Source organism: Streptomyces sp. NPDC050448 (assembly GCF_040655295.1).
GTDB lineage: Bacteria > Actinomycetota > Actinomycetes > Streptomycetales > Streptomycetaceae > Streptomyces.
Map to the genome: position 1 here is coordinate 1 of NZ_JBFAJR010000015.1, position 54,788 is coordinate 54,788.

General features: G+C 70.9%; 57 protein-coding genes and 5 pseudogenes (1 of these 62 running past the window's edge). 33 read left to right on the forward strand and 29 right to left on the reverse strand.

Annotation, left to right across the window (positions count from 1 at the left end; translation table 11 throughout):
- The 4 genes from AB0I68_RS19250 to AB0I68_RS19265 form a co-directional block, all read left to right on the forward strand.
- The coding region (locus AB0I68_RS19250) for a hypothetical protein (protein ID WP_363178525.1) at positions 1-194 on the forward strand (194 nt) is incomplete at its 5' end.
- On the forward strand, positions 191-595 hold the full coding sequence (locus tag AB0I68_RS19255; RefSeq protein WP_363178526.1) for a roadblock/LC7 domain-containing protein: 405 nt from the start codon (positions 191-193) through the stop codon (positions 593-595). The genes AB0I68_RS19250 and AB0I68_RS19255, both read left to right, overlap by 4 nt.
- On the forward strand, positions 595-966 hold the full coding sequence (locus tag AB0I68_RS19260) for a DUF742 domain-containing protein (protein WP_363178527.1): 372 nt from the start codon (positions 595-597) through the stop codon (positions 964-966). The genes AB0I68_RS19255 and AB0I68_RS19260 overlap by 1 nt, the downstream gene beginning before the upstream one ends.
- Complete coding sequence (locus tag AB0I68_RS19265; protein WP_363178528.1) at positions 953-1,555, forward strand: ATP/GTP-binding protein; 603 nt, start codon at positions 953-955, stop codon at positions 1,553-1,555. The genes AB0I68_RS19260 and AB0I68_RS19265 overlap by 14 nt, the downstream gene beginning before the upstream one ends.
- 523 nt (positions 1,556-2,078) lie before the next feature.
- On the opposite strand, the pseudogene AB0I68_RS19270 reads toward AB0I68_RS19265, so the two are convergent.
- The 3 genes and pseudogenes from AB0I68_RS19270 to AB0I68_RS19280 all read right to left on the reverse strand — a co-directional run.
- Positions 2,079-2,180, reverse strand: a pseudogene (locus AB0I68_RS19270) (IS5/IS1182 family transposase); the annotation flags it as partial.
- A 157-nt stretch (positions 2,181-2,337) separates the two neighbouring features.
- A complete protein-coding gene (locus AB0I68_RS19275; protein WP_363178529.1) occupies positions 2,338-2,790 on the reverse strand; it encodes a hypothetical protein in 453 nt (150 codons plus the stop codon).
- A gap of 734 nt (positions 2,791-3,524) precedes the next feature.
- A complete protein-coding gene (locus AB0I68_RS19280) occupies positions 3,525-3,791 on the reverse strand; it encodes an SHOCT domain-containing protein (RefSeq protein WP_363178530.1) in 267 nt (88 codons plus the stop codon).
- Between the two features lie 181 nt (positions 3,792-3,972).
- Here AB0I68_RS19280 and AB0I68_RS19285 point away from each other — a divergent pair, with 181 nt between their 5' ends.
- Positions 3,973-4,434 carry a cyclic nucleotide-binding domain-containing protein gene (locus AB0I68_RS19285; protein ID WP_363178532.1) on the forward strand — a complete coding sequence of 154 codons (462 nt, stop codon included), beginning with the start codon at positions 3,973-3,975 and terminating at the stop codon, positions 4,432-4,434.
- A gap of 36 nt (positions 4,435-4,470) precedes the next feature.
- Positions 4,471-5,115, forward strand: coding sequence for a CBS domain-containing protein (locus AB0I68_RS19290; protein WP_363178533.1), 645 nt, complete (start codon positions 4,471-4,473; stop codon positions 5,113-5,115).
- A gap of 120 nt (positions 5,116-5,235) precedes the next feature.
- Here the strand turns inward: AB0I68_RS19290 and AB0I68_RS19295 are convergent.
- The 4 genes and pseudogenes from AB0I68_RS19295 to AB0I68_RS19310 form a co-directional block, all read right to left on the reverse strand.
- Positions 5,236-5,418, reverse strand: a pseudogene (locus AB0I68_RS19295) (DUF1918 domain-containing protein); the annotation flags it as partial.
- Positions 5,419-5,447: 29 nt separating this feature from the next.
- Entirely contained in the window at positions 5,448-8,033 is a 2,586-nt protein-coding gene (locus tag AB0I68_RS19300) for a cation-translocating P-type ATPase (protein WP_363178535.1), read from the reverse strand.
- An 8-nt stretch (positions 8,034-8,041) separates the two neighbouring features.
- Positions 8,042-8,905 carry a universal stress protein gene (locus AB0I68_RS19305; protein WP_363178536.1) on the reverse strand — a complete coding sequence of 288 codons (864 nt, stop codon included), beginning with the start codon at positions 8,903-8,905 and terminating at the stop codon, positions 8,042-8,044.
- Entirely contained in the window at positions 8,902-9,807 is a 906-nt protein-coding gene (locus AB0I68_RS19310; protein ID WP_363178538.1) for a universal stress protein, read from the reverse strand. The genes AB0I68_RS19305 and AB0I68_RS19310 overlap by 4 nt, the downstream gene beginning before the upstream one ends.
- 275 nt (positions 9,808-10,082) lie before the next feature.
- Here AB0I68_RS19310 and AB0I68_RS19315 point away from each other — a divergent pair, with 275 nt between their 5' ends.
- The 5 genes from AB0I68_RS19315 (at position 10,083) to AB0I68_RS19335 (ending at position 13,016) form a co-directional block, all read left to right on the forward strand.
- Positions 10,083-10,751, forward strand: coding sequence for a CBS domain-containing protein (locus AB0I68_RS19315; protein WP_363178539.1), 669 nt, complete (start codon positions 10,083-10,085; stop codon positions 10,749-10,751).
- 113 nt (positions 10,752-10,864) lie between these two features.
- Complete coding sequence (locus AB0I68_RS19320; protein ID WP_363178540.1) at positions 10,865-11,026, forward strand: CBS domain-containing protein; 162 nt, start codon at positions 10,865-10,867, stop codon at positions 11,024-11,026.
- Positions 11,027-11,106: 80 nt separating this feature from the next.
- Positions 11,107-11,709: a CBS domain-containing protein gene (locus AB0I68_RS19325; RefSeq protein WP_363178541.1), complete on the forward strand. Its 603-nt coding sequence runs from the start codon at positions 11,107-11,109 to the stop codon at positions 11,707-11,709.
- 11 nt (positions 11,710-11,720) lie between these two features.
- Positions 11,721-12,347 (forward strand): CBS domain-containing protein, encoded by a 627-nt coding sequence (locus AB0I68_RS19330; protein WP_363178542.1) that lies wholly within the window; start codon positions 11,721-11,723, stop codon positions 12,345-12,347.
- Positions 12,348-12,356: 9 nt separating this feature from the next.
- Complete coding sequence (locus AB0I68_RS19335; protein WP_363178543.1) at positions 12,357-13,016, forward strand: CBS domain-containing protein; 660 nt, start codon at positions 12,357-12,359, stop codon at positions 13,014-13,016.
- A 158-nt stretch (positions 13,017-13,174) separates the two neighbouring features.
- Here the strand turns inward: AB0I68_RS19335 and AB0I68_RS19340 are convergent.
- From AB0I68_RS19340 to AB0I68_RS19355, 4 genes and pseudogenes are all read right to left on the reverse strand, one after another.
- Positions 13,175-13,813, reverse strand: a pseudogene (locus AB0I68_RS19340) (cation-transporting P-type ATPase); the annotation flags it as partial.
- Between the two features lie 168 nt (positions 13,814-13,981).
- Positions 13,982-14,632, reverse strand: coding sequence for a hypothetical protein (locus AB0I68_RS19345; RefSeq protein ID WP_363178544.1), 651 nt, complete (start codon positions 14,630-14,632; stop codon positions 13,982-13,984).
- A 34-nt stretch (positions 14,633-14,666) separates the two neighbouring features.
- Complete coding sequence (locus AB0I68_RS19350) at positions 14,667-15,170, reverse strand: flavodoxin domain-containing protein (RefSeq protein ID WP_363178545.1); 504 nt, start codon at positions 15,168-15,170, stop codon at positions 14,667-14,669.
- Positions 15,167-15,556, reverse strand: a complete 390-nt coding sequence (locus tag AB0I68_RS19355; protein ID WP_363178546.1) for an Hsp20/alpha crystallin family protein — start codon at positions 15,554-15,556, stop codon at positions 15,167-15,169. The genes AB0I68_RS19350 and AB0I68_RS19355 overlap by 4 nt, the downstream gene beginning before the upstream one ends.
- A gap of 403 nt (positions 15,557-15,959) precedes the next feature.
- On the opposite strand from AB0I68_RS19355, the gene AB0I68_RS19360 reads away from it, so the two are divergent.
- The 8 genes from AB0I68_RS19360 to AB0I68_RS19395 all read left to right on the forward strand — a co-directional run bounded on the left by AB0I68_RS19360 (position 15,960) and on the right by AB0I68_RS19395 (position 21,124).
- On the forward strand, positions 15,960-16,613 hold the full coding sequence (locus AB0I68_RS19360) for a CBS domain-containing protein (RefSeq protein WP_363178657.1): 654 nt from the start codon (positions 15,960-15,962) through the stop codon (positions 16,611-16,613).
- A 426-nt stretch (positions 16,614-17,039) separates the two neighbouring features.
- The gene (locus AB0I68_RS19365) at positions 17,040-17,381 is read left to right on the forward strand and encodes a metalloregulator ArsR/SmtB family transcription factor (RefSeq protein ID WP_363178547.1); all 342 of its coding nucleotides are present in this window, start codon (positions 17,040-17,042) and stop codon (positions 17,379-17,381) included.
- A 41-nt stretch (positions 17,382-17,422) separates the two neighbouring features.
- Positions 17,423-19,099 (forward strand): SulP family inorganic anion transporter, encoded by a 1,677-nt coding sequence (locus AB0I68_RS19370; RefSeq protein WP_363178548.1) that lies wholly within the window; start codon positions 17,423-17,425, stop codon positions 19,097-19,099.
- A complete protein-coding gene (locus AB0I68_RS19375; protein ID WP_363178549.1) occupies positions 19,096-19,521 on the forward strand; it encodes a pyridoxamine 5'-phosphate oxidase family protein in 426 nt (141 codons plus the stop codon). The genes AB0I68_RS19370 and AB0I68_RS19375 overlap by 4 nt, the downstream gene beginning before the upstream one ends.
- Positions 19,518-19,946, forward strand: coding sequence for an ATP-binding protein (locus AB0I68_RS19380; RefSeq protein WP_363178550.1), 429 nt, complete (start codon positions 19,518-19,520; stop codon positions 19,944-19,946). The genes AB0I68_RS19375 and AB0I68_RS19380 overlap by 4 nt, the downstream gene beginning before the upstream one ends.
- A gap of 17 nt (positions 19,947-19,963) precedes the next feature.
- A complete protein-coding gene (locus tag AB0I68_RS19385) occupies positions 19,964-20,404 on the forward strand; it encodes an STAS domain-containing protein (protein WP_363178551.1) in 441 nt (146 codons plus the stop codon).
- A gap of 44 nt (positions 20,405-20,448) precedes the next feature.
- Complete coding sequence (locus tag AB0I68_RS19390; protein ID WP_363178552.1) at positions 20,449-20,574, forward strand: PhnA domain-containing protein; 126 nt, start codon at positions 20,449-20,451, stop codon at positions 20,572-20,574.
- Between the two features lie 169 nt (positions 20,575-20,743).
- The gene (locus AB0I68_RS19395; protein ID WP_363178553.1) at positions 20,744-21,124 is read left to right on the forward strand and encodes a metalloregulator ArsR/SmtB family transcription factor; all 381 of its coding nucleotides are present in this window, start codon (positions 20,744-20,746) and stop codon (positions 21,122-21,124) included.
- Between the two features lie 184 nt (positions 21,125-21,308).
- On the opposite strand, the gene AB0I68_RS19400 is transcribed toward AB0I68_RS19395, so the two are convergent.
- Positions 21,309-21,485: a DUF6126 family protein gene (locus AB0I68_RS19400; protein WP_363178658.1), complete on the reverse strand. Its 177-nt coding sequence runs from the start codon at positions 21,483-21,485 to the stop codon at positions 21,309-21,311.
- Positions 21,486-21,694: 209 nt separating this feature from the next.
- Positions 21,695-22,078, reverse strand: coding sequence for an ATP-binding protein (locus AB0I68_RS19405; protein ID WP_363178554.1), 384 nt, complete (start codon positions 22,076-22,078; stop codon positions 21,695-21,697).
- An 825-nt stretch (positions 22,079-22,903) separates the two neighbouring features.
- Here AB0I68_RS19405 and AB0I68_RS19410 point away from each other — a divergent pair.
- Positions 22,904-23,593, forward strand: coding sequence for an SDR family NAD(P)-dependent oxidoreductase (locus tag AB0I68_RS19410; RefSeq protein WP_363178555.1), 690 nt, complete (start codon positions 22,904-22,906; stop codon positions 23,591-23,593).
- Between the two features lie 30 nt (positions 23,594-23,623).
- Here AB0I68_RS19410 and AB0I68_RS19415 read toward each other — a convergent pair whose 3' ends face one another.
- Positions 23,624-25,099, reverse strand: a complete 1,476-nt coding sequence (locus AB0I68_RS19415; protein ID WP_363178659.1) for an AAA family ATPase — start codon at positions 25,097-25,099, stop codon at positions 23,624-23,626.
- Positions 25,100-25,202: 103 nt separating this feature from the next.
- A complete protein-coding gene (locus tag AB0I68_RS19420) occupies positions 25,203-26,078 on the reverse strand; it encodes a universal stress protein (RefSeq protein WP_363178556.1) in 876 nt (291 codons plus the stop codon).
- Positions 26,079-26,346: 268 nt separating this feature from the next.
- Here AB0I68_RS19420 and AB0I68_RS19425 point away from each other — a divergent pair, with 268 nt between their 5' ends.
- The 6 genes from AB0I68_RS19425 (at position 26,347) to AB0I68_RS19450 (ending at position 31,893) form a co-directional block, all read left to right on the forward strand.
- Positions 26,347-27,135, forward strand: a complete 789-nt coding sequence (locus tag AB0I68_RS19425; protein WP_363178557.1) for a hydrogenase maturation protease — start codon at positions 26,347-26,349, stop codon at positions 27,133-27,135.
- Between the two features lie 116 nt (positions 27,136-27,251).
- Positions 27,252-28,421, forward strand: coding sequence for a 4Fe-4S dicluster domain-containing protein (locus AB0I68_RS19430; RefSeq protein ID WP_363178558.1), 1,170 nt, complete (start codon positions 27,252-27,254; stop codon positions 28,419-28,421).
- Positions 28,418-28,894: a cyclic nucleotide-binding domain-containing protein gene (locus tag AB0I68_RS19435; protein WP_363178559.1), complete on the forward strand. Its 477-nt coding sequence runs from the start codon at positions 28,418-28,420 to the stop codon at positions 28,892-28,894. The genes AB0I68_RS19430 and AB0I68_RS19435 overlap by 4 nt, the downstream gene beginning before the upstream one ends.
- The gene (locus AB0I68_RS19440; protein WP_363178560.1) at positions 28,891-29,697 is read left to right on the forward strand and encodes an FAD/NAD(P)-binding protein; all 807 of its coding nucleotides are present in this window, start codon (positions 28,891-28,893) and stop codon (positions 29,695-29,697) included. Before AB0I68_RS19435 ends, AB0I68_RS19440 begins: the two co-directional genes overlap by 4 nt.
- A gap of 1 nt (position 29,698) precedes the next feature.
- On the forward strand, positions 29,699-30,514 hold the full coding sequence (locus AB0I68_RS19445; protein ID WP_363178561.1) for an oxidoreductase: 816 nt from the start codon (positions 29,699-29,701) through the stop codon (positions 30,512-30,514).
- The gene (locus AB0I68_RS19450; protein ID WP_363178562.1) at positions 30,511-31,893 is read left to right on the forward strand and encodes a nickel-dependent hydrogenase large subunit; all 1,383 of its coding nucleotides are present in this window, start codon (positions 30,511-30,513) and stop codon (positions 31,891-31,893) included. The genes AB0I68_RS19445 and AB0I68_RS19450 overlap by 4 nt, the downstream gene beginning before the upstream one ends.
- Before the next feature lie 34 nt (positions 31,894-31,927).
- On the opposite strand, the gene AB0I68_RS19455 is transcribed toward AB0I68_RS19450, so the two are convergent.
- The 4 genes from AB0I68_RS19455 to AB0I68_RS19470 all read right to left on the reverse strand — a co-directional run bounded on the left by AB0I68_RS19455 (position 31,928) and on the right by AB0I68_RS19470 (position 38,399).
- On the reverse strand, positions 31,928-32,425 hold the full coding sequence (locus AB0I68_RS19455; protein ID WP_363178563.1) for a flavodoxin domain-containing protein: 498 nt from the start codon (positions 32,423-32,425) through the stop codon (positions 31,928-31,930).
- Between the two features lie 361 nt (positions 32,426-32,786).
- The gene (locus tag AB0I68_RS19460; RefSeq protein ID WP_363178564.1) at positions 32,787-33,851 is read right to left on the reverse strand and encodes a hypothetical protein; all 1,065 of its coding nucleotides are present in this window, start codon (positions 33,849-33,851) and stop codon (positions 32,787-32,789) included.
- Positions 33,848-35,239 (reverse strand): CHAT domain-containing protein, encoded by a 1,392-nt coding sequence (locus tag AB0I68_RS19465; RefSeq protein WP_363178565.1) that lies wholly within the window; start codon positions 35,237-35,239, stop codon positions 33,848-33,850. The genes AB0I68_RS19460 and AB0I68_RS19465 overlap by 4 nt, the downstream gene beginning before the upstream one ends.
- Positions 35,240-35,243: 4 nt before the next feature.
- Positions 35,244-38,399 (reverse strand): tetratricopeptide repeat protein, encoded by a 3,156-nt coding sequence (locus AB0I68_RS19470; RefSeq protein WP_363178566.1) that lies wholly within the window; start codon positions 38,397-38,399, stop codon positions 35,244-35,246.
- Positions 38,400-38,563: 164 nt separating this feature from the next.
- On the opposite strand from AB0I68_RS19470, the gene AB0I68_RS19475 reads away from it, so the two are divergent.
- Positions 38,564-38,728: a hypothetical protein gene (locus AB0I68_RS19475; protein ID WP_363178567.1), complete on the forward strand. Its 165-nt coding sequence runs from the start codon at positions 38,564-38,566 to the stop codon at positions 38,726-38,728.
- On the opposite strand, the gene AB0I68_RS19480 is transcribed toward AB0I68_RS19475, so the two are convergent.
- The 6 genes from AB0I68_RS19480 to AB0I68_RS19505 form a co-directional block, all read right to left on the reverse strand.
- Positions 38,715-39,272 carry a YceI family protein gene (locus AB0I68_RS19480; RefSeq protein ID WP_363178568.1) on the reverse strand — a complete coding sequence of 186 codons (558 nt, stop codon included), beginning with the start codon at positions 39,270-39,272 and terminating at the stop codon, positions 38,715-38,717. The two genes, AB0I68_RS19475 and AB0I68_RS19480, sit on opposite strands and share 14 nt — an antisense overlap.
- A 606-nt stretch (positions 39,273-39,878) precedes the next feature.
- A complete protein-coding gene (gene infA / locus AB0I68_RS19485) occupies positions 39,879-40,103 on the reverse strand; it encodes a translation initiation factor IF-1 (RefSeq protein ID WP_363178569.1) in 225 nt (74 codons plus the stop codon).
- Positions 40,104-40,159: 56 nt separating this feature from the next.
- Positions 40,160-40,924 carry a GNAT family N-acetyltransferase gene (locus AB0I68_RS19490; protein ID WP_363178570.1) on the reverse strand — a complete coding sequence of 255 codons (765 nt, stop codon included), beginning with the start codon at positions 40,922-40,924 and terminating at the stop codon, positions 40,160-40,162.
- 130 nt (positions 40,925-41,054) lie between these two features.
- Positions 41,055-41,267, reverse strand: coding sequence for a hypothetical protein (locus AB0I68_RS19495; protein WP_363178572.1), 213 nt, complete (start codon positions 41,265-41,267; stop codon positions 41,055-41,057).
- 12 nt (positions 41,268-41,279) lie between these two features.
- Positions 41,280-42,050, reverse strand: a complete 771-nt coding sequence (locus AB0I68_RS19500) for an alpha-ketoglutarate-dependent dioxygenase AlkB (RefSeq protein WP_363178573.1) — start codon at positions 42,048-42,050, stop codon at positions 41,280-41,282.
- Complete coding sequence (locus AB0I68_RS19505; protein ID WP_363178574.1) at positions 42,034-43,263, reverse strand: hypothetical protein; 1,230 nt, start codon at positions 43,261-43,263, stop codon at positions 42,034-42,036. The genes AB0I68_RS19500 and AB0I68_RS19505 overlap by 17 nt, the downstream gene beginning before the upstream one ends.
- Before the next feature lie 222 nt (positions 43,264-43,485).
- Here AB0I68_RS19505 and AB0I68_RS19510 point away from each other — a divergent pair.
- Both AB0I68_RS19510 and AB0I68_RS19515 read left to right on the forward strand, forming a co-directional pair.
- Positions 43,486-43,605 (forward strand): annotated as a pseudogene (locus AB0I68_RS19510) (IS5/IS1182 family transposase); the annotation flags it as partial.
- Positions 43,606-43,857 (forward strand): annotated as a pseudogene (locus AB0I68_RS19515) (transposase); the annotation flags it as partial. It abuts the pseudogene before it with no gap.
- Between the two features lie 44 nt (positions 43,858-43,901).
- Here AB0I68_RS19515 and coaD read toward each other — a convergent pair.
- The gene (gene coaD, locus AB0I68_RS19520) at positions 43,902-44,378 is read right to left on the reverse strand and encodes a pantetheine-phosphate adenylyltransferase (protein WP_363178575.1); all 477 of its coding nucleotides are present in this window, start codon (positions 44,376-44,378) and stop codon (positions 43,902-43,904) included.
- A gap of 575 nt (positions 44,379-44,953) precedes the next feature.
- On the opposite strand from coaD, the gene AB0I68_RS19525 reads away from it, so the two are divergent.
- The 3 genes from AB0I68_RS19525 to AB0I68_RS19535 are packed head-to-tail and all read left to right on the forward strand — an operon-like array spanning position 44,954 to position 49,768.
- A complete protein-coding gene (locus tag AB0I68_RS19525) occupies positions 44,954-46,462 on the forward strand; it encodes an ATP-grasp domain-containing protein (RefSeq protein WP_363178577.1) in 1,509 nt (502 codons plus the stop codon).
- A complete protein-coding gene (locus tag AB0I68_RS19530) occupies positions 46,459-48,459 on the forward strand; it encodes a PEP/pyruvate-binding domain-containing protein (protein ID WP_363178578.1) in 2,001 nt (666 codons plus the stop codon). The genes AB0I68_RS19525 and AB0I68_RS19530 overlap by 4 nt, the downstream gene beginning before the upstream one ends.
- Positions 48,460-48,502: 43 nt before the next feature.
- Positions 48,503-49,768 carry an MFS transporter gene (locus AB0I68_RS19535; RefSeq protein ID WP_363178579.1) on the forward strand — a complete coding sequence of 422 codons (1,266 nt, stop codon included), beginning with the start codon at positions 48,503-48,505 and terminating at the stop codon, positions 49,766-49,768.
- A gap of 115 nt (positions 49,769-49,883) precedes the next feature.
- Here the strand turns inward: AB0I68_RS19535 and AB0I68_RS19540 are convergent, their stop codons facing one another.
- Genes AB0I68_RS19540 through AB0I68_RS19550 form a run of 3 tightly spaced genes read right to left on the reverse strand, consistent with a single transcriptional unit; the run spans position 49,884 to position 53,608 of the window.
- On the reverse strand, positions 49,884-52,031 hold the full coding sequence (locus AB0I68_RS19540) for a xanthine dehydrogenase family protein molybdopterin-binding subunit (protein WP_363178580.1): 2,148 nt from the start codon (positions 52,029-52,031) through the stop codon (positions 49,884-49,886).
- Positions 52,032-52,061: 30 nt separating this feature from the next.
- Positions 52,062-53,072 (reverse strand): xanthine dehydrogenase family protein subunit M, encoded by a 1,011-nt coding sequence (locus AB0I68_RS19545; protein WP_363178581.1) that lies wholly within the window; start codon positions 53,070-53,072, stop codon positions 52,062-52,064.
- Positions 53,069-53,608: a 2Fe-2S iron-sulfur cluster-binding protein gene (locus AB0I68_RS19550; protein WP_363178660.1), complete on the reverse strand. Its 540-nt coding sequence runs from the start codon at positions 53,606-53,608 to the stop codon at positions 53,069-53,071. Before AB0I68_RS19550 ends, AB0I68_RS19545 begins: the two co-directional genes overlap by 4 nt.
- A 427-nt stretch (positions 53,609-54,035) precedes the next feature.
- On the opposite strand from AB0I68_RS19550, the gene AB0I68_RS19555 reads away from it, so the two are divergent.
- Positions 54,036-54,788, forward strand: partial view of a TIGR01458 family HAD-type hydrolase gene (locus AB0I68_RS19555; protein WP_363178582.1) — the 5' portion only. The gene runs 63 nt beyond the window's last position; only the first 753 of its 816 coding nucleotides appear in the window; the start codon lies at positions 54,036-54,038; its stop codon lies beyond the right edge, outside the window.

Sequence of the window (54,788 nt, forward strand, 5' to 3'; positions counted from 1 at the left end):
CGGCCGGCGCGCGGCCGGCCCTGCCCGAGCGCGTCCCACAGACCCACCTCACCCGGCAACTCCGCGGGCCCCGCGCCCCGGAGCCGGACACCGGCCGGGACGCGGCGACACCCGAAGAGGTGGCCGACGCCTGGGCGGACTACGAAGAGGGGACCAAGAAAGTGGAAGCAGAGCTCAGAGCGGATCAGCCATGACGACGACAGCCAGCGACATGATCTACGGCATCCTGGACAACAACCTGAGCAGGATCGCCGGCATCGAGGGAGCGGTGCTCCTGTCCAACGACGGGATCAAGCTCAGCGCCTACCTGCTGGAGCGGGACCAGGCGGAGCGCATCGCGGCCGCGTCCTCCGGCATTGCCGCCACCATGAAGGCGATATCCAGGGAGATCGACGGCGGCCGGGTCATCCGCCAACTGGTGGAGATGGACGACCGGTACCTCTGCGTCGTCGGGTGCGGTGAAGGCAGCACGCTCATCGTGGTGACCTCCCGCAAGGCACGGCTCGGAGAACTGGGCGGCGAGGCCGTACGGACCGCCCAGGCGCTCGGCGAGTGGCTGGGAACCCCTGAGCGCGCTTCCGCGCCGACCTCGTAATGCCCGACGAGCCGCAGCGCCGAAGCCCTCGCCGGACACGGCTGTACGCGCTGACCGACGGCCGCACGGCCGCCGCCCCGCAGACCGCCCTCACCATGGACACCACCATCGTGGCGGCGGTCGCCGCGGACGACGCCCACACCGGCCTGGCCACCGAATGGCGGGCCATCCTCGCCATGTGCGTGCCGCCGGCCGGAATGGCGGTCGCCGAGATCGCCGCCCGCATGCACATCCGCCTCACTCCGATGACGCTCCTCCTGGGCGAACTCGCGGACCGCGGGCTGATCCACCATCGCCCGCCCCTGGAGGGCGCCGAGACCACCAATGTCCACCTGCTCATGAAAATCAGGGACAACCTTGCCCGGATATGACACTCCCGACGCTTTCGCCGCCCAAGGAACGTCCCCCGTCAAGCTCCTCATCGCCGGTGGCTTCGGAGTCGGCAAGACGACCCTGGTCGAATCGGTCTCCGAGATCGAGCCGCTGCGTACGGAGGAGCGCCTCACGAGCGCGGGAGTCGGCGTCGACGACCTCGAGGGCATCGAGTCCAAAACACTGACCACCGTCGCGATGGACTTCGGCCGGATCACCCTCGCCGACGCCGGAGTCGTCCTCTACCTGTTCGGCACGCCCGGCCAGGAGCGGTTCTGGTTCATGTGGGACGACCTCCTGAACGGGGCCCTGGGGGCGCTCGTACTCGTCGACACGCGGCGCCTGGACCGCGGCTTCCCGGCGATCGACTTCTTCGAGAGCCGGGGGCTGCCGTTCGTGGTCGGCGCGAACTGCTTCCACGGCGAACAGCCGTACACCGCCGAGGAGATCGCCGCCGCGCTGCACCTGCGGAACCCCGCCACCCCCGTCCTCCTCCTGGACGCCCGCTCCCGTACGGACGTACGCGACTCCCTGCTGGCCCTGCTCGACGTGGTCATCGCCCAGGCGGGAGCCCAGGCCGCCTCCTGACAGGGCGCGGGTACTGTGCCGTGCACACGTCGGATCCCGGTCCGCATCGCATCGTCCTGACGCGGGCCGGACGGGGCTCGGCCCTGACGAGCGGGCGGCCCTCGGGGGTGGACCTCGGCCAGCGTGATCGTCATGTACGAGATCAAGGGCGTGAATGCCGCGCCAGGCGGGCGGATGTCCGTCCAGTGCCATGACCACGGCTACGTCGCGCAGCCGGACGGGCGCGCCGGCCGCGTCGCCGACAGGTTCCTCGGCGAGGGAGCCCGGTGCATCACCGTACTGGTGGTGCTCACACCGGTCGGGCTCTTCAGCCTGCTCCGGAAGACCGGAGCGCCGGAGACAGCGGTCACCGACGACGCCCTGCTGCGCCGCGCCCGGCCGGCCCGCCCCGGCGCCCCATCACCAGTCGGCGCCCCGGCAGGCGGGTCGGCCGGGAAGCCGGGCGGCCACGGCTTCACCTACGGCGCCGGCGGCAAGGGCAGCGGCATCCGGGCCCTGGTCGTGAGCCCCGCCGCCGGTGGCACAGGTCGTCCGGCTCGCCGGCCGGGGCCCCCTTTGGGCGGGCCCCGGCGGCGTGCTGGTGAGCGCGGACGATGGTGGAGTCAACCACGACGAACCAACCGAGGTCGGTGTGGCGACACGGAATCGTCTGATCCCGGGACCGCCGACAACGCTGGATGCAGCCGCCGACCTGAAGCGATGACTTTCCGAGCGGTACAGGCAACGCCGACGAAGCAGCACCACCTGCGCTTGCGCGTCCGCGAGCCAGCGGGTGGCACGCCTCAGAAAATGACACTCTGCAGGTGGTCAAGGGCTGCCTTCGCGAGGTCGCGAGAACCCTCACCGGCCCCCAGCGCGGCCTGGGCGGCGACCGGCTGCAGAATCCCTCGCAGGGCTGCGGGGGAGCGGCGGATCCTGCCCCGGTCCGGTGAAGGGGACACCACCTCGACGAGGATTTCGTTGGCGCTCGCGGAGGCGTCTTCGGCGTCTTCAACGGGAAGGCCGAACTGAGGCAGCTGCGCGAGCATTCGCGTTACTGCCTCCGCCAGTTGCTCGAATCCGGGGGCGACCTGCTCCACGGTCTTCTGGATCTGAGTCACATTGTGGTTGTTCCAAGCGATCTGAGCCCCGTTCATATCACCTTGGAATACGGGCCCGTTGTAGTTGTTGGTCGTTCCGGCACTGCTCCTGCCGGAATTCGCCGCGAAGTCTTCGGCACGGGCGCTGCCCGACATTGCCATGTCTCCACCCTCCGAGGTGAGGCGGGGGAACGACAAGCCGGTCGTGTCAGGAGAGTCCGATCCGGCGACGATGTAGCCCTGCTCGCAAAGATACGAAGCCTGTTCGCGAGTTCGGCGAAGTTGTAGGTGATACCGGTGCGCTGCAGCGCGTCGGACCGGAGGAAGTCGTCCCAGCCAGGTGGGAACTGGTTCTGGTTCGCCACCTCCCGGCCTGCGGATCTTGGATTGTGCCTGAGACAGCAGGGCGACCGTTTTTCAGGCTTCGAGGTGTCGAGCAACGTCGCGCGAAGGTGATCTCTTCCATGGCCTCTTCCCACGCCTTGAGAGCATCGGTGGACATGGCTTCCGGCGGTGAGCTGCCGGACCCGTTGCTTGAGGGTGGTGTTCTCGGTGGTGATCCGCTGGATGGCCGCCTCGGTCCATTCGGTTCCACCTCCCGGACTCGTTCTTCCAGGAGTTCACCGATTCCGGTGCACCGTGTGCGGATTTCGGCGCGGGCGGCTCTGGGGGCCTCCTCTGCGTCCGGGGAGAGGGCGTCGTCGAGGAAGTTCCTGGACGCCCACGAGGTGGTACGCCGATGTGTCCACGACCTGCCGAGCGCCGAGTCGAACCGGGCCGTGGCCGGTGAAGCGGGAAAAGCGGAACAGGCCCTCGAGCGACCTCCCGGAGATCATGGCCTGGTCCTGGCCCACCTGATGGGTCGGCCCGCACACAGAACCTGAGTACAGCTACCGCCCGGCTCTGCCGAAGCCGTGTCTGCGCAGCGAGGCCAGACGCCGTTCGTACTCCTCGTCGTCGATCTCTCCAAGAGCGAACCGTTGGGCGAGGAGCTGCTCGGCGGAAGGTTCAGCCCGATCCTGGTGGCTCACGGCTCCGCGGCCGACGACGTGCAGGACGAGGAGCACCACCCCGATGACCAAGGCTGTCAGGAGGATCGAGCTGAGGGTCATGGTGAACCAGCCCCACCCGCTCATGCCGTGCCCGTTCCAATACATTGCTTCACCCGCTTTCGACGCGGGCCCCGCCGCACTCGACGGCGAGATCCCTCCGAGACCAGCGTCCGTCCCGCGATGCGTCCGGGCATGGGCCGGACGGGTCAGCACCCCTGGGCCGGTCGGCCCTCGCGGCTCCACGGATCGCGCAACAGAATGAGAAGGGACACGAAGGGAGGCCACCATGCGCACGCGTCCCCCCACCCACATCACCGCCCTGCCCCCGGAATGCCGTTCCCTCCTCATGGAGCATGCCCAGGAGGTCAATTTCGCCGAAGGCACCCGCCTGTTCAACGAGGGAGGCCTGGCCGACCGTTTCTGGATCGTGAAGTCCGGCGTCGTCACGCTGGACCTGCACGTTCCCGGCCGCCAAGCCGCGGTCGTCGAAAGCCTCGGCGCCGGCGAACTGGTCGGCTGGTCGTGGATGATCAAGCCGCACCAGTGGCACCTGGGCGCCGAGGCCACGACGCCCGTACGAGCCTACGAGTTCGACGCAGCCACCGTACGGAAGCTGATGGAAGCCGACCCGGCTCTCGGCTCCGCCGTCGGGAACTGGGTGAGCCAAGTCCTCGCACACCGGCTCCAGGCTGCACGGATACGCCTGCTCGACCTCTACGCCCCCCACGGCAGCGGAAGCACCATCTGAACCCTCTCGCGAACCGATTCGCCCCAGGAGCCAGCCATGCCCGCATCCCAGTACACCGTCAGCGACGTCATGTCGCACACCGCAGTCGCCATCGGCCGCGGGGCCTCCTACAAGGAGATCGTCGAGCTGATGCACCAGTGGAAGGTCAGCGCCCTGCCGGTACTGGAGGGCGAGGGCCGCGTGGTGGGCGTCGTCTCCGAGGCCGATCTCCTGCCCAAAGAGGGATTCCGCCGGGAGGACCCGCACCTCCCCGAGCAGCTCGACGAAGCCTCGAAGGCGGACGCGGTCCTGGCCGAGGAGCTCATGTCCAGCCCGGCGGTGACCGTCCACCCGGATGCCACGCTCGCCGAGGCCGCGCGCATCATGGCGCGCAAGGCCGTCAAGCGGCTGCCGGTCGTCAACAGTGTCGGCATGCTCGAAGGCGTCGTGAGCCGCAGCGACCTGCTCAAGGTGTTCCTGCGTCCCGACGAGGAGATCGAGGAAGAGATCCGCCAGGTCGTCCTCGGCGAGCTGCCGCTGCGCGCCCATGTCGAGTTCGCGGTGCTGGACGGTGTCGTCACCCTCCGGGGTCCGCTCCGGGACCGCGCTCTGGTGCCGTTGCTGGCCCGCGCGATCCGGGCGGTCGAGGGTGTGGTGGACGTCCGCATGGAGCTGGAGGGTGCGGTCAGTGCCATGGCATGACGGTGCGGTGGCCTCCCGTCATTCCTCCCGTCATTCCGAAGGCGTTTTACGGCTGCGTGCGCTTCTTACCTGCACCCCGGCGGGTGAGGCCTACGTGTGAGGCTTGGCGTCTCCGTCCCGCAGGTGCCGGATGTGGGCGTCCGGCCCCGGGAAGAACAGAGAGGTACGCCCTGTGTCGGACCAGCGGACGTCGTACGGCGGGGTTCCGTCCTGGTGGTGCAGCCCGACGACTTCGCCGTCACGGCCGGGCTTGCCCACGGTGGGGCCGCCCACCACGAGCTGGTCTCCGACGTGGGCGTGCATCCCGCTCTCAGTGGCGTGCATGTCCATGATCATGGCTTCCTTCTGAATGCGCTCCTTGAGAATCGCGCAGCCGCGTATCCGATCACGACAGAGGCCGCGGCGAGGGCGATCCCGGACCAGCCGAGAGGCTCGGTCTCCAGGAGCGACTGGAGGGGCGGGGCGTACAGGGCCGCCACCGCCAGCAGGGCGGAGACGGCGACGGACCCGGGCAGGAAGGGGTTCTGCCTGGTCAGCAGGCGCGCGCGCAAGCCCAGGGCGATGCCGAGCTGCGCGCCGAGCAGCGCGAGGAAGAGCACGCTCTGCCAGGGGAGCCTCCAGGACTGAGCGATGGCTCCGGCTGCCAGACACGTCGTGGTCACGACCACCGCGAGGACGAGGAGTCGCTGCCAGGCCCCGGCGCCCAGGATGTGCTGCCCCGGCGGGCGGGGAGGCCGGTGCATGACCTCCGGAGCCGCGGGCTCGGCGCCCATCGCCACGCCGGTGAGGCCGTGGGTCAGCAGGTTGATCCAGAGAATCTGTCCCGCGAGCAGGGGCAGCGGCAGGCCGGCCAAGGGGCCGATCAGCATGACGAGGATCTCCGCCGTGCCTCCGGCCAGCCCGTAGACCAGGAACCGCCGGATGTTGTCGTAGACCCGCCGGCCCTCCTCGACTGCGGAGACCACCGTCGAGAGCTCGTCGTCGGTGAGGACCAGGTCTGCGGCCTGCCGTGCCACCTCCGTACCTCGCGCACCCATCGCGACCCCGATGTCGGACTGCCGCAGAGCGGGGCCGTCGTTCACGCCGTCGCCGGTCATCGCCGTCACCGCGCCCCGGGCCCGCCATGCGGCAACGATGTCCAGCTTCTGCTGGGGGTCGGTGCGGGCGAAGACCCGGACGGCCGTGAGGTCGTCCACCCGGCCTGCTGACAGATCGGGACCGCCGACCACCTCAGCCGTGTCGTCCCTTCCCACCAGGCCGACCCGGACCGCGATCGCGCGCGCCGTCGCGGGATGGTCCCCCGTGATGAGGACGGGGGTGATGCCCGCCTCCCGACAGGCTGCGAGGGTGGCAGCGGCCGTGGCCTTCGGCGGGTCGCTGATGGCGACGAGACCCAGCAGCCGCAGGCCGGTCTCCGCCTCCGCCATGTCCTGCGGCTCTCGGCTCCGCTCGGTCGCGGCCACTGCCAGCACCCGGTACCCACGGCCGGCCACCAGGGCCGACTGCTGCCGGGCACCGTGCAGCAGATCCGTGCGGTCGGCGAGGATCGCGGCGTCGAGCACGGTCTCCGGTGCGCCTTTGAGACAGACGAGGGCCGTTCCGGTCGGCGTCCGATGGATGGTGGTCATCCGCTTGCGCAGGCTGTCGAACGGTACTTCCTGTGTCCGCGGGTGCGTGCGGCGCAGTTCGGCCGGGTCGGCGCAGCCTGCCTTGGCGGCTGCCGCCAGGAGCGCGGCTTCCATCGGGTCGCCGACGGCCGTCCACTGGCCGGCGTCCGTGACCGGCTGCCGGGGCGGCTTCAGGCTCGCGTCGTTGCACAGAGCCGCTGCGGTCAGGAGTTCTCGTACGGGTGCGAGCTCGTCTGCCGTCGGGGTGCGGCCGTCGATCCGTACATCGCCGTGCGGCTCGTAGCCGACCCCGAAGAAATCCGCTTCGGCCCGGGGCGTCCAGACATGCTGGACGACCATGCGGCCCTCGGTGAGCGTGCCGGTCTTGTCGGTGGCGAGGACGGTGACCGAGCCGAGCGTCTCCACCGCGGGCAGCCGGCGGACGAGGGCGTGCCGCGCCGCCATGCGGCGGGCCCCCAGGGCCAGGGCGAGGGTGACCACGGCGGGCAGGGACTCGGGCACCGCGGCCACCGCGAGGCTGATGGCGGTCACGGCCATGGTTCCGGCCGGCAGCCCCCGTAGGAGACCGAGGGCGAAGAACAGCACGCAGAGTGCGAGGGTGACCACGGCGAGGATACGGCCGAGAGACGCGAGGCGGACCTGGAGCGGTGTCAGCTCCCGGCCGCCGTGGAGCAGCACCGCGATCCGGCCGAGGGCGCTCTCGTCGCCGGTGGCGGTGACGGTCGCGACACCTCTCCCCCGTGCCACGACGGTTCCCGCACTCAGGAGGGAGTCGGACGCCTTGTCCACCGGGACGGATTCGCCGGTCAGCATCGACTCGTCGACCAGCAGGGCGGACGACTCCGTGAGATGTGCGTCCGCTGCCACTATGTCGCCCTCGGCGAGCAGCAGCACGTCTCCCGGAACGACCAGTGCCGACGGCAGCTCCCGTGCCGCGCCGTCGCGCAGGACGCGGGCGCCCGGTGCCGACATCGCAGAGAGGGCGGCCACGGCGTGGTCCGCCCGGATCTCCTGGGCGACGCCCACGGTCGTGTTGACGACGATCACCAGGCCGATGATCACGGCGTCCGGATGATCCCCGATGACGACGGTCAGCAGTGCCGCGCCCAGGAGCACCATGATCAGGGGATCTCGGAGCTGGGCCAGCACCCGGGCGTGCACGGGGACGGGTTCGGCCGGGGCCACCTCGTTGCGGCCGTGTTCGGCAAGCCGGCGCTCGGCTTCGGCCTCCGTCAGCCCTTCCGGGACCGAGACCGCGGTGCGCGCCCGTTGGGCCGCAGGGCTGGGCACGGCTGCCGTCACACGCCGGGGACGGTGATGACCGGGCAGTACGCCCGGTGCAGGAGGCCGTGGACGACGGAACCGAGGTGCATCCCACTGTATCCGCCGCGGCCGCGGCGGCCCACGACCACGGACAGGGCGTGCTCGGCGGCCCTCGCCAATTCCTCCACGGGGTGTCCGACGGGAATCTCGTGCCGGAGGACGACGTCCGGGTACTTCTGCGGCCAGCCCGCGGTGATCTCGGCCAGCATCCGCCGCTGGGCCTGTAGGGCGACTTCCTCGTCCTGCAGGAGGAAGATCGGCGCCTGCCACACCGAAATGGCGCGCAGCTCCGCTCCTCGAATATCGGCCTCCTCATACGCGAAGGCGAGCGCTGCCGTCGAGGATTCACTGCCGTCGATCCCCACCACCACATAGGGCGGCTGTCGGCTGACGTGCTCGGCGTCGCCGACGACCACCACCGGGCAGGCGGCCTGGGCCGCCACGGGAACGACCAGGGACCCGGCACTGAGGTATTCGGCTGTCCGGCTCAAGTGCCGGGAGCCGAGCACGACCATGCGCGCTTCCTGCGACAGCCTGCCGATCACAGACGTCGGGAGGCCTCCCAGCAGTTCGCCGGCCAGACCGAGTTCCGGATGGCGGGCCCGCGCCCAGTTCAGGGCCTCTTCGAGTGCTTGTGCTCCGACCTGGCGAAGGGCGAGCCCGTGTGGCGTGCCGTTGACACGGTGGGTGTCGTGCTGAGGGGGCACGGCAACGACGAGGCGGAGGCGGAGCCTGCGCCGGTGAGCCTCGTCGGCGGCCCAGGCCAAGGGCATATGCCAGTCCCGGGCCGGGTCGATGCCGACCACGAGTTCACGGCCTTCGCCTGATTTCTCCGTCACGATTCGCTCCCCGGCTCGGGGCCGTGCCGCGGAACGAGGAGCACGGGGCAGTGCGCGTGGTGCACGAGAGTGTGGGTGACCCGCCCGAGGGTGGGACCCATGTATCCGGGCGAGCGGCGCCCCCCCATGACCAGCAGGTCTGCCTGGTTCGACGCCTCGACGAGGACGCCGGCCACGGAGCGGCTCTTCTCCGCGTCGGCCTGGACGCGGAGGCCCGGGAACTCGTCCCGGATCTGCGCCGTGACGGCCTTCAGCTTCTCGACCTGTTCGCCGGCGATGTCATCGATGTTGTCGAGCATGGTCACGACATTCCCGACGGACTGCAGGATGTTCCACACGTGCAGGAGCCGCAGCGACGCCTTCCGCAACTCGGCCTCACGCGCGGCATATTGCGCGCACTCGAGGTCGTGCTCGTCTCGGACGGCAACGACGACGGCTCCGGCCTCGGTTCCGTTCTCGACGCCTCTCACCACGATCAGCGGCGTCTTGGCACCAGCCGCGACCTTGAGGCCGACGGAGCCCAGCATGAGGGACTTGAAGCCGCCGAGGCCGCGGTTGCCCACCACGATCGTGCCGTGGAGGCCGGCGGCCCGGTGCAGACTGCTCACCGGATCGCTTCGGCTGAATTCCGTCGTCACGTGCAGGCCCGGGTATCCGGTCGCGACCGCCTCGGCGGTTTCGTCGAGCAGCCCACGGCCGGCCTGCCGGACCTGTTCGACACTGTCCGCCGACAGGTAAAGGACCCTGCTGTCGGTGTCAGCCGCATGGACGATGTGCAGCGGCCGGTCGCGGCGTACGGCCTCCGCGGCGGCCCAGAGCGCCGCCTGGCGCGCGGGCTTCGATCCGTCGACGCCCACGATGACCGAGCTGACGTCCGGGTACCGGATGGTGGTCCCTTCCATGATTCCTCCTCTCGAGCCGGTAAGGGCTGCTACGACGCTGCCACCGCGCCCCCACCTCGGAGAGGGCCACTCAGGGCCGCGTTCGGGACCGACGGTCCACCAACGGCCCCATGGAACGCCTCCACACCGCGTCCATGGGCGGGAGGTGATCCGAATGGTCCCCGCAGAGGACCATTCGGCCCTCGTCCCCCGACCGGACGCAGCGGAAGGTGGACTGCGAGCCCTTGGAAAGTGGGGTCCGCCCCGGGCGCCGCGAGAAGGCAGGAGGTGCCTCCATGAAGCACATCAAGGTGGGAGATCTGATGACGGACGAGGTTGTCTCCGCGGTTTCTGCCACCTCCTTCAAGGATGTCGCGAAACTGCTCGCACAGCACGACGTCAGCGGACTGCCCGTGGTCGACGACGAGGACCGGGTGCTCGGCGTCGTCTCGGAGAGCGACCTCCTCGCCAGACAGGCAGCGCAGCTGACCGCGGGCCGCGCCGAGGACTCCCCCGTCTCGGAAGTCACGGCGGGCGAGGTGATGTCCACGCCTGCGGTGACCATCCACGCTGAGGAGCCCGCAGCCGAAGCGGCACGCCTCATGACACGCCGAAGCGTGGAACGACTCCCCGTCGTGGACGAGGAGGAACGTCTCGTCGGCATCGTCACCCGCCGTGACCTGCTGCGGCTCTTCCTGCGCCCGGACTCCGAAATTCGACGCCGCGTGATCGATGACGTACTCGGCGACACCCTGGGGGTACGAGCCGACGCGGTAGAGGTCCACATCGTGGACGGGGTCGTCACTTTGTCCGGTGCGGTGGACAGGCAGAGCCAGGTTCCGATTCTCGTCCGTCTCGTCGAACAGCTCGACGGAGTGGCGGCGGTCTCATCCCGTGTCACCGGACGCATCGACGACTCACTGCTCGCCCAGCCGACCCGGACTGCGCACAGCATGCCGTGGTGACCGGGGCAAGGACGGAACCGTCCGAGGGACATCGAAACGCATGCTGCTGGTCGGCCCCGCCGAGGACCGGCCGCACGGGCCGGTCGCATCCGCGGAGCTCATGCACCGGGCGCATGACCCCTCCTTCCCTTGGCTGCACCATGCCGCCGCACCGGTCGCCGTCATCCCTCAAGGAGGTCGCCAGGACACGCCACGACAACGACGTCTCCGCCCTGCCGGTGGTGGACACCCGGCACCATCCGATCGGTGTCATTTCCGAGGCCGATCTTCTGTAGTCCGGGCCAGCCCTGTCCCACCTCGCCCGGCAGTTCTCAGACTCGAAGACGCCGACACCGATCACTGCTCTGGAGTAGTCATGAAGCACCTGCGCACCGTCGACGACGTCATGACGCATGCCGTCATCTCCGTCGACACCGGAACCCAGTTCAAGGACATCGTGGAATCCATGCGGCAATGGCGCATCAGCGCCCTGCCCGTCCTGTCCGCGGACGGACGGGTCGCCGGCGTGGTCTCCGAGGCCGACCTGCTGCTCAAGGCGCAGGGTATGGACGAGTCCCGCGCCGTCACGGCCGGCCAGCTCATGACCGTACCCGCGGTGACCGTGACCAAGGACGCCACCATCGCCGGGGCCGCCCGTCTCATGGCGCGCGGCCACCTCAAGCGACTCCCCGTCGTCGGCGACGACGGCCGCCTCGTCGGTGTCGTCAGCCGAGGTGATCTGCTCAAGATCTACCTCCGGCCGGACGGGGACATCGGAGCCGAACTGCGCGAGCTCCTCATGGCGCACCTCATCCCGGCCGGTTCGTCGGTCGTGCACGTGCACGTGGCCAACGGGATCGTCCACCTCCGTGGCACCGTGCCCGACCCCGCCCTCCAGGAGATGGTGGTGCGTGTCGCACGCACGGTGCCGGGTGTCGTCGACGTCACGGCCCAACTGGACGTCGAAGTGCCCGCGTGACGGAGGGCTCGATGAGGCATCGCAGCGTCGCGGACATGATGACGCCCATCGCCGTCACCGTGCAGCGCGGTACCGCCTTCAAGGAAGTGGCCCGTCTGCTGGACGAGTTCGGCATCACGGCTGTGCCCGTCGTGGACGACGCCGGACGTGCCGTGGGGGTCGTCTCCGAAGCCGATCTGCTCAACAAGCGCGGCGCCGGAAGCGGTGCGGACACGGCCGGTGGTCTGATGAGCAGCCCGGCCGTCACCGCCCGGCCCGAGTGGAGCGTGGTGCGGGCCGCCCGATTGATGCGGAAGAACCAGATCAAGCGCCTTCCCGTCGTGGACAGCGAGAGCCGGGTCATCGGCGTACTCAGCCGGAGCGACCTGCTCCAGCTCTTTCTCCGCCATGACCACGCCATCCAGCAGGAGATCCTCGAGGATGTGTTCACCCGCACCCTGCGGCTGAGTCCTTCCGCCCTGACCGTCGACGTCACCGACGGGGTCGTGACCCTCAGTGGCACCGTGCCCCGGTCGAGTCTCGTTCCCGTCGTCCTGCGGCTGTGCCGGAGCGTCGACGGAGTGGTGGACGTGGTCAATCGGCTCACGTTCGAGCAGGACGACATGTCGGTCGATGCGCGAGAGGCCACAGGACGGTAGGAGTAGAGCGTGAGACACCGAGAAGTAGGCGAGCTGATGACCCGCCAGGTCGTGACGGTACCGGGTAGCGCGACGTTCAAGGACATCGTCCGCATCCTCACCGAGCACCAGGTGTCGGCCATCGCCGTCGTCGACAGCGTGGGGCATCCGCTCGGAGTGGTGTCGGAGGGCGACCTTCTGCCGAAGTCGGCCGATCAAGGGGACTTCCTGCGCTCCCTGCCCGCGCGCGAGGCTCTGGAGCGCGAGAAGGCGGAGGGTACACGGGCCGAGGAGCTCATGTCGGCTCCCGCCGTGTGCGCCGGGCCGGGCTGGACCGTCGCCGAAGCGGCCCGGCTCATGGAGGCACAGGGCGTCAAGCGGCTGCTGGTCGTCGACGCGGCGGACAAGCTGGTGGGCATCGTCAGCCGGCGCGATCTGCTGAAGATCTTCCTCCGCGACGACGACACCATCCGCCATGAGATCACCGCAGACGTGCTCGACCGCACCCTGCATCAGGACCCCGGCGCCATCACCGTCGAAGTGGCCGACGGCCGGGTCGAACTGCACGGCTCGGTGCAGTTCAAGAGCCTGATCCCGGTGGTCGAAAGGCTGTGCCGCACCGTCGACGGAGTGGTCGAGGTGACACAGCACCTCGGATACGCGGTCGACGACGGCGTATCCGCCCGCTGACGCCCAGCCTCGCTGCCGAGCCCACGGAACACCTGCACGAACCGGATCCTCGAGGTGGCTGGCGTGTGTGGTCGAACCGATTCCGGCGCCGAAGCCGCCTGTGCCGCCACGCGACCGCTGGCTCGTCGGTGCACCGTTGCGGATGCGATGCGGCTCAGTACGGCTTCGGGCGCGCCCTTGACGATGACGCGCAGGCCCTGGACGCCATCGGCCCGGACGACGGACACCAGGCGCAGCCGCGGGTCGAAGCGGAACCGGGCTCGGCGCCCGGCGCCCCGGGTTTCGAGGTCGAGCGGCGCCGCGTGGGCCGCGGCCCCCTCCATGAGGGCGATCTCCGTGGGGTCCCCGTGCAGTCGGCCGTTCTCCTCCCGGGCGACCGTCGTGCACAGGGCGCTCGTCCTCATCAGCTCGCCGGTCCACGGGCCGCTGTCCGTCCCGTGCGACGGTGTCCAGGTGGCTTTGGTGGATCCGAGGGTCTCGACGGCACTCAGCCGCTTGACGACCGCTCCCCGCCGGGCGAGGACGCGTACGCCGACGGCGACGGCGAGGGCGAGGGCGAGCGTGATGGTGGGCAGCAGGCCCTCGGGCACGTTGGCGACGAGGAGGCCGATGGCGAACATGAGGGACTCGGTCAGGGGAAGGCCCACTGCGACGCCGATCACGAGGAACACCGCGCTCATCGCGACGGCCACGGCGGCGATGAGCCAGGCGATCTGCTTGACCTGCTGTTCCAGCGGGCTGGGATCGCGGTGGGTGCGCTGGCTCAGGGCGGCGATGCGGCCGATCTCGGTGTGTGCGGCGCACTTCGTTCGGGCCGTACACGGTCAGGCGGTGCGGCCTCACGAGCGGAGAGGCCCCGTTCTCCCGTGCCGAGTTCGCGGCGCAGGAGCGGCAGGGGTTCCAGAGGATCAAGGGCGTCTCCGGGCACCAGGCCGGGCTCGGCGACTTTCGCACGCGCAGGGGCGTCAGTCATCGCCGGACTCCCGGCCCGGGCGCAGTCGGCCGGACCAGCCCGGTTCGACGCGTTCCCAATCGCGCTCCCACCGGGCGAGATTGCGCGCGTCGACGCGGCGGAGCCGCAGGAAGACGACGCCTGCGGCCAAGAGCGTGATCACGCCCGCACTGCCGGCTCCGGCCGCGACGGCATCCGAGACGAGTTCGCTCTCGGAGCGGGGAGCCGAAGCTGCCTGGCCGGCGTCGTCCACCCAGAGCGTGACGGTGTGGCCCACGGGTGTCCCTGGCGGGACGGCGAGAGTGGCACTGTGGCGGGAAGCGGGAGGAAACTGCCACTGCGCGCGGGCCGTTGCGGGTGCGCCGTCGCCCCGGGTCGGGGTGTGCCGCACGGCTTCGCCGACGGTGGTGGCCTCCACCAGGTGTCGGTGCCGTGCCTGCTCCGCGCCCGCGCGGAGGCCGGTGTCCACGACGGTCAGCCCCACCATGACCCCACAGGCCACGGCGAATACGCAGGACAGCGCGAAGGCGAAGAGCCAGCGGCTGCGCGTACGGTCCGTCGCCCGCCGCAGCGGGTTGGTTTCCCCGTGGCGCCCGTGCTGCCGGCCTGCGGATCCGCCCGGTGAACGCCTCTGCCGTGGTCCGGGCGAGCTTCGGTGGAACATGCCGCACCTCCGCGCTGCAACCGTGCCGGTCCGCTCAGTGAGGAGCGGTGAGGTCGGCGCTGATGTGGTGGGCCCAGTTCTGGATCCGTTCGTGGTTGCGGAAGTCTCCGCCCTTGCCCGCCCGGACCATGACCCGGGCGACGAGTCCCGGCGTGCCGGAGGTGATGCTGCCGCCGAAGGTCCGGTGCTCACGCGCACCGAGACGCTCCAGCTGCCGGGCCACTGCGGCCACCGGCGGGATCTCGTGCTGTTCGGCGCTGCTGTCGACCGGGCCACTGCTGAACAGCCACACCGGACGGTGCCTGAGGTAGTGCTCGTTGCGTTCCGCACAGCGCTTGGCCTTGCCGCTCCAGTGCCCCGCGTAGAGAGCGCCGCCGAGCACCACGGCGTCGTAGCCGCGCACGTCGTCCACGTCGTCGGCAGGCAGGACCACGGCGTCGAGGCCGTCCTCACGGAGAGACCGGCCGATCTCCGCGGCGATACCCTCGGTCGCGCCATGCTTGCTGCCGTAGGCCACGAGTACCTTCTTCTGCGTCATGACGACTCTCCGTTGCCCTTGGTCGCTGTCCGCTTCACCGGAATACTGCGCATCGTCTCCTCGGGCTCCTTCCGCATCGGCACCCGCACCGTGAGGATGCCGTCCTCGTACGCTGCCTCGACTCCGTCGGGCGGAATCCGGGCGGGCAGGCGGACGCTGCGCCGGAAGAAGCCGTAGCGGAACTCCGAGTGATCCTTCTCCTCCTTGCTCTCAGTGTGCTCCGCGCTGACGGTGAGGGTGTCACCCTCGACGGTGATCCGGATGTCCTTCTCGGGGTCCATTCCGGGGAGCTCGGCGCGCAGCACCGGACAGGGTACGCACCCGGCCGCCGCCCCCGCGGCACTGGCCGTGGTGGCCTTCGCGGCAGAACCGGCGGCGGCCTTCATGACGTCGCCCTCCTCTTCCCGTCCCGTCCAGGACCGGTCACCTCCAGCCTGACCGCGTCGAGGCCGAAGCGAATGGGCCGGACGGTCCCCCATCCGGGCCTGTCGAGACCGTGCCGACCGCCCTGCCGGATGGGATGGTGGAGACCGACCCTGCCGAAAGGAGGAGGTACCGCCATGTCCGAGTCAGCCCCGGCCACCGCACCCTCTTCCTCCCGACCCGGAGTTCGGCGCACAGGCCGCCCGCGAGCTGTGCGCCGGCGACTGCGACATCGGCCGCTCCGTGTCGATCAGCGTCGCCGCAATGATCGCCCACCGGCTGTCCGCCGCCCGCAGCGGCCTCCTCGACCTGTTTGCCCACACGGCAGCGGCCCACCGCTTGCCTGCGCCCGCTGAGGACCCCGCCATGACCTCCACCCCGTACACCGTCAAGGACGTCATGACGACGAACGTCGTCGCCGTCACCCTCACCGCACAGTTCAAGGAGATCGCCACCGCCATGGAACGGTGGAAGGTCACCGCCGTTCCCGTGATCGAGGGCGAGGGCCATGTCATCGGCGTCGTCTCGGAAGCCGATCTCCTCCCGAAGGAGGAGTTCCACGCACACCACCCCGGCATGATCGAGCAGATGCGCCGCCTCGGCGACACCGCGAAGGCCGGCTCACTGCGGGCCGAACAGCTGATGACGACGCCCGCCGTCACCGTCCACCCCGACGCCACGCTGCCCCAGGCCGCCCGGATCATGGCCGACCGCCACATCAAGCGGCTCCCGGTCGTCGACGCCGACGGCACCCTGAAGGGCATCGTCAGCCGCGCCGACCTCCTCAAGGTCTTCCTGCGCCCCGACGACGAACTCGCCGAGGAGATTCGGCGCAACGTGGTGAACCACCTGTTTCCCGTCTCCCACGGTCGCGTCAAGGTCGCGGTCACGCAGGGTGTCGCGACCCTGACCGGGCACGTACGGGACGGTAATCTGATTCCCGTGGCAGCGCGCCTCGCCCGAGCCGTCGAGGGCGTCGTCGACGTGCGCTGTCAGCTCGACACCGCAACCTCCGAATGAGCCCTGCACCGCCGCACGGCTGCGCCGACACAGCACCGTGCACCCAAACGCTGGTGCCGGGAATCGGCCTCAGGAGGTGGCCATCCCAAAAGCGCAGCGGCGCGCAACACAGCGTCGTCGTCTTCCCCGCGCCGTTCGGCTTGGTCGGCCCGCTCAGCTCGATGGCGTGCACATCACCCGTGCCCCCGGTCCCCGGCCGCGGGGTCCCGGGCGTCCGCCGGGAACGCAGGGCTGTACTCACCCCGCGCGATGTCCCCTGCCGCGCCGACGCAACGTACCTCCTGAAGCCCTCACCGGTTCACCGACTCCACGAATTGCAAAAGTCTGCAATTTCATACATTCTTAGATGGCTGTGTCTGTACGTAGCCGCGGGCACAGCTTTGACCGTTTCCCCTGCGGCTGCGGTGATCGAGCGAAGGAGAGACCGTGCCGGTTCCGCTGTATCAGGCGAAGGCCGAGTTCTTCCGCATGCTCGGACACCCGCTGCGCATACGCGTACTGGAGCTGCTGCAAGACGGGCCGATGCCCGTACGGGAGCTGCTGGCGGCGATCGAGGTCGAGCCCTCGGCTCTTTCGCAGCAGCTCGCGGTCCTGCGGCGGTCGGGGATCGTCACCTCCACCCGGAACGGGTCGACCGTGGTCTACGAGCTGGCAGGCGGGGACGTGGCGCAGCTGATGGTCGCGGCCCGGCGGATCCTGACCGAGGTGCTGACCGGGCAGACGGAGCTCCTGGAGGAGCTGCGCGAGGGTGAGGTTCCCGCACTGTGAACCCCGTTCTGCTCCGTGCGGGGAGTCGCCTGCGGCCCCTGATGCCCGCGCGCGCGGACTTCGCGGTCATGGCCCGAAGTCCCCGCCGGGACCTGCTCGCGGGGCTGACCGTCGCGATCGTCGCCCTCCCGCTCGCTCTGGGATTCGGGGTCTCCTCCGGGCTCGGCGCCGAGGCGGGGCTGGCGACGGCGGTGGTCGCGGGCGCGTTCGCGGCTTTGTTCGGAGGCTCCAACCTCCAGGTGTCCGGGCCCACGGGAGCCATGACCGTGGTCTTGGTGCCGATCGTCGCCCGGTACGGGCCCGGCGGCGTACTGACCGTCGGTTTGATGGCTGGAGTCCTGCTGATCGCCCTGGCGCTGCTGCGGGCCGGACGGTACATGCGATACGTGCCGGCGCCGGTGGTGGAGGGGTTCACGCTCGGTATCGCGTGCGTGATCGGCCTCCAGCAGGTACCCAACGCCCTCGGGGTCGCCAAGCCCGACGGGGAGAAGGTCCTGCTCGTGGCCTGGCGGGCCGTGGAGGCGTTCTTCACGGCACCGAACTGGACCGCGATCGGCCTCTCCCTCGGTGTGGCCGCGGTGATGCTGGCCGGGGCGCGGTGGCGGCCGGCGATCCCGTTCTCGATCGTCGCGGTCATCGCCGCGACCGTCATCGCGCAGCTCTTCCGCCTGGACGCGGCGCCCCCGATCGGGGATCTGCCGTCCGGGCTGCCCGCGCCCTCCCTGGCCTTCCTTCATACGTCGGCGCTCGGCTCGCTCATCGCTCCCGCGGTTGCGGTGGCCGCGCTGGCCGCGCTGGAATCCCTGCTGTCCGCGACGGTCGCGGACGGCATGACGGTGGGGCAGCAGCACGACCCCGACAAGGAGCTGTTCGGGCAGGGCATCGCCAACCTCGCCGCCCCGCTGTTCGGCGGCGTCCCCGCGACCGCGGCGATCGCCCGTACCGCGGTCAACGTCCGTACCGGCGCCTCCTCACGCCTTGCCGCCCTCACCCACGCCGCCGTCCTCGCGGTCATCGTCTTCGCCGCAGCCCCCCTCGTCTCGAAGATCCCCCTCGCCGCGCTGGCCGGCGTGCTGCTGGCGACCGCCATACGGATGGTCGAGGTCAGCGCACTGCGCGCGATGGCCAAGGCCACCCGCTCGGACGCCGTCGTTCTCGTCCTGACCGCCGCCGCGACCCTTGTCTTCGATCTCGTCTACGCGGTGATCATGGGACTCGTCGTCGCAGGGGCCCTCGCTCTGCGCGCTGTGGCGGCCCAGGCCAGCCTGGACCAGGTCGACTTCCGTGCCGATCTGCCCGGGGAGCACAGCGATGAGGAGCACGCACTGCTGGCCGAGCACATCGTCGCGTACCGGATCGACGGGCCGCTGTTCTTCGTCGGCGCCCATCGCTTCCTCCTCGAACTCTCCGAGGTCTCCGACGTACGGGTCGTCATCCTGCGCATGTCGCGGGTGACGACGATGGACGCCACGGGCGCCCTCGTCCTCAAGGACGCGGTCGAGAAGCTGAACCGGCGCGGCATCGCCGTGCTGACCTCCGGCATCCGCCCGGGCCAGCGCCAGGCCCTGGATTCCGTCGGCGCCCTCGACCTGCTCCAGCACGAGGGCCGCGAGTACGCCACCACCCCCGAGGCGATCTCGGGGGCCCGCGAGTACCTGGAGCGAGCCGGGCTGCTGCCCACGTCACACACGCACCGCATCCGGAAGGGACCGCGATGACCACCCCAGCCCCTGCCGGCCTCCACATGACCGAGGTCTCCGGCACCGAAGCCCTCTGGCTCCTCGAAGGCGCCACGCTGGGACGGCTGGTCTACCTCCAGCGCGAGCCCGTCATCCGCCCCGCCACGCACGTGATGGAGTACGGACGCCTCGTCGTCCGCGCCCCCGTCCAGGCGGCAGCCCTCCGCGGCCGGGCCCAGCTCACCTACCAGGTGGATGAAATCCACTCCCCCGCCGGAACCGGCTGGACCGTCAGCGCCCACGGCCCGGCCGACGTCATCACCGACCCCGACGAGGCCGCCCACTACCGGCGCACCCTGTCCGGCTGGACCCACGGCCCGCACGACACCCTGGTGCGCCTGCATCCGCAGTCGGTGTCCGGGTTCCGTCTCGCCCGCCCCGTCCGCCGGGCGGCCCGATGACGAGCGCACAGCCGGAGACCCTGCCGTACCGGCATGTCCTGACCGTGCCCGCGATGGGCTCGGCCGTACGGATCGCGCGTGAGACCACCGAGCTGGTCCTGGTCGAATGCGGTGTCGGCCTGAGTCACCCGAGCATCGGGCCGGCTCTGCTGATCCTGGCCGAGCTGGTCACCAACGCGGTCCGGCACGCAGCCGCGGTGGCCCCGACGATCACCGTCACCTACGCACACGGGCCGGGCGTGTTCGTGTTCGCCGTCCACGACCGCCACCCCTACCAGCCGCCGCTGTTCGGCGCTCTGGCAACAGCTCCCGGCAGCGGACTGGCCACCGTGGTCGAGATGACCATGGAGCTCGGGGGCACCTCCGTGATGCGCGGCGACGCGGACGGACGCGGCAAAAGCATCTGGATCACCCTGCCCCTGTGAAGCCGAGGAACCTGACGATGACGATCGAGTGGCGCTACACCACCCACGACAACCTGGGCGTGCTGTCCCTGGCCGGATACCTCGGCGCGGACGCGACCGCCCGCTTCACCGGCGCCATCGGCTGGGCCGAGGCACGCGGCACCGGCCCGGTGATCCTGGACCTGAGCGAACTGCTGGGCTGGTCGGCCGGCGGACAGCTCGCCGTCGCCCAGGCCGCCCGACGCCTCGCCGCCGGCGGACGCACCCTCGAACTGGCCGCGATCCCCGCGGACGGCTCCCTCGTCCCCGACGCCGGCGGCCCGGCCATCCCCGTCCACCTCGACCTGCCCGGCGCCCTCGCCTGTCACCTCCGGGGCGAAGAACTGCGCGCCCCCGGCCCGGGTGAGGGAGCGCGCAAGGAGTGGCACACCGACGATTGGCCCGACACCCCCACCCCCGCCACCCCGACCCTGATCTGACCCGGCTCCCCGGCTACGACCTGAACGGCAAGGAAGACGGCACCATGAGCGACATCATCGTCAAGGACTCCGACGGCACCCCGCTCCGAGACGGCGACTCGGTCACCCTGATCGAGGACCTCAAGGTCAAGCGCCTCGCCCTGAAGACCGAGTTCCTCAAGAAAGCCTGAGCGCTACCGGAGCAGCACGGCCGCAGTGACCCGAAAATGAGCCCCACCATCCCGGCGCAGGCGATACGGGGGGGTCCGGGTATTGCAGAAATCTGCAATTGTGGAGGTCACACACTGTGTGTGGGGACGGAAGGGCTGTCCCTACGATGATGAGCGTTGGGTGGATCAGGTGCGCAGTACACGCGCGACGGGCAGAGCGGGCGACGCGGGCGGTACGCAGGCACCGCTGTACCAGCTGAAGGCGGAGTTCTTCAAGACCCTCGGCCACCCGGTCCGGATCCGTGTCCTGGAGCTGCTGAGCGAGCGCGAGCGCGCCGTCGCCGAGATGCTGGCCGAGATCGACATCGAAGCGGCCAGTCTGTCCCAGCAGCTCGCCGTCCTGCGCAAGGCCAACCTCGTCCTCACCCGCCGTGAGGGCTCCAACGTGTACTACCGGCTCACCAGCCCCGAAGTCGCCGAACTGCTGCGCGTCGCGCGCAGCATCCTCTCCGGCGTCCTGCAAGGCCAGGCCGAACTCCTGGCCGATCTGCGCGCCACCGGCCCGAAGTAGCAGGCCGGGGCGCCTTCCTGATCGGCGGCCGCCTCCCGTGGCGCGGGGTTCACTTGCGCTTCTGACAACGGGAGACGGCCGCTCCTCTTCGACGAGCGGCCGGTGTCCCGCTCCGGGGCACGGGTGCCGGCCCCCGATGCGCGGGGCCCGCACCTCGGCGCGGCCGGCCGTCATGGGGAAGAGGTCACTTCTGGCCGTGCCGGCCCAGGTAGAACAGCAGCCACACGAATCCGGCGAAGAGGTGGGTGCCGAAGATGTAGAAGAAGGCACGCAGCGCGACGCCCCTCTCCATCCACCTCGCGTGCCTCGCCGCCGCAGCGGTGTCCTCCGGATTCTCCGTATTCGCCGTATTCTCCGTCACGACCGCTCGTCTCCCTTCCCGGCCGCCGCCGGCTATGCGTCCGCCGTCGGGACAGGGGTGCGGGCGGACACGGACCTTCACCCCATGGCGGCCCGCCCACGCCACGATGTCGCCGACTTCATCCGGGCCCGCCACGTGCGTGACCGGCTCGCGGCTGGCGTCCAGGTAAGTGATCTCGTACATCCGGGATTCCTCTTGGCCGCTGCTGGTCACGGGGTGCCTGCCGGCAGGATGAAGCGGACCACGACGGTCTTGCCCCGCCCGCCGGCAGCGGCCTCGACCCGCACATCTCCGCCGTAGACCCGTGCCAGCTCGGCCACCGTCCGCAGGCCCCCACCCGCGGAGCGGTGAGGGAGCGTCATCGGGCGGGAGTCCAGGTCGCCGACGCCGACCACCAGCAGGTGATCGGTCATCGTCAGCGTGACCTCCGCGTCCGGGGACTGCCGGGCGTGACGCACGGCATTGGCGACCAGCTCGCTGACCACCAGCAGTACGGCTCCGAACAGCGAGGAGCCGGCCGCGAGGCCGAACAGCACCAGCGACCGCTCCGCACGCTCGCGCGCGGCCCGCACCGAGCCGGGTACCAGCGGCACCGTCCAGGCGTGCCGGCGCCCCTGCGGCCCCGGCCATCCCTGGGGCCGGCCGCCGGGATGCCGGGTCACGGCCGCGCCCCCGGCCGGCCGGGGGCCGCCGTACGGGTCACGGCCACTGCGCCTCGACGCCGATGTCCACGCCGCGATCCTGAGCCGAGCGCGCCTTCCGACTCCTCGGCGGCCCGCGCCTCCCCGAAGGCGTCGACAGCCTCATGCGCAGCCGCCGGGCGAGCTCGCGCCACCCGGACCCGTTCCAACGCCGCCTCCGCGAACCCGGCCACACCACAACCCCCGCCCATATCCCGAACTAGTAAATTGCATAACTCTGCAAGTCTAGCCGGGTTCGCCGCCCACGGGACACGGCGGAGGTCCGACTACGGCGGCTACCTCGTCCCCGGCTCGCGTCGCGATGACCTGCACCTGACGGTGAGCCAGTGGCGCACCGGTACCGGCCGGCCCTGCCGAGTGAAGCAGTTCCGGTGCGGGGGCTGGGCCTGCGGCCGAGGGGCGGGCGGCTCATCACGGGCGCCGCCCCGTCACCGTTGTGGATCGCGCTGCCCACCACGCAGGCCGCATACGACTCGGTCCGCGGTTGAGGTCAGGACGTGCCGGCCTGACAGGTCGGCTGGTGGATGATCAGCAGGCCGCCTGCCAGGCGAGTACCAGTTCGGCGCTCGGCTCGCGGCTGGCCGGCCGACGGGCGGAGCGGTCCGAGACCGGTGAGGCGATCGCACGATGGGCCTCGGGGCCCCTGGTCGAGCAGCATCGCGGACCGCGTCGTAATCCACTGGCCGATCGCACCATCCCGGAGGGAAGCTGTGCTCCATGACGACAACCTTGATCACCGGGGCCAACAAGGGCCTTGGCCACGAGACCGCCCGCCGCCTGATCGCTGCGGGCCACACCGTCTATCTGGGAGCGCGCAACATCGAGCGGGGCGCGACAGCCGCGGCCGAGGTCGGCGCCCGGTACGTGCAACTCGATGTCACGGACGATGCGTCAGTCGCCGCCGCAGTGGCCACCATTGAGGCCGACGGCGGCCTGGACGTCCTGGTCAACAACGCCGGAATCGAGGTGCGGTCACCGGAGGGCGACATCATCGGCGCTGCGGAGCTGACCGCCGACGTGTTGCGGGAGGTGTTCGAGACCAACGTCTTCGGCCTGGTCCGGGTAACCCACGCCTTCCTGCCGCTGCTGGAACGCTCCGCCGCCCCGGTCGTGGTCAATGTCAGCAGCGGCCTGGCCTCGCTGGCCCGAGCCGGCAAGGGGTACCCGGGGGCCGCCTACCCGGCCTCCAAGACCGCGGTCAACATGCTCACCGTGCAGTTCGCCATGGCATTCCCGCTGATGCGGATCAACGCCGTGGAGCCCGGCTACACCGCGACGGACCTGAACCGGCACGAGGGCACGCAGACCGTCGAGCAGGGCGCCGAGATCATCGTTCGGATGGCTCAGCTGGGGCCGGACGGCCCGACCGGCGGCTACTTCGACGCGTCGGGCGCTCTGCCCTGGTAGCCGACGGCCGCACAAGTTCTTCGAGCGAATTCAGTCCGGCTCCATGTACGGGCGGCGGAAGACCGGGGCCTGGCCGCTTCCCCACGGGCGTACGGCCGCCAGCGCCTGCGCGACCGCGGACTCGAGGGAGCCGCTGGTGTCGATCGTGACAGCCTCTGTCCACGGTGCCTCTTCGGCCGCCATGGCTCTGGCGATGGCCGTGTCGGCGTCGGATGCACCAGGGGCGCGGGTGCTCAGGCGGGCTGCCGACACGTCGCCGGGGACCTCGCAGTGCAGTGCCACCAGGTCGGCGCCGGCGCGTTCGGCCGCGCGGACAGCGGCTTCACGCTGTCCCGCATCGGACCAGGTGGCGTCCAGTACGACCGACTCGCCGGAGGACAGCAGGACGGACGCGCGGTCGAGGAGGGCGGCGTAGGTGCGGTTCGTCCATTCGGGCGTGTACAGGCCCTCGCCGTAGCCGGCAGCCGCGGACTGCTCCGCGGGGATGCCCGCCAGTTCCTTGCGGAGGCGGTCGCTGCTGAGCAGCGTGACGCCGAGGCGGTCGGCCAGTGCCCCGGAGAGTGTGGACTTCCCGCTGCCCGGGAGTCCGCCGACGAGCGTCAGGCAGACGGCTGAGGTGCGCAGGTGCCGCAGCGCCATCGAGACCAGCCTCCTCGATGCCGCCTCCGCGCCCGCAGTCCCCTGCCCCGCCTGGATCAGGGAGACCTTGGCGCGCACGAACGCGCGGTAGGCGACGTAGTGGTGCCACAGGGAAGGGGGCGCGGGGTCTGCGGAGTACTCGCCGTAGCGGGCGAGGAAGTACGCCGCGGCCTCGGGAGCTCCGAGCTGTTCCAGGTCCATGGCGAGGAAGGCGGCGTCGTCGAGTCCGTCGACGTAGCGCAGGTGGTCGTCGAACTCGAGACAGTCGAGGATGCGGGGGCCGTCATCGAGACAGAAGATGTCCTCGCCGAGCAGGTCGCCGTGACCGTCGACGACACGCCCCTGCTCGATGCGTGTGTCGAACAGCTGCTTGCGGCCGGCGAGGTAGCGGCGCACCAGCCGCTCGGCCTCGGCCACGCCGTCAGGCAGGCGGTCGTCGCCGACCAGGGAGCGGACCTGCGCGAAGCTGGCTTCCCAGCGCGACGACAACGCGTCACGGGTGCCTTGTTCGTCCACCTCCGGGCTCCGGAACGCGCCTGCGTGGTGTGCGGCGAGCCGGCGGGCGACGGCCCGTAGGACGTCGTCGACCGCGGCACCTTCCCGTACCAGCAGGGAGAGGCGGCGGTCCGCCGGCATGCGGCGCATCACGACGAGCGGCTCGGGCGCCTCTGCGTCAGGGCTGCGGATCTCTCCCACCCCCAGGTAGACATCGGGAGCGAAGCGCCGGTTGAGGGCGACCTCCTGTTCGCAGGCGGCCCGGCGAGCGGCCACGGTACTGAAGTCCAGGAACCCCAGGTCGAGCGGCTTCTTGACCTTGTAGGCGCGGTCACCCACGAAGAACACGACCGCCGTGTGGGTCTCGCGCACCTCCGCGTGCCGGGGCGGCGCGGAGGTGCGGCCGGTGCCGGTCCGAAGCGCCGACGCGTCGGGGTGGTGCACCGGCCCGCTCGGCTCCCTGGGATCGACACGCTCAGTCATGGGGAACGACGGCGACGGGGCAGCGCGCGTGATGGATCGCGGCCTGGACCACGGAACCCAGGCGGGGCGCCAGCGCCGGACGGTGCCTGCGCCGGCCGACGACCAGCAGCCCGGAGCCCTCGGCGGTCCGTACGACGGCCTTGGCGGGGCTTTCAAGAACGATGCTGTCGGCCACCTCGACGTGGGGGTACTTCTCGCGCCACGGGCTGAGGGCTTGATCCAGCCGCTTCCGGGCACCCTGGGTGATCTCTTCGGTCACGTCGTGGTCAACGCCCCACGGAGCGTAGGCGTGCACGGGCAGACTCTCACCGTGAACGGCCCGCAGGGGGACGCCGCGTGCCTCTGCCGTTTCGAAGGCGAACGCGAGCAGGTCATCGCTGGGGCCGCCCAGTTTCAGCGCTACCACTACGCCGCTTGACGCACCTGCTGCCGGTCCTGGCCCCTCACTGCGTGTTTCGGCACGGACCAGAACCACCGGCCGCGAGGCCCTGGCCACGACGGGTGTGCTGATGTCTCCCAGGAAGTAGCTTTCCACCAGTTCCAGCCCCCGCGAGCCGAGCACGGTCATCTCGGACTCCGATGCCGCCTGGAGGAGGGCGTTCTGAGCGTCGTCGGCGACCAGGTTTCCGACGATCAGCAGCCCGGGATGGCGCTTTTGAAGCTCCGCCTTCGCATGGTGCACCAGCCGCCTCGCCCAGTAGTTCTGGTCGACCTCCGAAGGGAGGTGGGTCGGTTCCGGCACCAGCAGGGGCCACGCGTGCAGCAGACGCAGCGTGCGCTTTCGCCGCTCGGCCTCGTCGGCGGCCCAGTGGGCCGCGGCAAGACTCTCCGGTGAGCCGTCGAGGCCCACGGTCACGACTGGGTCCATGGCGACCGCCTCCGTCTCGTGATGAGCTGCCATCACAGTGAACGAATCGTCCGCTCACACGACGCAGGCGCACCGAGGACCACTCCGCCGGCCCCGCTGGCGGTGACGGCCGGATGCGCCTCGGCCTCCGGCCCCCTGATCGGTAGGAACCCGTCCGGCCGCCTGGTTCATCCGCGCGGCGACCGGGCACCGCAGTCCCGCAGCGGCCATGCTGGAGGCCGCCGGCGGCAGCGCGTCGGCCGGAGAGCACGGGAAGGAGCATGCGGGCATGCCGTCCAGCACCCGCTCGGGCCTGCAGTTCCGGATCGACGGGGGCGGCGCGTTCACCGACGCGGTGGCCCGCTTGCCGGACGGCCGCCTGCGCAGCCTCAGGCTCCTGTCCGACACCCCCGGCCGGTACCGGGACGCGGCCATCGAAGGCATCGGGAGTGGTGGGTGCCGAGAGCGCCGTCTTGCCCACGCCCTGCGGACGCACGCGAAAGGGGGACCGATGAAGGCTTTCACCCCTACGGCGGTCATCGGGATCGGGAACGAGTTCAGGCGGGACGACGGGGTCGGGCCGGCTGTGGTCGAACTGCTGAGGGACCGGGCCGAACGGCGGCCACTGCCCCCGGGCACCGTTCTCACGCTGTGCGACGGCGACCCCGGGCGATTGATCGGCCTCTGGGAGAACACCGGTCTGGCGATCATCGTCGACGCGTGTTTCCTCCCGTCCGCGCAGCCGGGGCGGACATACCGGTGGGACGCCGCCGCGGGCGGCGCCCTGCGTCCGGCCGCCCCGGGCAGGCACAGCACGCACGGGCTGGGCCTCGCCGAGGCCGTCCGCCTCGGCGACACGCTCGGGCGGAGTCCGGGCCGTCTGATCGTGTACGCGGTCGAGGGAACGGACCGCACGCTGGGCGTGGGCCTCACCTCGGCGGTGGCGCGCGCGGTACCGCCTCTGGTCCGGCGGATCGCGGCGGATATCGAACAGCACGACGACGCTTCGGAGGACGACCGCGCCCAGGGCGACCCGCCGGGCGGGACTCGCCGGACCGGGTTCGGGACCCGGGGGTGAAATGCCTGACACCCTGTCAGTGAGCCGTTGCGAGCCGTACGGCCTCGGCGCGGTGGACCGTGCCGGAGAGGCCCGGACCTCGCCGGGCCGGACTGCGCGGAGAAGAGGGGCAGACCATGAGTGACCCCGCAGGCACGCAAGGATGCCCCGGCGGGCGGCCCGAAGCAGTGCTGGACCCCGGCGGTCTCGAAGCACTCGTACAGGTCCTGAAGCGCCGCGGCCGTACGGTGATCGGCCCGACCGTGCGTGACGGAGCAATCGTTCTCGACGAACTGGATTCCGCCGCGATACTGCCGTACGGGTGGGGGGTGGAGCTGGAGGCGGGCCGGTACCGGGTCCGCCGGCGGGAGGACGGATCCGCCTTCGCGCACAGCGCGGGGCCTCAGTCGTGGAAGTCGTTCCTGCACCCCGAGCGCGTCCGCCAGTGGTCTGCGGACCGCGGACCCGGCGGTGGGCTGACCGTGCACGCGGAAGAGCCGGAGAACGTCTCGTACGCGTTCCTCGGCGTGCGGCCCTGCGATCTGCGTGCCATCCGGATCCTGGACCGTGTGATGTCCGGCGGCCGGTACCGGGATCCGACCTACCTGTCCCGGCGGACGGGCGCCTTCCTGATCGCGGTCGAGTGCACCGAGCCGGGTGCCACCTGCTTCTGCGTCTCGATGGGTTCGGGACCGGCCGTGGACGACGGGTACGACCTCGCACTCACCGAGGTCCTTGACGACGGCGGCCACCGCTTCCTGTGCCGCAGCGGGAGCGATGAGGGAGCCGCGGTCCTCGCGGAACTCCCCCGCCGCGTCGCCGACGAGCCCACCCGTGCCACCGCGGCCCACCGCGTGCGCGAGGCCGCCGAGCGCATGGGCCGGTCCATGCCTCCGGTGGACCTGCGCACGCTGATGCGGGACAGCCTGGAGGCCGACCGCTGGGACGACGTCACGGCCCGGTGCCTGAGCTGCGGCAACTGCACCATGGTCTGCCCCACCTGCTTCTGCACCACCACGGAGGACGTGACGGACCTGACCGGCGACCACGCCGAGCGGTGGCGCCGCTGGGACTCCTGCTACGACCTGGACTTCTCGCTCCTGCACGGCGGCGCGGTCCGGGCCACCCCCCGCAGCCGCTACCGCCAGTGGCTCACCCACAAGCTGGGCACCTGGCACGACCAGTTCGACAGCTCCGGCTGCGTCGGCTGCGGCCGCTGCATCGTCTGGTGTCCCACTGGCATCGACCTCACCGAGGAGGCACAGGCCCTGCACCAAGAGGCCACGCAGAGGGAGAACACGCCGTGAGCCCGGGGCCGGGCGAACCTCCCTGCGAGGGAGTGCTCGCCGCTCTGCCCGCGGAGCACTGCGGGCCACTGATGGCCCTCGCCCGTGGCGTCGCCCTTCCAGGCGCCACGCGGGTCTTCGAGGAAGGCGGGGCGGCCGACCGCTTCTGGATCATCCGCTCGGGCACGGTTGCGCTCGATGTCCAGGTGCCCGGCCGGGGACGCGCGGTCGTCGAGACCATCGGGGCCGGTGGCCTGCTCGGCTGGTCTTGGCTCTGCCCGCCCCGGCAGTGGCACCTCGGCGCCGAAACGCGGGAGCCCACCGCCACCTGGGAGTTCGACGCCGCCGCGGTCCGCGACCTGTGCGCCGAGCGGCCCGCGCTCGGCCTGGCACTGGTCACCCTCGTCGCGCAGACCATCGGAGACCGGCTCAGGAACACACGCACTCGGCTGCTGGACCTGTACGAAACTCATGGGAGCGGGCCGACGCGATGAGTCAGACCCCCCTTCCTCACCTGGTGGTGGACCGCCAGGAGGAGACGCACGACACGGTCACGCTCACGCTGGAGCCGCTCGGCAGGCCTCTGGCCCCCTTCGCACCGGGCCGGTTCGCGATGCTGTACGCGTTCGGGGTCGGCGAGATCCCCGTGTCCGTGTCCCGGATCTCCGACGGGCAGGGGCTGGCGCACACGGTACGAGCCGTCGGCGCCGTCTCGCGTGCGCTGTACGGGCTGGGGACCGGTGCGTCGGTCGGGGTACGCGGCCCATTCGGTACCCGATGGGACACGGCGGCCGCCCGCGGCCGCGATCTGCTCGTCATCGCCGGCGGCATCGGCCTCGCGCCGTTGCGTCCGCTGATCCACGCGGTGCTGGCCGAGCCTCACGCATACGGGCAGCTCAACGTCCTCGTCGGCGCGAGGACCCCCGCCGATCTGTTGTACCCGGACGAGTTCCACGCCTGGCGCCGGCCGTTCGCAGCCGTCACCGTCGACCGGCCCTCCGCAGACTGGACCGGCAGGGTCGGGGTCGTCACCACCCTGCTCGGCGACGCCCGGTTCACGCCGGCGGACACGACCGCTTTCGTCTGCGGCCCGGAGGTCATGATCCGCGCCACCGCGCGCGCTCTGGTCCACCAGGGCGTCCCCCCGGACCACATCCAGGTCTCCCTCGAACGCAACATGCGCTGTGCCACCGGCCACTGCGGACACTGCCAGCTCGGCCCCCTGCTGCTCTGCCGCGACGGCCCGGTCATCGGCTACGACCAGGCCGAGCCCCTGCTCACCGTCCGGGAGCTATGAGATGAACACCCCCGCAGCACCACAGCAGCGCCTCCGCCCCCGGCTCGGCGTGTTCAAGTTCGCCTCGTGCGACGGCTGCCAGCTCACACTCCTCGACTGCGAGGACGAACTGCTCGGTATCGCCGACCAGCTGGAAATCGCCCATTTCACGGAGGCGTCCGGCCATGTCGCCCAAGGCCCCTACGACCTCGCGCTCGTCGAAGGATCGGTCAGCACCCCCGAGCACGTCGACCGCATCCGGCGCATCCGTGACGACTCCCGCCACCTCGTCACCATCGGCGCCTGCGCCACCGCCGGAGGCGTGCAGGCCCTGCGCAACTACGCCCGCGTCGAGGAGTACCTGGCGACCGTCTACGCCCGCCCCGACTACATCGCGACCCTCGCCACCTCCACGCCCATCTCCGCCCACGTGCCCGTCGACTTCGAGCTGCGCGGCTGCCCCATCGACCGCGGCCAGCTCCTGGAAGTCATCACCGCGTTCCTCGCCGGACGCAAGCCCGGCATCCCCAACCACAGCGTCTGCTTCGCCTGCAAGCAACGCGGCAACGTCTGCGTCACCGTCGCCCACGGCACGCCCTGCCTCGGTCCCGTCACCCACGCCGGCTGCGGGGCGCTCTGCCCGACGTACGGACGCGGCTGCTACGGATGTTTCGGGCCGGCCGGGACCACGAACCTCCCTGCGCTCGTTCCGCTCCTGCACCGCGACGGGATGAACGAGGAGGACACCGGCAGATTCCTGCACACCTTCAACACGGCCGCCTTCACCGCCGTGGAGGAACGGGGTCCCGGCGTGACGGAGGGGCGAGGAGCCGGATGAGCGAGCCCACGCCCCGGTCCCAGGTCCTGCGCATCCCCGCCCTCACCCGTGTCGAAGGCGAGACCGCACTCCACCTGCGGGTCCACGACGCCACCGTCACCGAGGCGCGCCTCGACATCTACGAGCCGCCCCGGTTCTTCGAAGCGTTCCTCCGGGGCAGAGCTCACACCGAGCCCCCCGACCTCACCTCACGCATCTGCGGAATCTGCCCCGTCGCCTACCAGATGAGCGCCTGCCGGGCGATCGAGAACGCGTGCGGTGTCACCGTCGACGGACAACTGGCTGCCCTGCGCCGCCTGCTGTACTGCGGCGAATGGATCGAGAGCCAGACGCTGCACATCCACCTGCTGCACGCTCCGGACTTCCTCGGCCACGACGACGTGATCGGGCTGTCCCGCTCCCATCGAGAGCACGTCGAGCGCGGACTGCGCCTGAAGCAGGCCGGCAACGCCGTGGTCGAGCTGCTCGGCGGCCGCTCTATCCACCCCGTCAACGTCCGCCTGGGCGGCTTCCACCGCACCCCGACCCTGGCCGCACTCCGCCCCCTGGCGGAGCGGCTGCGCACCGCACTCGACGACGCGTGGGACACGGTGCGCTGGGTCGCCGGCTTCGACTTCCCCGACGCCGAGTGCGACGCCGACCTGTTCGCCCTCGCCGAGCCTGCCGCATACGCCATCGAATCCGGCGTCCCCACCGTGCTCCCGTACGACGGGACTCTCCCGTCGTACGACTTCCCTCTCCGGGACTTCTGCGACCACGTCACCGAGGAGCAGGTCCCGTACTCCACTGCCCTGCATTCCCGGCTGGACGGCCGCAGGCATCTCACCGGATCCCTCGCCCGCTGGGCCATCAGCGGCCACCTGCTCTCCCCGACGGCCCTGGAAGCGGCCCGGCAGGCCGGACTGGGCGACCCCCCGCCGCGCCCGGGTTCGCCGGGCGCCGGGCGCGGCACCGTCTGCAGAAACCCCTACCGCAGCATCCTCGTCCGGGCGGTGGAAGTCCTGTACGCCGTGGAGGAGGCGCTCCGCATCATCGACGCGTACGAGCCCCCGGTCCGCCCGTACGTGGAGGTACCGCCCCGGGCCGGCGCCGGACACGGCGCCACGGAAGCGCCCCGCGGCCTGCTCTACCACCGCTACGCGCTCGATGAGGGCGGCCGCATCACCGAAGCCTGCCTCGTTCCGCCCACCTCCCAGAACCAGGGCGCCATCGAGGAGGACCTGCGTCGGATCGTCCAGGCCGGGCTCGACCGCGGGGAGGTGTCCGAGGCCGAACTCACACGGCTGTGCGAGCGTGCCGTCCGCAACCACGATCCGTGCATCTCGTGCTCGGCCCACTTCCTGGAACTGGACATCGAACGGACGCCGGGAAGCACCTGAGACGTTCCGGAGGAGCCGCCCGGGCCGCCCTCCGCTAAGCGGTGAGTTCCTTGCTGATGTGGTGGGCCCAGGCGTGGATGCGCTCCGGGTTACGGAAGTCCCCGCCCTTGCCTTCGTGAAGAAGGGCCTTGGAGATCAGGCCGGGAGTGTTGGCGGTGATGCTGCCTCCGAAGGTGACGTGCTCGCGGGCGCCGAGGATCTGCATCTGGCGCGCGACGGCCGGTACCGGCGGGATGTCCTCCTCGTCGGCGCTGGTGTCGACGGGACCGCTGCTGAAGAACCAGACCGGGCGGTGGCGCAGGTCTTCGGCGTTGCGCTTCGCGCAGTGGCTCGCCTTGCTGTTCCAGTGCCCGGCGTACAGTGAGCCGCCGAGGACGACCGCATCGTAGCCGCGTACGTCGTCCACATCGCCGGCGGGGATCACGACGGCATCGAGGCCGTCCTCCCGGAGGGACTCGCCGATCTCTGCCGCGATGCCGGCGGTCGCGCCGTGTTCGCTGCCGTAGGCGACCAGGACTCGCTTCGTGCTCATGGTTCAGCTCCTCGGATCCAGGCCCGCAGGCTGACGGGGTGGTTCTACTGTCCGTCCCTGGCGGCTCCGTCACATGGGCCATCGGGGCCATGCCGAGGGCCATCCGGCCCCCTCCCTGCCGCTGCGCCGTTTACATGGTCGGCGGAGCCGGGTCCCCTCGTCACCTCAGGAACGCTGTGCGTCGCCGACACCCCCGCCTGCCCCCCGCCCAGATCGCCGACGCCCACACCGCCTCCACCACCGGCCACGTACGCGGCAAGGTCGTCATCACCAGCGAACAGCCCGACTCGAAGTAGTCAGCGACGGCGTTTTCGCCATCGCGATCACCCTTCTCATCTTGGAGATCTCCGTCCCCGATGGGCTAACGCGAGCAGTCCGCGAGCGACAGCAGCAGGTGCGCGGACTCGGGGCGCAGGTGGTCGGAGTGCGCCCCCGCCGGGTTCAGGCGTCTGCCTCGTACGTAGGAGGCCGAGGCGTCAACGCTGACGAAACGGTGGTTGAGGGCCTCGAACGGGTAGCGCTCGGCGGTGGGGAGCAGGCGGATCCGGGACGGTTCCATCGGGATCGGAGCCATCCCGCTGTGCCCGATCCCCCGCTCGCGTTCCACGCGCAGGTGCCAGAAGCCGGTCGCCCGGTCGTGGCGGGAGTACGTCGTCACGACGGGGCCCCGCAGCGGGGCCCCGTCGTGCGCGGCCGCGGAGTCCGGCAGCAGGGAAGGGAAGAGGGTGCCGAAGGCGTCCCGGGGCGCTGCCATCTGGAACAGCAGCATGCTGTCGGCGGTGAACGGGCGGGACGGCAGTGCCTCGGCCAGGTTCCAGCTCAACGTGTCGCCGAGCGAGGCCTCCGCCGCCCACTGCACCGCCTCGCACAAGAAGCGGCAGCCGAAGGAGTGGCCCACCAGGTGCAGGTACTGGCCCTCGCGGTTGGCCAGGACGGGAGCCTCGGCCGGGTCGGGGCGCTCCGCGTCGAGGTAGCCGAGCAGCCGGCCGAGCACATGGGCGGCGTGTCCGGTGCCGCCCCGGGCCCCCATCGCGTGGGCGCGTTCGCGGATCAGCTCGTAGCCGGCCCGGCCGATCCGGCTGGAAGAGGGCCAGCGCACCACCACCGTCCAGGGGCGGAAGCCGGTTTCCACAAGCTTCGGGTAGCGGTGCGGGGATGCGGTGAAGGCGCGCTCCGCCAGCTCCCGCAGCCGGTCGGCCGCGCGGCCTGCCGAGCGTGGCGGGGTCTGCCAGCCGTGGACGTAGACCACGATGTCAGTGGCCCAGGCGGGCAGCGCCAGCCGCTCGGCGAAGTACGTCGCGAGATGGTGCTCGGCGACCGGCTCGCCGGTGTCCTCGTCCAGCAGCCAGCCGCTCTCGTCGAGGTCGACGGCCGCGACCGCGGCGGCGTCCGGCCCCGCGGAGGCGTGCTTGCGGCGGAGGTTCATGCGTGCTCCGTTCTCCCGGCCGGACGGCTGCCGGCGGTGTGGCTCTCGGCCTGCCGCCCCGACTCGGCGACCCGGTACGCCTCGGCAAGGCGGATCCGTGCGTCCATGCCGCAGTGCAGGGCGTAGGCGAAGCCGAGCGGGTTGCGGTACTCGGCGGTGAAGTGCCTGGCCAGCTGCCAGACGATCCGGCCCGCGGTGTCCTGCGGGCCGCCGTGCAGAAAGCGGCGGACGAACTCCCGGGCGTACTCGGCGGCGAACGCCTGCGGCATGTCAATCTGTGGTCCGAGCACACCCTGGGCGCCGTACCGGATCAGCACCCGGCCGAGGAAGGAGCGGTCGGCGTCCGCGGCGGCGTTGCCCGCCTGGCAGGCGTTGAGCAGCACGAACGGATGGAAGCTCCCGGTGATGCGGTGGTCGGCCCGGACCTCGATCACGGTCTGGCCGTCGAAGGGGATCCCGTCGCCCAGCCTGATGACCAGTTGGGGGCTCTCCGCACCGTTCACCTCGAAGCCGCCGTGGCCCCAGAAGTACATCAGCTGCTCGTCGATGTCGGGCTTGCCGAGGTCTCGAACGAGGTCTTCGTACGTGGTGCGGACCTCGCAGCGGGTGCCCTCGGCAAGTGCGGCGGCGACGGCGGGAGCGCAGGTCTTGGGGCCGACGGTGGGGTTGTGGTTCAGGCTCACGGATATCGGGCCTGGTGCGGCGGGCTGCGGCAGCCGCAGCCACTGGTAGGCGTCGCCGGTGTGCTCGATCTGGTGGCGGTGGCCGAGGAAGAGCGCGAACAGCGCGTCCAGTTCGCCGACCCCGGCGCCGGGCGCGGTGGGCGTGTGGGCGAGGTGAAGCGGCTTCAGGCACAGCATGGGCCACGGCAGGTGCAAGTCGTGGGAGTCGAAGCGGATGCGAAGGCCCTCGCCCGCCAGCATCATCGCGAGATAGCCGCGGAACATCTCGACGCGCTCGTCGTCCCCGCCGAACAGCACGTCGAAGAGCAGCGAGGCGCCGGCACGGGTGAGCTTGGACATGGCGCCGACGAGTTCGGCCTCCGGTTCGTGCCGCAGATCGGCTGCCGTCGCGTAGGGGCGGCGCCGGTCGGCCAGCGGCCGACCCGCGGCGTCCTCGGGCTGGTGGTCGACGAAGACCTGGTTCCAGCGGCGGCACAACCGGGCGGCGCAGGAGCGGACTTCGGCCGGGCTCGCGGACAGGACGACCTTGTGCTCGCCGCCGCGCAGGGTGGGCAGCGCGGGGCCGGACATCCGGGCCTGGATGCGACCGCCGTCGAGGACGTCGAAGCTGATGCGGAGATCGGGCTCGGCGGTCTCTAGGTGGGGCAGCCGCCGGTAGCCGTCGCTGGGGTCCTGGACCACCCGTATGGGCAAGGGAGTGGGCATCAGTTCATCGCCGCCTGCGTCGTTCGGGCGCCGGTACGAGCGCCTCGGCATCCTGCCCGACCCCGGTCACGGTCAGCTCGGTCTCCACCTGTTGCAGAGCTGTTCCGCTGGCGTGTTCGTACAGCGTGAACCTGATGACGTGGCGGCCGGCGCGGCGCGCGAGCAGTATGAACTCCATGTCGTGGACATGGTCGTAGAGGGCCCGGGCCGGCTCGACGGTGGCGGCTCCGAGCGCGGTCGCCACCACTTCCAGGACGGGGCGGCGGCGGGAATCGGGCACTGCCCAGGGGTGCCCGGGATCGGCGTGCAGGCGCAAAGCGATGCGGATGGGCCGGTCGACACCGGGGGAACCGTCGTCGAGCAGGGTCAGCCCGACCCGGCAGCCGGGCGCCCCCGGACCAGCCTCGCCCGGTTCGCCGCCGCGCTCGGCCGTCTGCCCGACCATGGCCTGCCAGTACGCGAGGTCTGCGCGGGTCGCGAGCGTGTCGGGATGGTCCGGACCGAGGACCCTCATGCGGTCGTGGAGGACCTGCTCGTACGCGGCCGCCGCGCCCGCGGAGTCCCCCGCCTGCCCGCGCCACCAGGCGAGGTCTGCGCGGGTGGCGAGCGTGTCGGGATGGTCCGGACCGAGGGCTCTGAGGCGGTCGTCGAGGACCTGCTCGTACGCAGCGGCCGCGCCCGCGGAGTCGCCGGCCTGCCCGCGCCACCAGGCGAGGTCGTGCCGGCCCGCGAGGGTGGCCGGATGGTCCGGTCCCAGCACGCCTCGCATGAGGTCGAGGAGCTCCTCGTACGCGGCGGCCGCGCCGGGGGCGTCACCCGACTCGCCGCGCCACTGGGCCAGGCTGTGCCGGGCGGTCAGGGTGGCGGGGTGGTCGGGGCCGAGTACCCGTACGAAGTCGCCGAGCAGCTCGGCCGTGGTGGTGGCGGCGCCCGCGATGTCGCCTGCCTTGCCGCGCCACCAGGCCAGGTTGTGGCGGGTGGTGAGGGTGGACGGGTGGTCCGGTCCCAGCACGCGGATCAGGTCGCCGAGCAGGTCGGAGGTGGCGGAGACCGCTCCGGCCACATCACCGGCGTGCCCCTGCCACCAGGCGAGTTCGGCGCGGGCGGTGAGGGTTCCGGGGCTGTCCGGCCCCAGGGTCTCCCGGAGGCGTTCCAGTACCTCCCGGTAGGCCTGCAGGGCGTTCTGGATCTGCCCGGACTCGCCCAGCCAGAAGGCCGTCCGGCTCCGGGCGACCAGGGTGTCCGGGTGGTCCGGGGAGAGGAACCGCTCCCCGGCCTCGGCGAGCTGCCGGAAGTGGTCGAGGGCGGCGGCCACCTGTCCGCTCGCCCCGAGGCTCTCGCCGGCCCGGAACAGGACCGGGTGTGCGCGGCCGCCCTCGAAGAGGGAGCTCAGCGCGTGGCGGGTGAGGGCGGAGACATTGGCACGCAGGGCTTGGGCGAGCGCACTGTCGCGGGCGACGGGAGGCCATGCGGCGAGCAGCGCGTCGGCGGCCGCCACAGCGGCGGCGTCGCGCTCGTCGGGGGTCAGGGAGTCGCGGGTGGTGCGCTGCACGGTCTCCAGGACGCGCACCGCCTGGTCGGCTTGGGCCGGATCGTGGTCGATCAGGCTGAAGCGGTGGAGCGCCCTCAGGGCGAGGGCCGCCTCGTCGGCGGTCGGGGGGTCGGGTTCCTCCTGCCGCGGCGTTCCGGTGTTGCGCTGCGCGGCGAGGAACCGCAGCGTCGGCAGGCCCGTGAGTACCGGTGCCGGAACACCGTTCGGGTCGAGCAGCGACAGCAGCCGCAGCATGGGCCGGGCCAGTCCGAGCGGCCGCATCTGGTTGGCGCTTTCCACCGACAGCGACCAGGCGGCGGCCAGGGTGGTCGTCTGGTCGTCGGGCAGCATGCCCGGGTCGGGGGTGAGATCGGCGAGACTGGTCGCCCGGTCGGCGAGCCGGCGGCGGTAGTACGCGCAGTCCACGCCGGCGTCGACGAGATAGGCGGCGGCCTGGCTCAACGCCAGGGGCAGGTGGTCGAGTTCGGCCGCGAGCGCCCGTAACTCGGCGGTGTCCTCATGGCGCTCGTGCACGGCGAGCCGTTCGGTGAGGTAGGCGAGGGACTCCCCCTCGGTGAACAGCCCCACGGGCACGACCTTGTTGCCGCCGCCGTGCAGTGACGCGTCGCGGCGCCGCGTGGTGACCAGGACCCGTCCCTGGTCGTGGTCCGGCGGCCAGAGCCCGCGCAGGTCCGCCGGGTCGGCGACGTCGTCCAGTACGACCATCCAGCGGCACCGCCCGACACCGCCGGCAGGTTGGTTGGACAGCCAGGCCAGGAAGCGCTGGGCCGCCAGTTCGGCATCCGGATCCTGGTCGCCGAGGATCTCGGCCGCCGCGTGCGCGTACCCGGCGACGACGGCGGCGCGCGAGCCGGCGGTGATCCACACCAGCAAGTCCGCGCCTCCGTCCTGCCGGACCCGGGCCACGAGGTCGGCGGCGGCCTGTGTCTTGCCGACACCGGCGGGGCCGACGAGCACGACTGTGCCGGAGCTCCCGGCGGCCGCCTCCAGGGCGCCGACCGTGCTGGTGCGGCGGAACGCGTCGGCCCGGCGGGGCAGCGGACCGATCTGGTGCGGCCAGGCGGGCCGCGTGTGCCCGCGCGGAGTCGCGATGAAGACGTTGGAGACTTGCACGATCGCGGCGTCGCCGGTGATCGCGAAGGACGGCCCGGTGTCGCCCTGCTCCTCGTCGGACCAGGCCCGGGACGGGGCGGCGATGCGGTGGTGGTCGCCGACAATCACACCGCTGTGCACGACGCGGCCGGTGTTGACCACGGCCGGCTGATGTACGCGGGTGCCGGATCCTAGATCGTCCAGGAGGGCGCGCAGCTCGGTGACCGTGTGGGCGCGGTCGGCCGGATCCTGGTCCTCCAGCAGCAGTTCGAGCCGCGCCTGCCAGATGTGCCGGGCCTCTTCGACCTCCCGGTCCGCCGTGCCCAGGTCTACCGCCCTCAGCGCGTCGGCCGTCCGGTCCAGGCGTTCCAGTTCCAGGCGCTCGCGGTCGGTGTCCCGGCGCCCCAGCAGCTGGGCGACCCGGGCGCGGAATTGGATCCAGGTGTCCGTGGTGGCGGAAGCGATCAAGGCGCTGCTCGCCTGCGCCGCCAGATACGCCAACTCCGCACCAGGCACCAGTGCCCCCTGACCTCGCCCGATCCTGCTCCGCCCTGCCGCAGACCTTAGACCCGCCCGGTCACTCCCGTACGCCGTTCGGCGCGATCCCGCGTGGCGAATGACGGCGTACGGGAACGGCGTACGGGACGGGGAACGTCGGCGCCGTTGCCATCCCCGCCGGGATGGTGCCGGCCCTGCTGCTGGCCCGGGCCGGAATCGAGGTGACCCTACTGGAGAAGCACGGCGACCCGGACGCTGCGGTCCGCGCCGCATGGTCACTTCCCGGGCGGTTGCGCCGCCGGCCGGCCGAGTGGGCCGGCCGGTCGCGCGCTGCTAGTCCTGTTTGATCGCGGAGATGTCGAACTCCAGGACGACCTTGTCGCCGACCAGCACGCCGCCTCCTTCCAGGGCCGCGTTCCACGTCACGCCGAAGTCCTTGCGGGAGATGGTCACCGATCCCTCCAGGCCGACCCGCCGGTTGCCGTACGGGTCGACAGCACTGCCCGCGTACTCGAAGTCGATGGTGACCGGGCGGGTGGTGTCCTTGATGGTCAGGTCGCCGGCGACACGGTACTCGGTGTCGGAGCGCGGCTCGACCGAGGTGGTGCGGAAGGTGATGTCGGGGAAGTTGGGAACGTCCAGGAAGTCGTTGGTGCGCAGGTGCTGGTCGCGCTGTTCGACGCCGGTGTCGATACTCTCGGCCTTGATCACCACCTGGGCGGTGGATCGGGCCGGATCGGCGCCGTCCAGGCGGGCCGTGCCCTCGAAGTGGTGGAACGCGCCGCGGACCTTGGTCACCATGGCATGGCGGGCGATGAAGCCGATCCGTGTGTGGGCCGGGTCGAGGACATAGTCCCCCGTGAGCTCGGCGAGGGCGGGGGTCGTGTTCAAGATGCCTCCGTGGGGCCTGGATCCCGGCGGCGGTCCGCCTGGATCGTTCCGGAACCACGCTAGGGCGTGACCAGTTCCCTGCCCCGTCGGACGCACGGGGCAATGGCAGAGTGCACTCCGACCGGCGGCCTCGGGCCACCGGCTTGCCGCTGCCAGGGCGTGGCCCGCAACCCGCGGCCGACACTGGTTCGAACAACTCCGAGACATGGCGCTGTCGTGCGGAGCCGACAGAGCGACCTGCGCCCGTTCTGCACATTTGTCACCGATGCCCGGTACGGCCGGACGGCGGCCTTTCTGCCGGAGTTCGGCCGAGCCCCGGTGCAGGTCTGCCACGACTGGAAACACCGCCGACAACGTCGCAGACGACGGGGGCCGGCCCGGACGCCGCGCGCTGACCCATGACGAGCTCCGAGCCCCATTCGACGCCTTCCCCGCATCGCCGTGATGCCATCCGGGTTGCTCGCCCGCGCAACCTGCCCGGTCAAGGGCAGAACCTGCGCGCCAGGACGGGGGGACGGACGGACGTTCCATCCCGGAACCTGCTGTTTGGTCCGTGGTGTCGAGCCGAAGCGTGCGCCCCGCGACCCGGGGCGCACGCTTCTCCGCTCAGGTCCGGTGCCGGTAGATGATCCGGCCGCGGGTCAGGTCATACGGGCTCAGTTCCACGAGCACCCGGTCGTACGGGAGGATCTTGATGTAGTTCTTCCGGATCTTCCCGCTGATGTGCGCGAGCGCGTGGTGCCCGTTCTGGAGCTGCACCTTGAAGGTTGCGTTGCGCAGGCATTCGACGACGGTGCCTTCGACTTCCAGGCCCTTGGCTGTTCTTGGCAATGTCTCTTTTTTCTCTCGTTTGATGATTCCGAGTGGGTGGGGTCAGCAAGGGGGGGTCAGCTGCGGACCAGCTCCAGGTAGCCGCCGGTTCGTTGGGCACCGGCCCCTTCGAACAGCGCGATGCCGGCGGTGTTGGACTCGTCCACTTCGGCCCATGCCGACGCGATACCGTTGCGGTGCATCGAGCCCAGCGCGTGGGCCAGCAGTGCCCGCCCGACGCCATGGCGCTGATGGTCGGCCCGCACGGCGATGAGCCCGATTCGGGCCCGTCGGCGGATCGGTACCACCCGTACGAATCCCACGTACCGGCCGTTCCGTACCGCCACGGCGTACTTCGCCAGGTCCACCGGCATCGAACCGCCGGGACTCGGCACCACCTCGGCCGGCATCGTCCGCCAGCCGACAGCGGCGTCGACCTCCTCGCGGATCGCGCGGTCCAGCGCGCGCAGCCGGCCCGGATCCGCCTCGGCGCCGGGAAGAATCACCACTTCCGGAGGCGGTGACACGGTGGCGAGGCCGGTGACGCCGGGGGCGGTGGGCACGACGTACTCCCGCTCACGGCGTCGGAGGGTGAAGCCGACCTGCTCCCAACGCGACTTCAGGTCCAGGTCGGCCGCACCGACGAGGGTGTGGAGCGGGGCCGGCAGGTCCGCCAGCATTACGGTGGCGAGCCGGTCGAAGACCGCGTCCTGCCACACGTCGACACTGACGAACAGCCGCCCGTCGGGCCGGAACGAGACGTCGCCGTGGCCCACGATCCGACCGTCCGCCACGGCCTGCCACTGCGTCTCGGCGGTCCGGGTGACCATCACAGAGTTCATAGGTTGTCGCCCTTCAGAAGTGCCTTGTTGAGGCGCTCCCGACGACACCTGGGTCAGTCGCACACCGTGATGGAAGGAGGGAGCACCCACTTCGATACAACGTTCACGGGTCCCACCTCCTCGCGTCCTGTCACGGTGCCCCGCACACTACCCAGCGGCGGTCTCCCGCCCAACTCATTTTCGGGGGGCACGACAACAGCAGCGAAGCGGTGACCGATGCGACAACCGCCGAGACGACCCTGCCCACCCAGGCCACACTGGCGACGGTGAGCGGGAAGAGCAGCGCCTCGCCGGTGAGGTTGAGGCTGCCGCGCGTGTGGTCGGGCAGGAACGTGAGCTTCAAAATCCCTCAAGGTCAGACGGGCAGCATCAGATCGCTCTCGCTGATGGTGTACGTCAGCAGGGGGTAGATGAAGTCCGATTCTTTGTTCTCACGGCGCCGTAGTTGATAAAACTCGCGCCTCTGCTCATCGTCGGCCGACATGAGGCGCGCACCCTGCGGGAGGTACACATGTCCGTCGCGAAACCGAACGAAGGTCTTTGACGTTCGAAACGTTATACCCAGCCATTGGCTGTCCGCCGCCTGGACGGACATGTCCAATATGATTTTGTGCCTGAGTCGCCGATTCAAGTCGACAGAAAACGCGACGACACTGTTGTGGGCGAGGGGGATCTCGAACTTCTCGCCATCGGACCCCTTTGATTCGAAGACCAGCTTCCTCGACGGGTTCGCTTCGGGGTGTTGGTAACAGGAGAAGACGGCGATAAACGACTCGTCGGCCAGATCGAGGGCTTGGTCGGAATGGCTTCCCATGGTTGTGTAAGCGTTCGTGTAGCTCTCGATGAGAGCGTTATTGAAGCCGACCGGGAGCGCCGCGCGTTCTTGAATCCGTTGCGCCAGCCGTTCGTGCACCGCCCGGAAACGCTGCGTCGGGCTGCTGTATCGGGTGGTAGTACGCACGAGAGGCACACCACCCGCCTCGTCGATCTTGGTAAGCGTGGCGCCTCGCCGGCCTTTTCCTACGTCTTCCCAACGAACCGACGCGGACAGCTCCGCAAAGAGATTCCCATCGGCTGGCAAATCGCACGAGAGGATCTCATCCAAGATCCTAGACTCGGGGGGCAATGTAGTCTCCCGTGTTCATACTGAAGAGGAATTTGTCGCCGTAATCAATGAAGGACGAGGTCCTGTTCTCCTCGGCGTACAGCCTGCGCAGCTCGTTCACGCCGGCCGGTGTGGGTGGCGTCAGCTTCGCCAAATCTCCGGCCACTTTGAGGAACGTGCGGCCGTTCTTGTGAACGGCTTCGGCGCTCGAACAGCGCACCACGTATCCCAGGCGGGTCGGGAGCAATTCGGCGTCCAAGGGTGAGGGCCGGATTTCGTGCGTATACAGGCGGTTGGTGGACAGCGGCATGAAGAACACGGAGCCGGGGTAGAGAGTCAGGGTGAACTGCGGGGGAAGCGCGACCCCGTCGCGTTTTTCGGTCGGCTCCTTGAGGCGAAAGTGGAGTTTGGTCAGCCCGCTGGCACCCTTCACACCACGGTCGAAGGCGTCTTCGGCCAGGGGCTGCAGCTTGTCGAGCCGGTCATAGAAGGTGCAGAAGGCCATGATGCCATTGCTGGGCATGTCCTTGGTCTTGTCGGCATGGGCCGAGATCTTGGCCTTGGACTGCTTGCGCTCGGCCGTGGCAAGGGTGTTGTGGTAGATCTGAGCGAGGACGTGGTTGAGCGGCGCCTGGTTCCGGAAGACGGCGGCGGCCTCGCGGTTCAGAGCCTCGACGATGCGCGTGTCGGTCGGGCGAAAGCTCTCGGTCGGCCCCGAGAGATTCGTGGAGCACCGGAGCAGGCGGAAATGCAGTTCGTCACCGTTTCGCGTGACGGGCGTCAGATAGATTCCGCTGCGATGGGCTGTTCCAGGCTTGGTGGACTCCGTCAGGGACTGGAACGCGTGCTCCGCACGGATCCGTCCGAAGTGATCACAGCCGAGTCCGAAAAAGCGGCGGTAGTACACGCCGACGCCGTGTACGCGGATGGGAACTCGGCCGAGGTCGACGAGGGTCCAAGGTTTGTCGACGTCCTCGTGGTAGCCGTGTGATAGCTCCCGGATTACGAATACCCGGGCAGCCGCATGCAGTTGGCTGATGCTGATCCCGGATATATCGCCACACAGGTAGACGGTCTTCTGCGCGAGGTTGGGTGAACCAGAAGCAAGGTCCTCTGGCGTGATTACGGACCCGAAGAAGTCCCTGATCAAGTCATTGTCTTGCAACATCGACGGCGCGACCAAGGTGTTGCTCGCATCCTCGATGCGGGCTTCTGTCAGCTCTGTTGTGTACATCAAACGGTACCTGTCATTCGCAGGTCTTGGCGGATTGCTCAAAACCGTGGACACGACAACGGCCCGCACTCTTTCATTTGCGTTGCGCAGCGTAAACGAAAGGAGACGGACCATTGAACGTTGATGCTCTCACGGGGCTCGACGGCGGGCAACGGGGTTCTGCTGTACGGGCGGTGTGCACAGCTGCTCGGCGAGGTAGTGGTGAGGGGGGCCGGGCGGACAGCCCGCGTCGAGAAGGCTTTCGCCCGTATGAAGACCTGGAAGATCCTGCGCGACTGCCGCCTCGGGGACGACCGCGTTCACCACGCCATGAGCGGCATCGCCCGCCTGCACAGCCTCGCTGGTTCGAACATGCACGTCCTGTCGGACGCGAACGGGCTGCCCCTCCTCGTCGGCGTCACCGCGGCCAACACCCACGACAGCCCCGCCCTCCTCATCGCCCGCAAGGGCGTCGAGTCATCGCAACGGCTCGGACGGCGCCGGTGGGTGATCGAGAGGACGATCTCCTGGCTGACCGGCTACCGCCGACTCAACCACCGCTACGAACGCCGTCCCCGCAACTACCTGGCCTTCCTCGGCCTCGCTGCCGCCCTCTGCTGCTACGAACGGCTCGTCCGCCTCACCACGCAGAACACGTCTCAGGAACCCTCGCTGCCGCCCCCACCTGCTGGAAGAAGCTCGCTCACATCATCATTCGGGACACGGCCCTGTTGACTCATCGCGGCGACGAGGGTGGAGGAGATGTGGGCCAGGCCGGGGTCGGCAGCGATGAAGAACGTTTCGACTCCCGCCAACTCGTGGTTCATGCGGGCCATCGGCATTTCGTAGTCCAGGTCGGCAACGCCGCGGACTCCGCGGATGACGACGTCGATTCCGACTCGGCGGCAGTAGTCGACCAGCAGGCCGCCGGTGTGGGAGTCGACCGTGACGTTGCTCAGGTCAGCTGCTGCCGCGCGGAGCCGGTCCAACCGTTCCGGGATGGGGAAGCGGCCGGTCTTGTTCGAATTGAACATCACGCACACGACGACCTCGTCGAACAGGAGGGCAGCGCGGCGGAGTACGTCCTGGTGCCCTTGAGTGACCGGGTCGAAGGATCCTGGGAAGAGGGCTCGCATGATCGGAAAGAGTAACAAGCGGCCGCCCCACCCCGGTAGTGAAGTGCCAGGGCAGCCAAACCACCAAGACGCCGGTGTCCTCACCCGGACGACACGGAATCCTCTTCGCCGTGCGCCCGGTGAAGGACCCACTGGGTTACGGGAGGTGCGGTCGGCTCCGCCTCCGAGATACCAGCGCCGCACGGCGTTGACCAGACGGCGGCCGTACGGGGTTGCGGGCGGCGCCCTGAGCGGTGGTGAGCGCGGCGGGTGCGACAGGCCGGGCGAGGCCCGGGGCCGGCGGGTCCGGCCCCGGTGGTCCCCGACCGACTCATGCCGTGGCCGCGAGTCGTCGCCGAGGCCGGGACGGGGCCCGCCCGCGGTCGAGGTGGCCGCTCCGGTCCCCGACCGGTGGTGACGATCTCCCGGATCGGCCCTGCGGACGCGTGATCCCCCCGGTCCCGCCGGGATGGCTGAAACACCTCCACAACGGCCCCACTTGGCGAGCTCGATTGTTTGGCGAACGCCTGACCGAGTAGGCGTACATCCGTGCGCCCACCGTTTTCAGTCGTGCTCTCGCTGCCTCTGGTCCGTACGTGGACACCGCGTACGGACCGTCCGCCGACGACGCCGTCGCGCCACGCGGCGTCCCCCTCGACCCCAGGAGCACCATGACCTCGATCCTCTTCGTCTATGCCAAGGGCGGCCCCCCTCTGGAGTACGGGGTCCCGAGAATCGCCGCCCACGCCGAGGTGCACGTCCTGGCGCTCGCGCCGCTGCCTCGAACCACCGAGGCAGTGTGGCTGCCCGGGTGCGCGTCGGTCACCACGGCCATGCCGGGCGAGGGGGTGGAACTGGTCGATCTGATCTGTTCCCACGCCCGCCGCGTCAGCGCCGCGGCGGTGCTGACCCTGTCGGAGTACGCAGTGGTGGCCGTCGCCCGCGCGAGCCTGCGGCTCGGTCTGCGCGGCGCCGGCGAGCGGGTCGCGGGGGCGCGGGACAAGCGTCTGATGCGCCGGATCTGGCGCGACGCCGGCCTGCCCGTACCGGGGTTCGCGGAGGTCCACGCTCCGCAGGACATCGCGACCGCTTTCGAAACCCTGAGGCCGCCGCTCCTCCTGAAGGCCGCCTGGAGCGCGGGTTCCACGGCCCATCTCACCGTGTGGAACGAGCAGCAGGCCGAGGAGGCCTGGAAGACCGGACGCTCCGTCATGGAGGCGTCCTCCGCACAAGGTTACGCGGAACTACACGCCGTGGACGAGGGCGTCAGCGATTTCCTGCTGGAGGAGATCGTGACCGGAAAGGCCTCCGACTGGTTCGACGGGGCCGGTTGGGGCGACTACGTCAGCGTGGAGGGGATCGTCGCCGACGGCCGCTACCACCCGTTGTGCATCACCGGGCGGATGCCGACCATCGCGCCCTTCACCGAGCGGGCGAGCCTGGCTCCGGCCGCCCTCCCGGAAGCGTCGCAGCGCCGGATCGAGGAGGTGTCGCGCGCCGCCGTCGACGCGCTCGGACTCGACACCTGCGCCACCCACACCGAGATCAAACTCGGCGCGGACGGGGCCATGTGGTTGATCGAGACCGCGGCCCGCTTCGGTGGGGTGATGACCACCCGGCAGGTGGAGGCCGTCTTCGGGCTCGACATGATCGGCATGCTGATGCGTCAGCTGCTCGGCCGGGACGTCGCCTACCCCGACCGGATGCTGACCGAGGGCGAGGGCGCCGCCGGATCCCTCGTCGTCCTCGCCGTCGACCCGGAGGGCCGGCCCTGGACCGAGCTCCCGGCCTGGGACTTCGAGGCGGTCGACTGGTCCGCCCTGGTCGCGCCGGGATCCCGCGTGGAGTTGGTGCGCGAACACAGTCTCGCGCCGGGCAGCCCGGTACCGCCGTACGAGGAGGCGGGAGGGGCCAATTCCATGGCCGCGCTGTGCTTCCTCAGCGCCGGGTCCGGGCCGGAGCTGCTGGCCGACTGCGGCCGCATCCTCGCGGCCCTGCCGAACGCCCTCACCGCCACGTCCGCCGACCCCACCGCCGCGTCCGCCCTCCCCGCCGACCCCACCGCCACGTCCGCCGACCGCTCGACCCCCGGGAGCACCGCATGACGAACGCCGGCACCATCCCTCCCGCGCCGTCCCCCCGGGGCGCCGCCGTGGGCACCCTGCTCACGCTCCCCCTGTTCGAGCAGTTGGCCGGGGTGCTGGGCGGGCACCCGTACGTGAAGGTCGTCGTGGACCGGGACCAGGGCCTCTGGCACGTCCTCGACAGCGCCGTGCACTCCTTCCACGTCAACTACATAGCCACCGAGATCCAGGGGCTGACCCTGGACCAGCTCGACGCCGAACTCGACCGCTTCAACCACGACGTCTACCAGGACCCCGCGCGACGCTTCCTGCTCGGCGTCCTGTCGCTGCACTCCCGGGGTGGCCCGGAGCAGGACGAGCCGTTCATGGTCCTGGAGACCACCGAGGCCGACACCATGGGCGCGGACCTGTTGACCGAGTTCCACGCCTTCGTGCGGGCCCACCTCGATCCCGCGCTGGAGCTGCTGGTGAAGCCGGCCAATCACGGCCAGGAGAACGCCCTCGCGGCGGTGCCGGAGACCGTCGTGCCCCGTGCACGGGGTCACGCGCTCTCGGCGACCGCGCCCTTCGTGCCGTTGACGCTTGCCTCGGCCACCGGCCGGCTCCGCGCCTTCGCCTCGGGCGAGGAGTACCTGGCCGCCCGCGCGGACCTGACCTGGTACGACATCGTCGCCATGCCGGTGGTCCCCGACGACATCCCGCGGCTCGCGGGCCTGGTCAACGCCCTGCCGACCACCCCGCTGTCGCACACCAACATGCTGGCGGCCGGCTGGGGCATCCCCAACGCCATCGTCCGCGGAGTCCTCGACACGGTCGCCGACGAGAAGCTGGACGGTGCCTGGGTCCGTTACGAGGTCACCGCCGACGGGTTCGTCATCGAGCGGGCCGAGGAGTCGCCGGACCTCGCCGAACCGACGTGGCACACGCAGCGGGTCCGCCTCGACGCGCCGCACGTGGCGGACGTACCGCTCGTGCCGCTGTCCGCGTTACGCGCCGGCGACCGGAACCGCTACGGCACCAAGGCGGCCAACCTCGGGGAACTCCACCACGTACTGCGCCACGGCTCGTCCCGGCTGACCGGCTACTACTCCGTGCCCCGCCCGCCCAGGGCCGACCTGCTCGGCCACCTGGCCGGCCGGCTGCGCATGCCCCAAGACGGCGATCTGGCCCAGTACGCGAGCGAGTTCCTGACCCGGCACGTCCAGGCGCCGGCGGGCATCGCCGTCCCCTTCTCCGTCCAGCAGCGCTTCCTGGACTCCTCTCCGGCGGTGCAACAGAGCATCGGCAAACTGAAGATGGCCCTGGAGCTGAGCGCCATGGACGCCGTGGACACGCTCTGCGTGCCATTGCAGCACCTGGTGCGCACCCTTCCGGTGCCCGAGGACCTGGTGCGCGCCCTGGACACACAGCTGGTCGAGCACCTGGCGGGCACGAGCCGCTTCGCCGTGCGGTCCTCCTCGAACGCCGAGGACCTGCCGGGCTTCTCCGCGGCCGGGATCTACGAGTCCCACACCAAGGTCACCGACCTGCCGGGGCTGCTGGACGCCATCCGCCAGGTGTGGGCCTCATTGCTCTCCCCGCGCAGCGTGCGGCTGCGCCATCAGGCCGGCATCTCCCTGGACGACACCTACATGGGGGTGATCGTCCAGCGCTACGAACCGTCCCCGCTCGGAGGCGTCATGGTCACCTGCAATCCGACCAACCGGGCCGACTTCCGCAACGTGTACCTCAACTGCGCGCACGGGTCCACGGCCGATGTCGTCGACGGCCGGACGATGCCCCTGCAGTACCTGTACAACACGGTCGAGGGCGGCGGCCGCACGATCTCGCTGGGCGCGGCCACCGAGGACCTGCCGCAGGAGACGCGGGCACACCTGGGCCGGCTGGCGCTGGCGGGCCGCCTGCTCCAGTCCCATTTCGCCACGGACTACACCTTCGCGGGGCCGCTCGACATCGAATGGCTGCTCGGGCCGGGAGGCACGCTCCACATCCTCCAGCTCCGGCCGTACAGCGCCTGACCTGTCCGTACTTCCCGCGTACCGCCCCACCCGAAGGTCGCCCATGCCCGTCTCCCTGCGTGCGCGCGTGAAACGCCGCGTCCGTCCGCCCGCCGCGGTGCTCCGCGTGATCCGGCTGAACAACGGGTTCCAGTTGTTGTTCAACCTGTTGTGGTGGATGCCGGTCTTCTACCAGTACCAGAGGCAGGCAGGCCTGTCGGACAGCCAGATCTTCGGCATCCAGAGCGTCTACTACGTGGCGTTCTGCCTGCTGGAGATACCCACCGGCTTCATCGCCGACCGCTTCGGCCAGCGCCGCTGCATGCAGCTCGGGGCGGCCGCGATGACAGCGGCGAACCTCCTCCCGGTCGCCTCGCCGTCCTTCGCGGGCTTCATGGCGCACTTCCTGGGCATCGCCACCGCCCGCTCGCTGGTGTCCGGGGCCTCCAGCGCCTACCTGTACGAGTACCTGCACGAGCGCGGTGCGGACGCCCACTACGTACAGGCCGAGGGCACCGCCCGGGCGCTCGGCCTCTGGGCAAAGATCGTCTGCTGGCCCCTGGTCGGCATTCTGATGCACATCCGGCACGAGGCCCCTTACGTGCTGACCGCCCTCTCCGCCCTCGGTTCGCTGACCTGCGCCGCGGCCCTCCCGGCGATCGCGGCGCCCCGTGGGGGCGCCCATCCGCCCGCGAAGCGCGACGGACTCCTCGAATCGGGCCGCCAGGCCGTAAAGGTGCTCGGAACGGCACGGTCCCTCGGGCCGTTGATGGTGCAGGGCGTGGCCGTGTTCACGCTCGCCCGCATCTGCCAGGTCAACCTCTTCCAACCGCTGCTCCTCGAAAAGGACCTCCCCGTCGCCGACCACGGTGCGGTGCTGTCAGCGATGACGGTTGCCGAGGCCGTCGGATCGGCCAGAACCGGCTGGTTGCGCAGCAGAATGTCCGGCACCACCGCTGTGACCGTCCTCAGTGTGGTCATGGCACTCACGCTCGCGGCCACCACGTTGACGGGGAGGCTGGGCACGATCCTGTGGCTGTGCGTGTTCGCCGCCGCGGCGGGCCTGGCGTACCCGGTGCAGCGCAATCTGATCAACGCGGCCATCCCGCCGACCCCTTACCGGGCGACCCTGTTGTCGGTGGAGTCCATCGTCGATCGCGGCGTGTGCGCGCTGGTGGCGCTGGCCGTCGGTGCCTACCTGGCGGCGGACCGCCTCGACGCGCTCCTCGTGCACGCGGCGGTGGGCACCTGTCTGCTGCTGCTCGTCGTGGGCGTCGTCCTGGGTCGGCTGCGCCGCGACGGGGTGCGGCCGACGGCCGGTCAGCCCTGATACGGCGGGACGGCCGCACGGCGGTCAGACCCTGCTGTCGCAGGATGCCGACTGACCGTCCGACCGGTCCGCCGGACACCCCGTAATCCACCGCGCGACCGCGACTCCCCGGCTGTCATCCGGTGTGTCCCGTCCCGGCCGGCTCGCCGGCGAGGGCGGCCAGGACCCGGTCGGGGGTCAGGGGCAGCTCGCGCAGGCGCCGGCCGGTGGCCTGGCTCACGGCGTTGCCGATGGCCGCCGCGGCGCCGACGATGCCGATCTCCCCGATGCCCTTGCTGCCCATCGGGTTGAGGTGCTTGTCGTGCTCGTCGATCCAGTGGGCCTCGACGGCCCGGACGTCGGCGTTCGCCGGCACGTGGTAGGTGGCCAGGTCGCGCTCGGCGAAGTCGCCGAACGCCGGGTCGAGGCTGCCGTGTTCGGTCAGCGCCATGCCCAGCCCCATCACCATCCCCCCGATGAACTGGGAGCGGGCCGTGCGGGGGTTGAGGACGTGGCCGGCGGCGAAGACGCCCAGCAGCCGGCGGACGCGTACCTCACCGGTGACCGTGTCCGCCTGGACCTCGGCGAAGTGCGCCCCGAACGCGTGGCGCGCGTACGGTGACTTCTGCTTCGCCGACTGGGTGGTGTCGGCGGACGCGGAGAGCCCCGCGTCGGGCAGCGGCCCTTGGTGCCGGGCCAGCCGGTCGGTCAGGGCGATGCACGCGTCGTGTACCGCCCAGCCCCAGGACGCCGTCCCGGTGGAGCCGCCGGCGACGGGGCCGGCGGGCAGCGCGCTGTTCCCGATGGACAGCGAGACGGCGTCGAGCGGGACGCGCAGGGCGTCGGCTGCGATCTGGGAAAGGACCGTCCGGGCGCCGGTCCCGATGTCGGTGGCGTTGACCTCGACGAGGTAGCTCCCGTCGGGGCGGGCGTGGGCCCGGGCGCCGGCGGGGGCGATGTACACGGGGTAGGTGGCGGCGGCCACGCCGCTGCCGATGAGGAGCAGCCCCTCCCGGAGGGGCGGCCGGCGGCCGGGCCAGCCGAAGCGGCGTGCGCCCTCGCGCAGGCACTCCACCAGGTGGCGGCTGCTGAAGGGGCGGCCGCTGTCGGGCTCGGTGGCCGGGTCGTTGCGTACGCGCAGCTCGACGGGGTCCATGCCGAGGGCGTCGGCCAGCTCGTCCATGGCCGACTCCAGGGCGTACATGCCGGGGGTCTCGCCGGGGGCCCGCATCCAGGAGGGGGTGGGCACGTCGAGCGCGGCGACGCGGTGGGTGGTGCGGCTGTCCTGGACGGCGTACATCACCCGGGCGGGTACGGCGGCCTGCTCGACGAACTCGCGCACCTGCGAGGTGTGCGTGGTGACCTCGTGGGTGAGGGAGGTGAGGGTGCCGTCCGGGCGGGCGCCGAGCCGGACGCGGTGCAGGGTGGGCGCGCGGTGGCCGACGGTGGCGGCCATGTGCTGTCGGGGCAGGGCCAGGGTGACGGGGCGTCCGCAGTGCCGGGTGGCCATGACGGCGAGGACGACGTGCGGGCGCGGTGTGCCCTTGGAGCCGAATCCGCCGCCCACGTGCTCGGCCAGGACGGTGACCCGGTCCTCCGGCAGCCGGAACAGTCCGGCCAGGACGGCGCGCACCACCGTGGTGCCCTGGCAGGAGTCGTACACGGTGAGGTGGCCGCGCCCGGCGTCCCAGTCCGCGGTGGCGGCGTGCGGCTCCATCGCGTGGTTGTGCAGTGGCGGCACCGAGTAGTGGGCGTCGACACGTACGAGCGCGGCGGCGAACGCGGCGTCCGGGTCGCCCTGTTCGCGGTGCGCGGGGTAGCCGCCGTTGACTTCCTCGGGGGTGTACAGGCCGGGGTGTCCCTCGCGCAGGGTGACGTCGTGCGGCTCCGCCTCGTAGGTGACGCGCACCGCCTCGGCGGCGGCCCGGGCCTCCTCCAGGGTGTCGGCGATGGCCAGCGCCACGTACCACCCGCGGTGCGGTACCCGCAGGTCCTGGAGCAGTTGGAGGGTGGGGTCGTCGGAGGGGCCCAGGCGCGGTGCGTCGTACGGGGTGAGGACGCCCAGTACGCCGGGCAGGGCCAGGGCGGCGGCGGTGTCGACGGCGGTGATCCGGCCGCGGGCGATCGTCGCGGGCACCGGCCAGGCGTAGGCCCGTCGCGGCAGGTGCCGTTCGGCGGCGTAGCGGGCGGTGCCGGTCACCTTCTCCCGGCCTTCGCGCCGAGGGACGGGGGCACCGAGGGAGGCCTGGGCCGTGGTGTCGAGGGTGGCGGAGGTGGGGCTCATCGTGGTCCTGTTCCTGGTCGGTGGCGCCGCTCACGGCGTGGCGGGGGAACCGGGGTGCGTACCGGCCAGCGTGGCGACGGCGTCGCAGGCGAGGTTGCGGGCGAGGGGGATCTTGTACGCGTTGTCGCGCAGGGGCTCCGCCCGGGCGAGTTCCGCGTCGACGGCCGCGCGTACGGTGTCGGGGTGCGGCTCGGCGCCGGTCAGCCGCGCCTCGGCCGTGGTGGCCCGCCAGGGCCGGTGGGCGAGGCCGCCGAAGGCGAGGGCGATCCGGCGTACGCGGCCGTCGTCGAGGTCGAGGACGACGGCGACCGACGCGAGGGCGAAGGCGTACGAGGCACGTTCGCGGGCCTTGCGGTAGAGCGAAACGGCGCCGGGCGCCGCGGCGGGCAGGAGTACCCCCGTGATGATCTCTCCGGGGCTGATGACGGTGTCCTGCTCGGGATGGTCACCGGGCAGCCGGTGGAACTCGGTGGCCGCGACGGTGCGGGTGGTGTCCGGTCCGCCGTACAGCTCGACTTCGGCGTCCAGCGCGGCGAGGGCCACGGCCATGTCGGAGGGGTGGGTGGCGATGCAGTGCTCGGAGTGTCCGAGTACCGCGTGGTCGCGGTGGATTCCGTCGCGGGCCCCGCAGCCGCTGTCGGGTTCGCGCTTGTTGCACGGCTTGGAGGGGTCCTGGAAGTAGGCGCAGCGGGTGCGCTGGAGCAGGTTGCCGCCGGTGGTGGCGACGTTGCGCAGTTGGCCGGAGGCGCCGGCGAGCAGTGCCTGCCCGAGCAGCGGGTAGCGGGTGCGCACCCGCGGGTCGGCGGCCAGGTCGCTGTTCCGGACCGTGGCACCGACGCGCAGGCCCCCGTCGGGAAGTTCGGTGATCTCCTCCAGGGGGAGCCGGGAGATGTCGATGAGGGCGGTGGGGGTCTCGACGCCCAGTTTCATCAGGTCCACGAGGTTGGTGCCGCCGCCGAGGTAGCGGGAACCGGGGTGCGCGGCGTAGGCGTCGGCGGCCTCTCGGAGGCTGGTGGCGCGTACGTAGGCGAAGGGCTTCATGCGATCACGTCCGCGCCGGTCCTGGTGGCCGCGGCGTCCGCGCCCGCGTCGGCGACGGCCCGGACGATCGCGGGGTAGGCGCCGCAGCGGCACAGGTTCCCGCTGAGCCGTTCCCTGATCTCCTCGGCGGTCAGCACGGCGGGCCCGGCCTGGGGAGCGGTTGCGGTGACGTGCGAGGGGTGTCCTGCGGCGGCCTCGCGGAGCGCGCCGACGGCGGAGCAGAGCTGGCCGGGGGTGCAGTAGCCGCACTGGAAGGCGTCGTGTTCGATGAAGGCGCGCTGGAGCGGGTGGAGGGTGCCGTCGGGAGCGGCGAGGCCTTCCACGGTGGTGATCTCGCAGCCGTCGAGGGCGACGGCGAGCAGCAGACAGCTGTTGGCGCGCCGGCCGTCCACGAGGACGGTACAGGCGCCGCACTGCCCGTGGTCGCATCCCTTCTTGGCGCCGGTCAGGTCCAGGTGCTCGCGCAGGGCGTCGAGGAGCGTGACGCGGTGGTCCAGGTCGAGGTCGTGGTGGACGCCGTTGACGCGCAGGGTCACGGAGGAGCGGGCGGCACCGGCGACCTCGTCGTCCGGCGTGCGCGACCCCGGTCCGGGGTCGCCGCCGTGCGCCGGCCGGGGTGCGGGCGGGTCGGTTGCGTGGGCCACGACGAACTCCCTTGTCGTCCGTTTGGGGAGGGAATATCCGTCCCACTGCCCAGCCTGGCCCCTCTCACGCCCGCGCGCGCTCCACGCACCCGCCGGCCTCCCCCATACGGCCGACGGTCGGGTTTCGTACGGGGGCAGACCCGTAAGACGCGGCCCATGGTGTGCATCGGGTACACGATGTCGTCGCCCGGAAGGCCGCGACCATGCAGCCGCGGTCCGGCGGCGGTTCCGGCTGGGCCTGGGTTCGGGCATTCCCTGACCGCCTCACTGCCCGGAAGCCGGCCCGCCGTCGCGGAACCCCTGGGCTACCGTCGGCTCCATGGAGCGAATCCGAGCGGTCCTGATCGACATCGACGGCGTCCTCACCGTCTCCTGGAAGGCCCTGCCCGGAACGGTCTCGGCCATGGAACGGCTGCGCGCCGTCGGCCTCCGCCTCGCCCTGGTCACCAACAACACCTCCCGCACCCGCGCCGCCATCGCCACACGCCTGGCCGACCTGGGCTTCCCCGTCGGTGCCGAAGACATCCTGACCGCTCCGGCCGCCACGGCGGCGTACCTGCGCGAGCACTGCCCCGGCGCCCGCTGCCTCCTGCTCAACAGCGGCGATGTACGGGACGACCTGCCGGGAATCACCCTCGTCGACGAGGGGGACGCGGACGTGGTCGTGCTCGGCGGCGCGGGCCCCGAGTTCGGCTACGAGGCCCTCAACCGCGTCTTCCGGCAACTGCAGCGCGGGGCCCGGCTGGTGTCCATGCACCGCAATCTGTACTGGCGTACCGAGGGCGGCCTCGACCTGGACACCGGGGCCTTCCTCGAGGGACTCGAGAAGGCCTCGCGCACCGAGGCGGAGGTGACGGGCAAGCCGGCGCCCGCGTTCTTCGCGAGCGCCCTCGCCCACGTGGGCGCCGACGCGTCCGAAGCACTGATGGTCGGCGACGACATCGAGTCGGACGTGCTGGCCGCCCAGCGGTTCGGCGTCGCCGGCGTCCTGGTGAGGACGGGCAAGTACCTCCCCGAGACGCACCGGGCCGCCGCCGGGACCCCAGACCACGTCCTCGACTCCTTCGCCGAC

Coding starts and splice junctions, on each gene's coding strand:
- AB0I68_RS19255 (WP_363178526.1), top strand. CDS start 191: ATGACGACGACAGCCAGCGACATGATCTACGGCATCCTGGACAACAAC.
- AB0I68_RS19260 (WP_363178527.1), top strand. CDS start 595: ATGCCCGACGAGCCGCAGCGCCGAAGCCCTCGCCGGACACGGCTGTAC.
- AB0I68_RS19275 (WP_363178529.1), bottom strand. CDS start 2,790: ATGTCGGGCAGCGCCCGTGCCGAAGACTTCGCGGCGAATTCCGGCAGG.
- AB0I68_RS19280 (WP_363178530.1), bottom strand. CDS start 3,791: ATGTATTGGAACGGGCACGGCATGAGCGGGTGGGGCTGGTTCACCATG.
- AB0I68_RS19285 (WP_363178532.1), top strand. CDS start 3,973: ATGCGCACGCGTCCCCCCACCCACATCACCGCCCTGCCCCCGGAATGC.
- AB0I68_RS19290 (WP_363178533.1), top strand. CDS start 4,471: ATGCCCGCATCCCAGTACACCGTCAGCGACGTCATGTCGCACACCGCA.
- AB0I68_RS19310 (WP_363178538.1), bottom strand. CDS start 9,807: ATGGAAGGGACCACCATCCGGTACCCGGACGTCAGCTCGGTCATCGTG.
- AB0I68_RS19315 (WP_363178539.1), top strand. CDS start 10,083: ATGAAGCACATCAAGGTGGGAGATCTGATGACGGACGAGGTTGTCTCC.
- AB0I68_RS19320 (WP_363178540.1), top strand. CDS start 10,865: ATGACCCCTCCTTCCCTTGGCTGCACCATGCCGCCGCACCGGTCGCCG.
- AB0I68_RS19325 (WP_363178541.1), top strand. CDS start 11,107: ATGAAGCACCTGCGCACCGTCGACGACGTCATGACGCATGCCGTCATC.
- AB0I68_RS19330 (WP_363178542.1), top strand. CDS start 11,721: ATGAGGCATCGCAGCGTCGCGGACATGATGACGCCCATCGCCGTCACC.
- AB0I68_RS19345 (WP_363178544.1), bottom strand. CDS start 14,632: ATGTTCCACCGAAGCTCGCCCGGACCACGGCAGAGGCGTTCACCGGGC.
- AB0I68_RS19350 (WP_363178545.1), bottom strand. CDS start 15,170: ATGACGCAGAAGAAGGTACTCGTGGCCTACGGCAGCAAGCATGGCGCG.
- AB0I68_RS19355 (WP_363178546.1), bottom strand. CDS start 15,556: ATGAAGGCCGCCGCCGGTTCTGCCGCGAAGGCCACCACGGCCAGTGCC.
- AB0I68_RS19360 (WP_363178657.1), top strand. CDS start 15,960: ATGACCTCCACCCCGTACACCGTCAAGGACGTCATGACGACGAACGTC.
- AB0I68_RS19370 (WP_363178548.1), top strand. CDS start 17,423: ATGCCCGCGCGCGCGGACTTCGCGGTCATGGCCCGAAGTCCCCGCCGG.
- AB0I68_RS19375 (WP_363178549.1), top strand. CDS start 19,096: ATGACCACCCCAGCCCCTGCCGGCCTCCACATGACCGAGGTCTCCGGC.
- AB0I68_RS19380 (WP_363178550.1), top strand. CDS start 19,518: ATGACGAGCGCACAGCCGGAGACCCTGCCGTACCGGCATGTCCTGACC.
- AB0I68_RS19385 (WP_363178551.1), top strand. CDS start 19,964: ATGACGATCGAGTGGCGCTACACCACCCACGACAACCTGGGCGTGCTG.
- AB0I68_RS19390 (WP_363178552.1), top strand. CDS start 20,449: ATGAGCGACATCATCGTCAAGGACTCCGACGGCACCCCGCTCCGAGAC.
- AB0I68_RS19410 (WP_363178555.1), top strand. CDS start 22,904: ATGACGACAACCTTGATCACCGGGGCCAACAAGGGCCTTGGCCACGAG.
- AB0I68_RS19420 (WP_363178556.1), bottom strand. CDS start 26,078: ATGGACCCAGTCGTGACCGTGGGCCTCGACGGCTCACCGGAGAGTCTT.
- AB0I68_RS19425 (WP_363178557.1), top strand. CDS start 26,347: ATGCCGTCCAGCACCCGCTCGGGCCTGCAGTTCCGGATCGACGGGGGC.
- AB0I68_RS19430 (WP_363178558.1), top strand. CDS start 27,252: ATGAGTGACCCCGCAGGCACGCAAGGATGCCCCGGCGGGCGGCCCGAA.
- AB0I68_RS19440 (WP_363178560.1), top strand. CDS start 28,891: ATGAGTCAGACCCCCCTTCCTCACCTGGTGGTGGACCGCCAGGAGGAG.
- AB0I68_RS19445 (WP_363178561.1), top strand. CDS start 29,699: ATGAACACCCCCGCAGCACCACAGCAGCGCCTCCGCCCCCGGCTCGGC.
- AB0I68_RS19450 (WP_363178562.1), top strand. CDS start 30,511: ATGAGCGAGCCCACGCCCCGGTCCCAGGTCCTGCGCATCCCCGCCCTC.
- AB0I68_RS19455 (WP_363178563.1), bottom strand. CDS start 32,425: ATGAGCACGAAGCGAGTCCTGGTCGCCTACGGCAGCGAACACGGCGCG.
- AB0I68_RS19460 (WP_363178564.1), bottom strand. CDS start 33,851: ATGAACCTCCGCCGCAAGCACGCCTCCGCGGGGCCGGACGCCGCCGCG.
- AB0I68_RS19465 (WP_363178565.1), bottom strand. CDS start 35,239: ATGCCCACTCCCTTGCCCATACGGGTGGTCCAGGACCCCAGCGACGGC.
- AB0I68_RS19475 (WP_363178567.1), top strand. CDS start 38,564: ATGGTGCCGGCCCTGCTGCTGGCCCGGGCCGGAATCGAGGTGACCCTA.
- AB0I68_RS19490 (WP_363178570.1), bottom strand. CDS start 40,924: ATGAACTCTGTGATGGTCACCCGGACCGCCGAGACGCAGTGGCAGGCC.
- AB0I68_RS19505 (WP_363178574.1), bottom strand. CDS start 43,263: ATGTACACAACAGAGCTGACAGAAGCCCGCATCGAGGATGCGAGCAAC.
- coaD (WP_363178575.1), bottom strand. CDS start 44,378: ATGCGAGCCCTCTTCCCAGGATCCTTCGACCCGGTCACTCAAGGGCAC.
- AB0I68_RS19530 (WP_363178578.1), top strand. CDS start 46,459: ATGACGAACGCCGGCACCATCCCTCCCGCGCCGTCCCCCCGGGGCGCC.
- AB0I68_RS19535 (WP_363178579.1), top strand. CDS start 48,503: ATGCCCGTCTCCCTGCGTGCGCGCGTGAAACGCCGCGTCCGTCCGCCC.
- AB0I68_RS19540 (WP_363178580.1), bottom strand. CDS start 52,031: ATGAGCCCCACCTCCGCCACCCTCGACACCACGGCCCAGGCCTCCCTC.
- AB0I68_RS19545 (WP_363178581.1), bottom strand. CDS start 53,072: ATGAAGCCCTTCGCCTACGTACGCGCCACCAGCCTCCGAGAGGCCGCC.